Below are 56,849 nucleotides of genomic sequence, written 5' to 3'. Positions count from 1 at the left end.
ACGTCTTACCGACGGCATTCCCATTCCGGATTATCTGGAATAATACCCTACGTCGGTTAACTTGGGCGGAGGTTAGCCCTCCGCTCCTTTTTGCACATAAACTTTTCTTTATATGCTTTATTGCACCCTGGTCCAAATGATGTAATGCTGAATTTGGCTCTGGTTCTGCGCACCGGTGAAAACCGGGCGGAGCGAAGAGGGAAGCCGGTGAAAGTCCGGCGCTGCCCCCGCAACTGTAAGCGGTAAGCCACCGTTCCACCCAGTCACTGGCCTGATCGCCGGGAAGACGGAACGGCAGCCATGACCCGCAAGCCAGGAGACCTGCCATCAGCCAATTCGTCAACGGGCGGGGTGTCCCGGCGGCTTGGGGTTTTTGCGGTCGTTTCAACCAAACACGCCCCCAATCTGTCAGTACCCGGCCCGGCCAACCATGCACGGGGATACGCATATGACTGACTGTTATTTTCAAACTCGGCTGAAAACCGACCGCGACCCGGCACTCACATCCGTCACGGAAAGGTTTCTGCCATGACAAAAATACACACCCGCAATCTGCTTCAACGCCTGGAGGACGGCCCGGTTATCTGTGCCGAAGGTTTCCTTTTTGAATTGGAACGGCGCGGCTATCTGACAGCCGGGGAATTCGTGCCGGAGGTAGCACTGGAGAACCCCCTTATTCTGGAGGCCGTTCATCGCGATTTCCAGCATGCCGGGTCGGATATTGTCGAGGCTTTCACCTATAACGGCCACCGGGAGAAAATGCGTGTCATCGGCAAGGAAGGCCTGTTGGAGCCCTTGAACCGCGCCGCCCTTCAGATTGCCAGGCGAGTGGCCGACAGTGCCAAGGGCGAACCCAACCTGATGGCAGGCAATATCTCCAACACCAATATCTGGGATCCCAATGACCGCAAGGCACAACTACAGGTTCGGCGCATGTTCGAAGAGATGGTCGGCTGGGCGGTCGAGGAAGGGGCCGACATGCTGATCGGGGAAACCTTCTATTTCGCCGGCGAGGCCCTGGTGGCGCTGGAAGTGATGCGCCAGAGCGGTCTGCCGGCCGTGGTGACATTGGCTCCCATGGCGGCCAATGAAATGATGGACGGAGCCGGGATTGTCGAAACCTGCCAGGAATTGGAACAAATGGGGGCCGACGTGGTCGGGCTCAATTGCTTCCGCGGGCCGGAAATCATGCTCAATGACCTGGTCAAGATCCGCGCGGCGGTCACTTGCCCCGTTGCCGGTCTGCCGGTGCCTTACCGCACCACCGAGGCCGAACCCACTTTCTTTAACCTCACCGATAATAACGGCTGCACCTGCCCCAGCCCCCATGGCCGCACCTTCCCGACCGCGCTCGACCCGCTTTATGTCAATCGTTATGAGATTCGTGATTTCGCCAAGCGGGCCTATGCAGCGGGCATCAGTTATCTGGGGGTCTGCTGTGGCGCCTCTCCCATTCATATCCGCGAGGTCGCCGAAGCGGTCGGTCGCGAAACCCCGGCCAGCCGCTATTCGGAAAAAATGGAAAATCACTTCATGTATGGCAGCCATGAACGCCTGCCGGATCATATAAAAGCCATGGGCGGCGATGCCTGATTTTTCGCGCCGGGGCGGTTGGCCCCACCGCCCCGGCAATTCATGACCTGTTGGACCAAGTCATTGCCACCGTTTGGTGATAGGCAAATATAGCCGAACCCCTCTATGGTTCAGACTTGCTTTTGCAATTGATTGGAACCGGCCTCATGGAAAGCCCGTCAAAACCGATCTGGCTCATCCTCGCGCCGGTCGCCTTCACCCTGCTCTGGGCGGGCGGATATGCTGTCGCCAAGGTCGGTTTGCAATATGCCGAACCGATGACCCTGCTCTCCATGCGTTTCGGTGCCGTCCTCATTCTATTGCTGCCGCTCTATCTGATCCTGCGCCCTGCCCTGCCAAAACGCCCAAAGGACTGGTTGCATCTGGCCGTGGTCGGGGTCTTGATGCAGGCCGTCTATTTCGGTTTCTGCTGGTGGGCCTTCAAGACCGGGGTTTCGGCGGGTGTTCTGGCCATTTTCATGTCCCTGCAGCCAATCCTGGTCGCGGTGCTGGCCCCGTGGCTGGCCCGCGAGAGGGTCAGCTGGAAACGCTGGCTGGGTCTGCTGCTGGGGCTGGGCGGGGTTTTGATTGTCATTCTGGCCCGATCCACCATTACCCCGCCAACATTGGCTGGCATCGTCTTTTCCCTGCTGGGGCTTTTGGGCATCACATCGGGTGTCTTGTATGAAAAACGCTTCGGCATCAGCTATCACCCGGTTGTCTCCAACCTGGTTCAGTATGGCGCAGGCCTGTTTGCCGTGCTCCCGATCGCCTATTTCACTGAGACCATGGCGGTCAAATGGACCGGGGAATTGATGGCGGCACTGGCCTATCTGGTGATCGGCAATTCGATCCTGGCAATCAGCCTGCTGCTGGCCATGATCCGGTCCGGTGAAGTGGCCAGGGTATCGTCCCTGATGTTCCTGGTGCCACCGCTGGCCGCCCTCTTCGGCTGGTGGCTTTTGGGCGAGGCGATGCCGCCTGCCGCCTGGGCCGGGATGGCGTTGGCGGCCCTGGGGGTCTCCATCGCCATCACACGGACCAACCGCCGGGCAGGGTGACCTGCCTGGGCTGCCCCTTTAATTCATCCGCTTGCCTGAATCCTGTGATTCATCGGCCTGATCCTTGCGGATGACCAGATCCATTTCCACCAAGGTTTGCGCCAATTGCACAACCGCACTGGGATCCATCGCAAGTCTGGAAACGACCACGCGCCTTTTTTTGCCCGTATTGGGATCACAGCGGTCCACATAAAAATCCAACCAAAGCCGGCCCAGGCGCCGCCCCAATCGCGCCCCGTAAACACCTTCGACAACAGTTTCGGTCAGACCATCATTCAGGTCCACTACAATAGCCTCGCTCATTGAAATTCGTCTCCATCATACTGATACAATTACCACTTTGGCGCCGATGGTGTGACAGTATTCCTGGAGGACAACTTGCATATTCGCGTCATATTTGCATTTATTTTCATAGCTCTACATATGTTAGATACTTTGCCCTTCTCGCTGGTGCGCTACAAAAATGACTCTCCGCCCGAAAAAAACCTGCAATAGGCAGGCCGAGTCGCCAAAATTCAATAAATCTGGACCTCTCCGCCCGCAGCCCTTAAAGAAAACGGGATATTTCAACGCTCGGCGGGAGGCATTCCATGATCATCTATCATCTGGCACGAAAAGCGGCCTGGGAACAGGCAGAACGAGCCGGGGCCTATACCGGCACGCCGGAGGATCTGGCCGATGGCTTCATGCATTTCTCCACCGCCGCCCAGGTGGCGGAAAGTGCCGCCAAACATCGCGCAGGCGAAACCGACCTGATCCTGATCGGGGCCGAGGGCGATGAATTGGGCGCAGCGCTCAAATGGGAGGAAAGCCGGGGTGGCCAGCTGTTCCCGCATCTCTATGCCGACCTGCCGCTTTCGGCTGTCAAAATGGCGATACCGCTGGAACTGGGGCCGCATGGCCTGCATCTTTTCCCCGACCTGACCGACTGAGGACCAAGCCCCATGTCTCTTGCCAGCCTCGCCCTGCCGCTGCTCCGCTGCCTGGATCCGGAAACCGCCCATAACCTGACCCTGAAAGCGCTCAAACTGGGCCTGGGGCCGAAGGATACCGGTAATGATGATCCGGTGCTGGAAACCACTTTGTGGAACCGCCGCTTCCCCAACCCGATCGGCCTCTCCGCCGGCTTTGACAAAAATGCCGAGGTAACGGCCGCCATGCTGGCCACCGGCATGGGCTTTGTCGAGGTCGGATCGATCACGCCCAAGGCCCAGCCCGGCAATCCGAAACCGCGCATCTTCCGCCTGCCGGACGATGGTGGTGTGATCAACCGGCTGGGTTTTAACAATCTGGGCATGGACGAGGCGGCGAAAAATCTGGCAAAGCGTCACAACGGCATCATCGGGGTCAATCTGGGCAAGAATAAAACCTCCGAGGATGCCGCCGCCGACTATGCCATGGGCACCAGGAAGCTGGCCCCCTTTGCCGATTATCTGGTGATCAATGTCTCTTCCCCCAACACACCGGGCCTGCGCGCCCTGCAGGACCCGTCCGAGTTGATTGGCCTGATCCAGGCAGTTCGGCGCGAGCGCGATGCGGTGGCCCGGGAGCGCAATCTGCCGGTCCTGGTCAAGATCGCGCCCGACCTCAATGACGAGGATGTGGCCGAGATCTGCAATCTCGCGCTTGAGCAGGCTCTGGACGGCATGATCGTCTCCAATACCACCATCGCCCGGCCGGAAAGCCTGCATCACCAGGATGTCGCTAGGGAAACCGGAGGGCTGAGTGGCAAGCCGGTCTTTGGCCCCTCCACCGAGATGCTGCGCAAGGTCTATATCGGCACCGAGGGTAAAATCCCGCTGATCGGTGTCGGCGGGGTGGCCAGCGGCCGCGATGCCTATGAAAAAATCCGCGCCGGGGCCAGCCTGGTCCAGCTCTACACCGCCCTGGTTTTCCATGGTCCGGCGCTCATCCCTGCGATCAAGCGGGAATTGGCGGAATGCCTTAAACGCGATGGCTTTGCCTCTGTCCAAGAGGCGGTCGGTGCCGATCATGCAAAGGCTTCGGTTAAGGAATCCTAGCCAACGGCTTGATTTCGTTATAATAGTGGTATGAAGAAGCAAAAACTTGCGAGGCGGGAGGGTTTCGCAGGTTTTCGGTTTGCTTTCGGCTTTGGGCCCGGGGGTAGAATGAAAACAGCCTGGCATGGCATCTTGATCGCTGGATATGCGCTGCTCGCGGCGATGATCGCGCTGCTTTTGCCTGCGCTCTTGCCGGAGACGGCGGGCGGCATTGCGATCCTGTTGGCCATCGTCAGTTTCATGGCCTGTGCGCTGGCCCATGAGATTTTCACCCGCCGCCAGAATGACGCCCAGACCGTGCGCCGCATGCTGGCCTTAAAAAAGGCCTACGACCTGCAAAAAGAGGAATTGCAGCAGGCGCTGGCCGATATCAGGAGCCAGGGTGGTCGACGCCCCGCCCCGCGCAATCCGATTTCGGACAGTGAAGATTTTTTCCGCCCCGATCCGCCGGTCAGCGGCAGTGATTTCCCATCCAGTCGCCCGGCCCCTGCCGAGGACCGCCCGCCGCAGCCCATGCCAAGACAGGCCGCGCCCCGGCAGGTGCCCCCCCGTCCCGACAGGATGCACCGGGAAATGCCACTGCCCGATGCCCGTCCCGAACGGCCGCCATTGCACAACGCACCGGAAGATGAGGATGAACCCCTCTTCCCCGAACAACGCCAAGTGCAAAAGGCAGGAGGCCAGTCTGGCCTGCAGACCAAGGAGCTCCAGGATATGGAGGCCGAGGTGAAGGTGCTGCATTCCCTGGTCGAACAGCTTTATAATGATGATGGCCTTTATGGCCGCAAAACCGAGAGCGCACCCGCCCCGGAACCGGTCAAGCCAAAGCGCCGGGGCCTGCGCATTGTCGGCAAGGGCAGCGACAGCGCCCTTCTGGACACGGTGCGTGAAGGCCTGCGCCATGACCGGATCGACCTCTATTTACAGCCTATTGTCAGCCTGCCCCAGCGCAAGCGCCGGTTTTATGAGTGTTTCAGCCGGATCCGGGCCGCCGATGGCGCGGTGATCAAGCCCCAGGAATATATGCCAGTGGCCGAGAAAGAAGGACTGGTCGCAGCCATCGACAATATGCTGCTCTTCCGATCGGTCCAGTTGCTGCGCAAGGTGCGCGCCCATGATTATTCCATGGCCTTTTTCTGCAATGTCTCGCCCTACAGCTTGGGCGATGAAAAATTCCTGAAGGAATTCATCAGTTATATGGAAAGCCATCAGGATCTGGCCCCCAGCCTGGTCATGGAACTGAAACAGGGCGATGTGCCGGACGACCTGAATGGACTGAGCCCGCAGATGGACCGCCTGGGCCGGATGGGTTACCGCTTCGCCTTGAACAGCGTCACCGATTTCGACCTGGATTTCAAAGAATTGCAGCGTCATCATTTCCATTTCGTCAAGGTTGACGCCAAGGCCCTGATCAACCGGTTCAAGGAAAGCCCTGCCGGCGGCGAGATTCGCAGCTTCAAACAGCAGTTGGATGACAAGGGTATCGATATGATCGTTGAAAATATCGAGACCGAGCAAATGTTGATTGAACTGCTCGACTTCAATATTGATTATGGTCAGGGTTTCTTGTTCGGCGAACCACGGATCAGCAAGGACCCCACCACCGGCATGCGGGCAATCTGATCGGCCTTTGCCATTCGTCTTTTACCCAATAGGGACTTATTTCGCATCATGAGCACAAATCTGGTCAGCGGCCTTTCCGAGATCGTCGACGATTACGACCTTTTCCTGATCGACCAATGGGGCGTCATCCATAATGGCGAAACCGCCCATGACGGCGCATTGGAAGCATTGGCCAAACTGCATGAGGCCAATAAGCGGGTGATCATCCTGTCTAATTCCGGAAAACGGGTGGAGGATTCCTTTGCCCGCATGGAACGGATGGGGGTAAAGCCGGATTATTATGATCATGTGGTCACCTCCGGCGAGATGGTCCATCGCAATTTCCTCGAGCCCAAAGATCCTTTCTATGCGGCTCTCGGCAAAAATTATGTGATTTTCAGCTGGAATGACGATTCCAACGCTGTGACCGATGGTTCCGACAAACAGAAGGTGGATGATATCGATGATGCCGATTTCATCCTCTGCACCGGCACCGACCAGGGGGATTTGGATTTTTACCGCCCGATCCTGGAAAAGGCCGTGACCCGCAACCTGCCGCTGATCTGCGCCAACCCGGATCTGGTCAGTGTGGCACCCGACGGCACATTGAACATGTGTCCCGGCATGGTGGCCAAAACTTATGAAGAAATGGGCGGGCCTGTGCGCTGGCACGGCAAGCCACAGAAAGAAACCTACGACCATTGCAAGGCGCTGGCCCCCGATTGCACCCGCATCTTAGGCATCGGGGATTCTCTGCGCCATGATATCAAGGGCGCCAATGACGCGGGCGGGGATGGTTTGTTTGTCTGCGGCGGCATCCATGCCGATGAAGTGGGCAACCCGCCCAACGAAGTGGCGCTGGCCAACCTGTTTGATATTTACGCGATCACGCCGAAATACTCGGTGGCCCGGTTCGTCTGGTAAAAGATAACAGCGCTAATTTTTGCCCCGGAAACCGCCATCCGGCTTTCCGGGGTTTTTCATGCCCTGGTCACAGATAGGCCCGGCCCGCATTGGCCAGTTTTTCGAAATCACCAAGTTCGCTGTAGATATAGGCGCAGGTCCGGACCCACAATTTCCCGGCAAAGGGTTTGACCGCAACCTCGATACCATGTTCGTCGCGGAATTTGCGGATCAAAGTCAAGGCGGCATCATCCTTGGCCGGTTCGGAACCCGGCCAGGCAACCGTGGCCATAAAGCCGCTCATCCTGTCGGACTCACCACGCTCCGTACCCCAGGCCTCACTTAGCAGGTTCGCGCCATCACGCACCAAAGTCCGGCAATATTGATAGATTTCCTTTTCCCCCCAACCGGCGCGGAAGACAATCGCATCCTTGATCGAAAGATAGGGGGTGAAATCCTTAGTACCCGGCCAGTCAAAGGCCATATTATAGCCGTCGCCGATAAAATGGCTGATCGTGGTCGGGCGCAAACGGTGCTGCCGGTCTGGATCGGTCCAGATGAAGCCACAGCCGCGCGGCGCCCCCAGCCATTTATGGGCATTGCCCACATACCAGGTCGCCCCCAGCTCGTTCAGTTTCAAATTCAACATGCCCGGCGCATGGGCACCATCCACCAGAACCGGGATGGCCCTGTCCTGGCATTCATCGATAATGTCCGCAATCGGTAATTTCACCGCGGTTGGCGAGGTCACATGGTCAATCACTACAAGCCTGGTGCGCGGGCTGAGCTTGCCGACGATCGCCTCGGTCGCATCACCCGGATCCCTGACCGGGAAAGGCACTTTGGCATAGATGATCCGTGCGCCTGCTCGTTCGGCAACAAATTCGAGGGTGCGCAGAACCGCGCCATAACAATGATCCGTGGTGACAATCTCGTCGCCGGGCAACAGCGCCAGGGATCGCAAAATCGCATTCACGCCGGTCGTGGCGTTATCGACAAAGACAAGGTCTTCGCCATTGCCGCCCAGGTAACTGCCCAACAAGCTGGCGGAACCACGTAATTGCGGGATCAGCTCTTCCCGGAGATAGCGGGTCGGCTGGCGCTCGATCCCGTGCCGCGTTTTTTCCGCCGCTTCCATGACTGGCCTGGATATGGCTCCATAAGCGCCATGATTCAGATAGGTGCATTCTTCTTCCAGATACCAGAATTTCCTGGCATCCCGTCCCCATTCCATTCGCGCGGCTTGGCCGCTGTCATTGGACGTTATGTTCATTCTCTAACCCGCACAGTTTCAACCCCGGTTGCAACAGGCCGACTCTGTGTGCAGCGCGGCATCCGGTCAAGTAAATTTGCGTCAAATACTACGCAAAATCGGGCGAAATGACTTTTTATTCCGCTTCCCGCCGCCAGGCGAGCAGCAGCAGCGCCAGAAGAACCGAGAGCGAGACCCAGGCCGGCAACAGGGAAACCACCTGCAAGCCGGTTACCACATGATCCTCATTGCGCCGCAGACCGATCCAGTCATTCCCCGCGCTAGCGCTCAGTGTGCGCCGCAACCTGATATCCGGTACCCGGTTGTCGATCCAGCGCACCGACCCCTGGCTTGCCTTCACCAAAGGCGCGACCTGGGCATCGGTGGAGATCACTTCCGCCAGTTCCAGCCCCGCTGCCCCGCCAACCGCCGCCAACACCTCATGGGTTTCGTCCGTCACCCGGTAAATGCCGTTCTGATCAACGCCAACCCCGCCCTGATAGCGGCCATTGCCCGTATGTTTCAGGGTCAGTGTCTCTTTGCTGCCATCCGGCTTATAGATGTCGACCGAAGGTGCAATCGGCAGCAGGCTGCGAAGCTCAATTTGCATATGCCCATCCCGGACCGTGGCCCGCAGATCGTTTTCTTCCAGTTCCGGTTCCTTCATCAGCCAATGGGCCAGACGACGGATCAGTTCCGCATAAGGCCCGCCGCCTTCATAGCCCCTGGCCCAGAGCCAGATCTGGTCACTGGTCAATTGCGCGACACGGCCCTTGCCAACCCGGTCGACCACCAGCAAAGGATTGTCATCCAGCCCGGCCATCAACACATTGCCGCCTCTGGGCCGCACTTCAATCTGGCGGTACCACCGGCCCCAACGGATGTCATCTTCCAGGGAGATCACCGGCCCGCCGGGCAGGCGCGCCGTGATCGGATGACGCAGGCCATCGCCGGTCAGGGCCGGTTTAAAGCCTCGCTCAATCACCGCCCCGGTCGGCTCACCTGGCAATATCTCGCCCATGGCGGTGCGATAAAGGCTCATCGGCCCGGCAAATCCAGGGCCGACCACTTCCAGCAGCGCCCCGCCATTGCGGACAAATTCAACGATATTGCGTAAATAAAGCGACGGCAGCACGCCCCGGCGGCGATAACGGTCAAAAACTATCAGATCAAATTCTTCCAATTTGTTCTGGAACAGCTCCCGGGTCGGAAAGGCAATCAGCGACAGCTCATGGATCGGGGTGCCATCCTGTTTTTCCGGTGGGCGCAAGATGGTGAAATGCACCAGATCCACCGAAGGGTCCGCCTTTAAAAGATTGCGCCAGGTCCGCTCGCCCGGATGCGGCACCCCAGACACCAGCAGCACCCGCAACCGGTCACGCACTGCATTCACCGTGACCAGCGCGCGGTTGTTTTCCGCCAGCAATTCCCCATCGACCACATCCGTTGCCAGCGAGATCAGCATTTTGCCGCGCCGTTCCAGCGGCACTTCCAGCTGCACATCCCGGCCCAGCGGCACATTGATCCGGCGCTCCCGTTCGCCCGCTACTTTCAGGACCAGACCGGCCTGGCCTTCCGCCATGCGGCTGTCTTCCACCCGCACGGTCAGGGTCGCCTGTTCGCCGACCACGCCATAGCCCGGTGCCTTGACCACCACCAGCCTGCGGTCATGGTCCCGCGCGCTGCCGGTCAATAACACATGAACGGGCGCACTCACCTGGCGCTGGCCCTCAATCTCCTCAACTGGCGGCACATCGTGGATCTGGCCGTCCGAGATGATGATTGTACCCGCCAGGCGCTGGCGCGGGATGTCGGCAACGGCTTCGCGCAGGGCATCATGCAGCCTGGTCCCGCGCCGGCCTTCCGCCAGATTGTCATGACGCAGGGTCACCCTGCGGATCTCAAGCGTATCTTCATGGATGGCCAGGCTTTCAAGTAAGGCCTTTTCTGCGGCGTCGGTCTGTTCAGCCCGCGCCCCCAAACCCTGGGACGGCGTCCGGTCCACCATGATCAGCGCCACATCTTTGCGGGTCTCCCGCTGTTCCAGAACCAGACTGGGATCGGCCAATACCACCAGGATGGCTGCAAAAACAAAGATCCTGACCATGCTGCCTCTGGCCCGGCGGACCATAGCATAGATTCCGGTCAGCAGACATAAGAGGCCAAGCGCCGCCAGGATCTCAGGCGAGACCATCGGTGACCAGGCAATGCTTGCGGTATTCACGATCCCATCATCCCCTATTGCCCCAGCCGTTCCAAAATCGCCGGCACATGCACCTGGTCGGCTTTGTAATTTCCGGTCAGCATATACATCACCAGATTGACCCCGAACCGATAGGCAATTTCTCGCTGCCTCTCACCACCGGGCACGGTCGCAAAACGCGGTCGCCCATAGGAATCCAACGCCCAGGCCCCGGCCCAATCCGCATTGCCAATCACCATCCGGGACACGCCGTCATTGGCGCCGCGCCCCTGCGGCTCGACCCAAAGGCCGCCATCCTGCCAACGGCCTGGAAATTCCTGCAGCAGGTAAAAGGATTTGGTCAAAACATGCCCAGCCGGGATCTTGGTCAAAGGCGGAATATCCAGCCCCCGCGTCAGTCGCCAAAGTTCGCTGCGCTCCGAATCCAGCAGGCTATTGGGATTCTTGGAGCGGGTATCAATCAGGATCGTGCCACCCGCCGCCATAAATTGATTGAGATTTTCAACCGCCGTCCGGCTAAGATCCGGCTGGTCCGGGGTGATCGGCCAATAGAGCAACGGAAAGAATGAAAGATCATCCTGGACCAGATCTACCCCAATCGGCTGGGTCGCCTCCACGGCGGTGCGCTGGTTCAGCACCCGGCCCAGCCCTTCCAGGCCTTCCTGGCTGATCCGGTCCACCTGATCGTTGCCGGTAACCACATAAGCAAGCGCGGTGCCACCCGACGCCGCCAACGCAAATGCTTCCCGGGGATTGTTGGCGCCCGGAGCTGCGGCCGGGGAAATCACGGTTTGCTGGGCCTGCCCGCTGCCGGGTTGCACAATCCCGACCAGGATCAGTGCCAAAACCGGTACCGCGGTCCGGACCGCGGTCAATTGTCCGCGCAGATAGAGGGACAGCCAGGCATCCAGCAAGACCAGAAGCAGCGCCGATACCAGCAGCCAGGGTTGCAGATCAAAGCCCGCATCGGTTCGATAGCCATCCAGTTCCACACCTGGGGGAATATCCGAGAGCCGCTCCGGTACCGTCATATGATCCATGACATTCACAGCTCTACCAAACCCTTCCGAGCCATAAAGCCCCGGCGGGAACAGGGCAGAGAGGCCGCCTTCCGTTCCGGCACCGTCTTCGCCGTCTTCGACGGGCAATGCCCGTGCGGATTTGAGCGGCGGCCCCAATTCTCCAAACGCATCCAGTGTTTTTAGCGGTGGCAGCAGCTTGATCTCGTCACCCAAGGTGGTCTGGCTGCTGGAGGAAAGACGGCCCAGACGTTCCAGCATTTCCACAAATAACCCCGAAAGCGCCAAGCTGGACCAGTCCGCATTCGCCGTGGTGTGGAACAGAACCAGCCAGCCCTTGCCCAGTCGCCTGCCGGTCACTAAGGGGGTTCCGTCATCCAGTTCCGCCCAGGTGCGCGCAGCCAGATCCGGGCCCGGTTGCGCCAAAACCTGACGAGTGACGGTCACATCTTCAGACGGTTCCAAACCGGCAAAGGGCCCGTCATCGGAAAACGCGCCCAACTTGACTGCACTGCCCCACTGCATGGCCCCATCCTGTATCCGGCCGCCCTGTCGCAGAGTCACCGGCAGCAACCCGTCGTCGGGATGATGGGAAAGCCTGGGCCCGGCAAACCGCACCAAGACCCCGCCATCGCGGGTCCAGCGGTCCAGCATCTCCCGCTCTTCTTCTGCCAGGGCTACCGCATCCGGCAGCACAATCATGCCCTGCCCCGACCGAACCAGGATGTCCACAGGAGCCTGGCTCATCTCAGCCTCGGGTGCCAAGGCCCGCGTGAGGTAATAATTATCCGACAGCAACGTCAGCGAACTGCCTGCCGCTACATTTTGCGCCAAACCGACCGCCACCCGATCCCAAAGTGTATCCAGAAGGTAGACCGCGCCGGCATGCCGCTCGCCCTGGACCTCGATATAGGCCAACTGCGTTTCAATCGCCTGCGGCAATTCCAGAGCCAGCTCCCGGGATTTCTCCCCTTGTGCCATGGTCACATCTTGGCGCATCAGAACCCGTCCGTCAGCGCCACGCGCCAAAACGGCCAGCTGCTGAGGAAAACTGTCCGAAGCCCGGCTGATACGCACCGTCGGATGACCGGCCGCCCCGCGTTCCACCGCCACAAAGGCCGGCAAGGCCTGACTTTCCGGCGTGAGAATCTTGATAGTGCCATAGCGTTGGAGGCGGCCGAATAATCCCGCCCCTTCCATCGGCATCAGCCCACTACCGGCCCAAACCACATTCGCGGGCCCTTCAGACAATGCCTCTTCAACCGCGTCAACCGCCGCCTCCGGATCACCCGGCCACGGGAATGGCTGCAGGGATTTCAGCCAGCTCAAAGCATCATCATGGTTCATCTGGCGCGCGGCAGGCACTTCGCCATCCGCGCCAGGGGCCGTGCTCACCGTGATCACCCCCCTCTCCTCACGCCCGGCCAGGTCAACAATCGCGCTCAAAGCATCCATACGACCGGTCCAGCCCTTTGCAGCAGTCCAGCCGTTTTCAACCACCAACACCAGCGGCCCCTGGCCTTTCAGGGTCCGGTTATCATTCATCAGGGGATGCGCGCAGGCCACGATCAGCAGAGCCACAGCCACCAGCCGCAACAGCACAAGCCACCAGGGGGCGTCGGCGCTGGTCTGTTCCGTAGCATTCAGACCGAAGAGCAGGCGGATGGCCGGAAAATGCAGTTGCTTTGGCGCCGGCGGCGTCACCCGGAGCAGCCACCAGAGCAGAGGCAGCCCCAACAGCCCCAGCAAAAGCCAGGGTTCAATGAAACTGAGCGCGCCGAAACTGATCATCCATGTTCTCCCGCGCGTGCCTGCCAATCCGCACCGCCCCGATCATGGCTGAGTGACTGAAATGCCGCCAGCAAAGCGGTTTCCGCGGGCATATCCGTCCGATGTTCCAGCCACTGCCAGCCCAACCGCCGCGCCTGGTCTCGAAGGGCAGCATAATGGGCATGGCGTTTTTCCCGATATTCGCTGCGCAGTGACTGCGCCTTGCGGACCAGCAGCATACCCTCCTCCTCCAGGCCGGAGAACCGCACCCGACCACGATAGGGCAAGGCCTCTTCCGCAGGATCCGTGATTAGCCATAACAGGCCTTTTTGCCGCCGGTCGGCCATCGCCTCCATCATGCCCAGCAGCTTGTCCATCGGCGCCAGGAAATCACTGATCAGGACCACCTGGCCAAAAGGCGGCAGGGGCAGCGGTGCCGGCAAACTCTCCGACAGGCCACGTTCCAGGGTATCCGCGCCAATGCCCGCCACCTTGCCCGGTGTCAGGGTCAACGCTTCGGCCAGCCGGTGCAGGGTGGCCTTGCCGGACCCCGCGCGGGTCACGCCATCCATTAAACCGATCCGCTCGCCAGAGCGCAGCAGCAGGATCGCCAGCCCCAGGGTCAGGACTGTCGCCCGGTCCAGCTTGGTCGGCAGGCCGCGCACCGACCGGAACGCCATGGATGGGGAGGAATCGCGCCAGGCCCAAACGGTCTGGGACGCCTCCCATTCGGATTCCCGTACGTAAAGACTGTCTGATTTTGCGGAACGCCGCCAATCCACCTGGGCCGCACTATCCCCCTGGTGAAAGGCCCGATATTGCCAGAAGCTTTCGCCCTGGCCGGTACGCCGTCGCCCGTGAATGCCCTGATCCACCGTGGCGGCGACCCTTTCAGCCTCGATCATCAATCCCGGCATGTCCGCAACATGATGCTCTGCCAGGCTGAGCGCCTGATCCCGGGTCAGGTTATGATCGGCATGCTGTTTTCTCAACGCAACTGCTCCGTCAGGCCTCCAACGACATCCTGTAAGGTCACACCCTCGCTACGCGCGCTGAAGCTCAGCGCCATGCGATGCTGCAGCACCGGTTTTGCCAACGCGATCACATCATCAACGGATGGTGCCAATCGTCCGTCCAGCACCGCACGGGCCCGAACCGCCAGCATCAGTGCCTGGCTGGCCCTCGGCCCCGGTCCCCAGGCCACATGGCGCTGGACCAGTTCCAGCGGGCTGCTTTCCGGCCGTGCGCTGCGGACCAGGGTCAAGATGGCCTCTACCACACTGTCGCCCACCGGCACATGACGCACCAGTTTTTGGGCATCGCGCAGCTTTTCCGACGTCAGCACACGATCCGCCTGCGCCCGACTGACGCCGGTGGTGGCCAGGATGATTTCACGTTCCGACGCGCTGTCGGGATATTCGATATTGATCTGAGCCAGGAACCGGTCCAGCTGTGCTTCCGGCAGCGGATAGGTGCCTTCCTGCTCAATCGGGTTCTGGGTCGCCAGCACATGAAACGGCTGCGGCAAACGGTGATATTCCCCCGCGATCGACACCCGCCCTTCCTGCATGGCCTGCAACAGGGCGGATTGTGTGCGCGGGCTGGCGCGGTTGATCTCGTCACCCATCAGAAGCTGGGTGAAAACCGGCCCCTTAATGAAACGGAAATGGCGCTTTCCATCATCGCCTTCCTCCAGCACCTCAGATCCCAGGATATCCGCCGGCATCAAATCCGGGGTGAACTGAATGCGCATTTCATCCAAGCCCAGCACGCGCCCCAAGGTTTCCACCAAAAGCGTCTTGCCCAGCCCCGGCACGCCAACCATCAGGGCATGCCCGCCGGCCAAAAGGGTGATCAGGGACTGGTCGACGACCTGGTCCTGCCCAATGATAACCCGCTGGATCTCCTGCCGGGCACGATTCATGGAATCGACAATCTGTTCCAACTGGTTTTCGATATCCGGAACAGGTTCCAAGGTCTCGGTTTCCACAGTGCCGTCTGAATCGAGCTTGGACAAGGCATACCTCCAGGAGCTTTTGGGCCGCACAGACCCGTCCAGGGATCTGCCGGTAACCAGTTTCGGACAACAGGGTTGAACAGTAATGAAAACTGTCTAATTCCCAGTATATGGTCTAATGACTATATAAGTCTTAACAGATCTTTGTATCATAAAATAATCGCGAGAAAGACATCCCAGGGATGAGCCAAGATAAAAAACCGCAATCAAAGATGAAAGAAACCGCGCCAACCAGGCTTAAACAGCTGATGGAAACAGGTGGCGGCTTCTCCGGTTTTCCCTGGCCCGACCATTATTGCGACTTTGATATCCGCATCAAACGGGACGGCAGCTGGCATTATCAAGACAGCCCGATCGACCGGATCAAACTGTGCCAGCTTTTCGCCACCGTCCTGCAACGGGATAAAGACGGCGATTTCTGGCTGGTCACCCCCGGGGAAAAAGGCCGAATCGAGGTTGAGGATGCGCCCTTTGTCGCGGTTGAAATGACCGTCGAGGGCAGCGGCCGCGAGCAAAAATTGGGCTTTCGGACCAATCTGGATCATTGGGTGGCTCTGGATGAAAACCACACTCTTCGGATTGAAGAAGATCTTGATACAGGCACACCATCACCTTACATCCATGTCAGGGACGGCCTGGAAGCTTTGATCGGCCGGGCGGTCTTTTTTGACCTGGCCAATCTTGCGGAAGAAGGGCCCGCGGAAGAGGGGGAAGAAAACGGACAGACGATTTTGGGCGTCTGGAGCCATGGTTCTTTCTTTCCCTTAGGCAGCGTATGAAACCGGAAAGCATGGAATACCCGTTGGAACGGCAGCAAATCCTCGATCAATTCATCAATCGCCCGCTGGGGCGCAACCGGGGCGATGATGATCTGAATCCCGGCATGGCACCAGTGCGCGACCGGCTTGTCCCCGCCGCCGTATTAGTCCCGATCATCGAGCGCGAGGACGGCCTGACCGTGCTTTTGACCAAGCGGACCGATCATTTGAATGACCATGCCGGCCAGGTCAGTTTTCCCGGTGGCCGGGTAGAACCGGATGATGACAGCCTGATTGAGACCGCCTTACGGGAAACCGAGGAAGAAATCGGCCTCGACCGCCGCCATATCGAAACCATCGGCCAGTTGGACCGCTATATCACCAGAACGGGATTTGATGTGACACCGGTTGTCGGCCTGGTGCGGCCGCCCTTTTCCCTGAGCCCGGATTCCTTTGAGGTCGCAGAAATATTCGAGGTGCCGCTCTCGTTTTTCATGGCCCGGGAAAATCATGAAAAACGGTCACGCGAATGGCAGGGAAAGACACGCTATTTCTATGTCATGCCCTACCTGGAGTATTATATCTGGGGCGCGACAGCCGGCATGCTGGTTAATCTGGTGGATATATTGAGTGAGCAATGATTAAGTTAATTCTGACAATTCTTCTTCCGCTGATCGCACCGACGGTGCTGTATTTCTTCTGGATGAAGCTGCGCCGCCACAAAGCCAAGGCGATGGCAACGGGCGAACCTTTGCCGGAATGGGAAAAGCTGCCCTGGCCCTGGCTTATCGGCGGCGGCTGCATCCTTACCGTCGTCAGCCTGCTGATCATCGGGATCCCGAGCACCCATGACCGGGACAGCATCTATGTGCCGCCGCGCATGGAAGACGGGGTCCTGGTCCCCGGCCATTTCGAAGATGCGCCAACAAACGAACCAACACAGCAATGAGCCAACATATTTTTAGCTGACAGATATCATGACTGCGCACCAAACCCGACTGCCGAAACAGCCCTGGATGGCCACCCCGGAAACCCGTGCGGTGATGGATTGTCTATCCAATGGCGGCGGGGAGGCCCGTTTCGTTGGCGGCTGTGTGCGTGATGCGCTGTTGGGACGCGCGATCGGCGATATTGATATCGCCACAAACCTGCCGCCGGAAAAGGTTCAGCAGCTTTTGGAACTGGCGGGTATCCGATGTGTGCCAACCGGCCTGAAACATGGCACGGTCACCGCCATTGCCAGTCATATCCCCTATGAAATCACGACCCTGCGCCGAGATGTGGAAACCGATGGTCGCCATGCGGTAGTCGCCTTCACCGATGACTGGAAGGAAGATGCCAGCCGGCGTGATTTCACCATGAATGCGCTCTCTATGGATGGCGAAGGGCTGATCACTGATTTTTTCAACGGTGTCGAAGATGCAAAAACCGGTCATATCCGGTTCGTAGGCAATGCCAAGACCCGGCTGGAAGAGGATGTCCTGCGGCTTTTGCGCTATTTCCGCTTTTACGCTCACTATGGCAAGGGCGCGCCCGATGCCGAAGCCATTGCCGCCTGCCAGTCCATGGCCGTCCACCTGCCCCGGCTGGCCGCCGAGCGCGTGCGGGTGGAGTTGCTAAAGCTTCTTGCTGCGGATGATCCGGCCCCGAGCCTGCGCCTGATGTATAGCGCCGGTGTCTTTGAAATGCTTTCCGCTGCCGGCGCCATTCATTTTGACGAAACCGGACTGGACCATCTTAATCGACTGATCGCACTGGAAAAGGAACGCGGACCTGCCGACCCGATCCGGCGCCTGGCCTGCCTGTTCTATGATGCGATGGATTTTGCGGATGCCAAAAAGCATGCCCGCGCCTTACGCCTGTCCAATGCGGAACAGCATCGCTTTTCTGAGATCCTCTCAAAACCGTTTAACGGCCAGCAACCGGGCGACAGTGACTTTTTTCTCACCTATTTCCGGACCGGGCCCGAAGGTGCAATTGATGCCGCCATGATCGGCCTCGCGGTAGAAGCGCCCGGCCATTGGCATGATGTCATCGACTATGCCGAACAAACCGGTCTGCCCAGATTCGAGCTACGTGGCCGGGACGCACAGGATCTGGGCCTGCCCCCAGGCCCCGCGATCGGTGCGAGGCTTGCCCAAGTCCGGGATTGGTGGATCCATGAAGGATTCCGGCCCGATCTTTCTGCCTGCCAGGAAAAACTGCGCCAGCTTGCCACGGACAATCGGGAATTACCTGCATGAGCCTTCGGCGGATCTGTTTTGTCGGCGACAGCGTTACCAACGGCACCGGCGACGCTGATTGCCGGGGCTGGCCAGGGCGTCTGAGCGCAGCGGAAATAACGGCAAACGGCCATGACCTCACCTGCTATAATCTCGGCGTACGCGCCGAGACCAGCAGCCAGATCCGGGATCGCTGGCAGGATGAATGCCGTGCACGCCTGCCCGGCCATGTCCCCGCCGGCATCACCTTCATGTTCGGCCTGAATGATATCGCGGATGAACAGGACAGCCGGAGGGTTTCGCTGGCACAATCCCTGGAAAATGCCGAGGCCGTTTTGACCGCCTCAGCCGCAACCTGGCCCGTTCTATGGTTAGGACCGACACCAGTGCGCCGGGACAATCCGAAAATCAGCCCCGGCAAGGGCATCACCTATCGGTTTCATGCAGATCGGGTCACGGAATTGAATGCCCGTTTCTCCACCCTGGCAAAGCGGCTCGATATCCCCTATCTAGATTGTCATGGCCATCTTGCCGACACGCCCGAATGGGATCACAGTCTGAATGAAGGTGATGGTGTTCATCCCACCGGCGCGGGTTATGAATTCCTGTCCCGGCTGATTGAAAATTGGCGGCCCTGGCGCCGCTGGTTCGACTAACCCTCTTAAGTGAAGAGCAGATTTATATGAGCGCAGATACTAACCCGCCCGTCATCCGTCTTCAGGACTATACCGCGCCCGCCTATCGGCTGCGCCATGTGGAGATGGTGTTTGACCTGGATCCGGAAAGCACCCTGGTCACCACCACAATGGCCGTCACCCGGCTGGCCGGAATGGAGGTGCCACTGGAACTGGACGGTGACAGGGACATGGCGCTGGTATCGGTCTGGCTCGACAACCGCGAACTGCCGGACGGGCGCTATGAGCTGACTGAAGAAAGCCTGACCTTGCGCGATCTGCCAGAAGAATTTGAGCTTCAGATTCAGACCAGCATCAATCCCAAGGCTAACACCAAGCTGGAAGGGCTTTACCAGTCGAACGGCATGTTCTGCACCCAATGTGAAGCGGAAGGCTTCCGACGGATCACGTTCTTCCCGGACCGCCCGGACGTGATGACCACCTACCGGGTGACAATCCGCGCGCCCAAGGCCGACTATCCGGTGCTGCTGTCCAATGGCAATAACGTGGAAAATGGTGATCTGCCCGATGGCCGTCATTATGCGGTCTGGGACGACCCTTTCCCGAAACCCTCTTACCTATTTGCCCTAGTGGCGGGTGACTTGGCCATGATGGAGGACAGATTCACCACCATGGGTGATCGTGACGTCACCTTGAGGATCTTTGTCGAACATGGCAACGAGAGCCGCTGCGCTTATGCCATGGATTCGCTCATCCGCTCGATGAAATGGGACGAAGAGCGATTTGGCCTGGAATATGACCTGGATATTTTCAACATCGTCGCCGTTTCCGATTTCAACATGGGCGCGATGGAAAATAAGAGCCTCAATATCTTCAATGCCAAATACATCCTGGCCGATCCGGAAACCGCGACGGACGCTGATTTCGCATTGGTCGAAGGCATTGTGGCACATGAATATTTCCATAACTGGACCGGCAACCGTGTCACCTGCCGAGACTGGTTCCAACTCAGCCTGAAGGAAGGCCTGACCGTCTTCCGCGACCAGGAATTTTCCGGAGACCAGCGTTCCCATGCCGTGCAGCGGATCGAGGATGTCCGTATGCTGCGCGCGCGCCAGTTCCCGGAGGATGCAGGCCCTCTATCACACCCTGTGCGCCCGGACAGCTATATCGAGATTAATAACTTCTATACCGCCACTGTTTATGAAAAAGGTGCCGAAGTCATCCGTATGATGCATTCTATTCTGGGCGAGGACGGTTTCCAGAGGGGCATGAAGCTCTATTTCGAGCGCCATGACGGCCAGGCCGTCACCTGTGATGATTTCACCGCTGCCATGAGCGATGCCAATGATATGGATCTCTCCCATTTCAAACTTTGGTATTCCCAGTCAGGCACCCCGTTGGTCACCGTTTCCGAACATTATGACGAAACCGCCAAAACCTTCCGCATCCGGGTGCGCCAGGAAACCCGACCGACCCCGGGCCAGGAAAAAAAGCAACCGCTCTATATCCCCCTACGTACCGCCCTGATCGGTCAGGATGGCCAGGATTTGAGCTGCCGGTTTGATGGGGTGGAGGCGCGAGAACATGTGCTGACCCTGACCAAGGCGGAACAGGATTTTGTTTTTGAGGGGGTCGGGGAGAAACCGATTCTTTCCATCAACCGCGGTTTTTCCGCCCCCGTGATTTTGAAATCCGACGCGGGACACCCGGAAAAGGCCTTCCAAATGGCACATGATGCCGATCCGTTCAATCGCTGGAATGCCGGTCAGGATTACGGCGTCAGCCTGATTTTGGAAATGGTCGAAACTCTGCAAAACGGCGGCAAGCCGGATGTTGACCCCGCTTTCCTGGATGCCATGGGCCGTATCGCGCGTGATCAGGCAATCGATCCTGCCTTCAAAGCCCTGGCCCTGACCCTGCCGTCTGAAGATTATGTCGCTGAACAGATGCAAGTCGTTGACGTGGAGGCCATTCATGGGGCCAGGGAACATCTGCGCCGGGCCATCGGCACCGCTCACCGGGACCAGTTCCAGCATCTCTACGAAACCCACCGTCTGGAAGACGGTAGATTTGATCCCGGCGCGGAAGCGGCCGGCCATCGTGCGCTGCGTTCCGTCGCACTTGGCTATCTTGGCAGCGCCGATGGCGACACGGCCGCCCCGGTGTTGAAATCCCATTTCGATCAGGCCGACAACATGACCGATGCCATGGCCGCTTTGCGGTATCTGACGGATATGGATGTGCCGGAACGTGCCAGCTGTCTCACAGCATTCGAAGAGCGCTGGAAGGGTAACCAGCAGGTGATGGATAAATGGTTCGGTATCCAGGCCATGTCGGCGCGGCAAAACACCCTGGATGACGTGCGTGGCCTGATGGAGCATCCCGCCTTCACCATGAAAAACCCGAACCGGGTCCGCTCCCTGATCGGGGCGTTTTGTATCGGTAATCCACTCCATTTCCATGTACAGGACGGCAGCGGTTATGATTTCCTGGCTGAACAGGTCATCGCGCTCGACAAGATCAATCCACAGGTTGCCGCCCGCCTTATGGGGCCGCTCGGTCAGTGGCGACGGTTCGACAGTGGGCATCAGGAAAAGATGAAGGCCGCCATCAGCCATGTTCTGGAATCCGGAGAATTGAGCAAGGATGTCTACGAGATCGCCAGTAAGTCGCTTGCCGGTTAAAATCCGGGCGGTGACCAGACAAAAAAGAAGCCCCGCCAAACCGGCGGGGCTTTTTTAGTTACTGAGTCGGCTTTGCCTGTTCAGGCGCCGCGTCAGGCTTTTTCTTTAGCTGCCTCTTTCGCCACTTTACCGGACGCGCCCCAAACACGCCTTTTCTCGCGCGCCAGTCCAATGATGATGCTCACACACATCAGGACCAGGACGATAGCAAAGGGGAACCCGGTGGCAATGGCCGCCGCCTGCAACGAGGCGAGCCCGCCCCCCAGCAGCAACGCAATCGCGATCAGGCCTTCAATCACACACCAGAAAACACGCTGGCGGGTCGGTGCATCCACCTTGCCCCCGGCGGTGATGGTGTCGATCACCAGCGAGCCGGAATCGGACGAGGTTACGAAGAAGACAATCACCAGAACGATACCGACCAGAGACGCAATCTGAGTCATCGGCAGCTGATCCAGCATCTTGAACAGAGACAATTCCGGGGTCCAGGCTGCAATGGTCTCGGTCACACCCTGATAGCCATCATTGACGATTTGGTCGATGGCAGTGCCGCCGAAGACCGTCATCCAGAGGATGCTGACCAGGGTCGGAATGATCAGAACGCAGGTGATGAATTCCCGGACGGTCCGGCCACGGGACACACGGGCGATGAACATGCCGACAAACGGTGACCAGGAAATCCACCAGGCCCAATAAAAGGTGGTCCAGCCCTGCATGAAGCTTTCGTCTTCGCGATCGATCCAGTTAGACAGAGCTGGCAGATGCTCCAGATAGGCCACGGTATTGTTGAAGAAGCCTGCGACAATATCGAGCGTCGGCCCCACAGCAATGATGAAGATCAGCAGCACAGCCGCCAGCACCATATTGATCTCGGACAGGCGTTTCACACCCGCTTCAAGGCCTGCCACGACAGAAATCAGCGCAACAGCCGTGATACCGATGATGAGAGCAACCTTGGTATAATCAGTGGATTCAATACCAAACAGGTAGCTCAGACCGGCACCGGCTTGTTCCGCGCCCAGGCCCAGCGAGGTTGCCAGACCAAACAGGGTCGCAAACACAGCCAGGATATCAACGATATGACCGAACCAGCCCCAGGCGGCTTTACCCACCAGCGGATAAAACGCTGCGCGGATGGTCAGCGGCAAGCCCCGGTTATAACAGAAGAAGGCCAGCGCCAGCGCCACAACAGCGTAGATCGCCCAGGGATGCAGCCCCCAATGGAAGATGGTTGCCGCCATGCCGACTTCACGCGCCAGCTCCGTATTCGCCGGATCAACACCCAGCGGCGGATTTTGCATGTGATAGACCGGCTCCAGCACGCCATAAAACATCAGGCCGATCCCCATACCGGCCGCGAACAGCATCGCAAACCAACCGGCATAGGAATAATCAGGTTTCGCATCCTGGCCGCCCAGGCGAATTTTGCCATAGGGTGAGACGATCAGAAACAAACAGACAAGAACGAAGATATTGCCCGCGATCATGAATACCCAATCAAAATTGTTGGTCAGGTACGGGCGCAGATCGCCGAACATCTTGGCGGCGTCTTCTTTAAAGATCAGGGCAAAAAGAACAAATAAGACGGTCACAAGACCGGAAAGAAAGAATACGGGGTTATGGACGTCGAAACCGAATTTCTCGACATTATCCTGCCCCACGACATATTCAGGACGTTTTTCATCACTCATATGCTGAGTAACCTCCACTGTTTCCTGAAGGGAGAGCGACTCGCCTTCAAGAGGATCCAATTTTGACTCAGTCTGAAACAGCAGGCTTGCCCGCCGGATAAGACGGACAGCGGGTCGATAAGACCCAGGAAAATTTCCTATCAAGACCTCTGCAGCTTCCCAGCCGGTATTTTTTTATACGTTAATTTGTGTCGGCACCGGCTGCCGACATAACGGCGGACAAGATGAAGAATGGACCCGGTCCAGACTTTGGCCGTGACGACATGTGACAAAAAAATTACGCCATAATCATGCTAACGGCATTCTCACTAAAAATTTAAGGGTGTTTCAGCGCTCGTTGGCTAAATATGATGTCAGAACAATAAAGGGTGCTGGAAAAATCATGGTCGAAAACATCAATGCGGATATCTGTGTCATCGGTGCAGGCAGCGGCGGCCTTTCTGTCGCGGCCGGCGCCTCCCAAATGGGGGCCAATGTCGTTCTGGTCGAGCGGGATCTTATGGGGGGCGATTGTTTGAATTTCGGCTGTGTCCCGTCAAAAGCGTTGCTTGCCGCAGCCCATAGGGCACAGGATATTCGCGAAGCCGACATGTTCGGGATCCGATCCGCCGATCCCGCCATTGATATGCAGGCGGTCCATGATCATGTCCGTTCCGTGATCGATGGCATTGCCCCCCATGATTCGGTCGAGCGCTTTGAAGGTTTGGGTGTCCGGGTGGTCCAGGCTCCCGGCCGGTTCCTCAGCGGCCACGAGATCGCCGCGGGTGATTTTCGCATCCAGGCGAAGTATTTTGTCATCGCCACCGGTTCCTCCGCGATGGTCCCGCCGATTCCGGGCCTGAAAGACACCCCCTATTTCACCAATGAAACCATTTTCAACGTCACCGAAAGGATCGACCATCTGCTGGTGGTGGGGGGCGGACCGATCGGTGCCGAATTGGCCCAGGCCCACAGGCGTCTCGGGGCCAAAGTGACTCTGATCGAGATGGATCGCTTCATGGGCAAGGATGATCCGGAAGCCGCCGACATCGTGCGCCGGAAACTCATTTCTGAAGGGGTTTCGATCCACGAGAAAACCAGCGTTGTCGGCAGCAGTCAAAATGGTGATATCATCCAGCTTTCCATCAGCCGGGACGGTCAGACGCAATCCCTGGAAGGCAGCCATCTTTTGATTGCCGCCGGGCGCAAGGCCAATGTGGAGAGCCTGGATCTGGACCGGGCCAATGTGAAATTCTCACCGCGCGGGATCAATGTCGACGAGCGCCTGCGTACCAGCAACAAACATATTTATGCCATCGGCGATGTGACCGGCGGTTATCAGTTCACCCATATGGCGGGTTATGATGCCGGCATTGTCATTCGCAACATTCTTTTCAAACTGCCCGCCAAGGTTTCCCATAATGCTGTCCCCTGGGTCAGCTATACCGACCCGGAACTGGCCCAGGTCGGGTTGACGGAGCAACAGGCTATTCAAAAGCTGGGATCCGGCAAAGTCACGATTTTACGTTGGAGCTATGGTGAAAATGACCGGGCACGGGCGGAAAAGGCAACTGACGGCTTCGCAAAGGTGCTGACCGATCCAAAAGGCCGGATCCTGGGGGCGACCATTGTCGGCAAACAGGCCGGAGAACTGATCTCTCTTTGGACCCTCGCGATCCAGCAGAAGATGAAAATCGGTGCCATGGCGGGGCTGATCATTCCCTATCCCACATTAAGCGAAGTCTCGAAACGGGCCGCAGGCAGTTATTACACACCGAAACTCTTTTCGGAGCGCATGCGGAAGATTGTCCGTTTCCTGTTGAAATTCTGATCATCCGGCCGGTTATCAGGCGGGACGCAACTCCGGAAGTTTTTTCTCTTCCCAATAGCGCCGCCGGTCAGCCGGCAGATCCAGGGGCTTCGAACTAAGGTCTTTGGCAATCTTGTCCGCCGGGCCGCGCATTTCCATCACCAGGGCGACCCGGCGCGAAACTTTATATAATTGCACTTCTTCATCGAAGGCAGATTCGTCATCCTGGTCCGCAAGCTCCGCCAAACGGCTTGCCTGACTTTTCAATTCCCAAACCATGGCATTCTTGAGATAGGGGTAAGCCCCGATCACCTTCTCCTTGGAGAAACGCGCATTATTCTGGAAGAAGGTATCAATATATTCCAAATTGAACGGGTAACGACGATAGATCATCTGCGTCAGAATGATCCCGATTTCCAGGGGATCGGTTTCCTCATCCCTGAAAATCTTGCACAGGGTATCGGTCAGGGCCGCCCCTGGTTTCGTGTCGCCGCTGGGCTTGAAAATCTCATATTCAACCGACTTGTAGAGCATATCGATCCGTGCAGGATCAATCTTTTCGACAAAATCACCCAACAGTGCAAAATCGGTTTCATCCAGGCGGACGACCGGCGGCTCTTCCAGGCGGCTTGCAGCATCATGGAATGCCTGCTCGACGGCTAGATATTTCTTGCCGTCCTTTGCCCGGGATTTAAGATTTTTATCCTCGCCTTTGAACAGCTTGGAAAAGGCACCTTGCTTTTCAGACGATTCCTTATGTTCCGAGATCACCTTTTTCGCCTTGCCCAGCTGTTGTGGAAATTCACGGACAATCATTGCGCTTTTGGACAGGAATTCATGAAACTCCTCCGCGCCGTCGCTTTCCAGGAACTTCTTCAGGCTCTGCTCACGCGATGTTTCGTCCGACAATTTGCCAAGTTTCAGTTTGGCGGTTTTTGCATGCAATTCAAAACTGGTGGCCATCGCCTCGATATTGCGATCCATGTGCGGCAACACCAATTTCGGAAAAAACCGGTCCAGGAAGACCTTGGCAAAAGCGTCACTCAACAGGAAATTCTTTTTGTCATTCTCGGTTACCATCAATTGCAGCTTGCTGTTCAGCAGATCCATCACATAAGGGGTGAACCAACTGGTAAAGACACCGCCAAACCCATCCGGTGATTGAGCCTTGCCATCGCCTGTCGCTGAAGCCGAACTCAGATATGCCTCGGGCACAGACAATTTGTGTTTTTCAATTTCATCGATGCCCAGATTGGTCATGCGCGCCTGGGCAAAGGCGTAATTCAGGGTATCTCGATCCGCCGCCCAGATTTCATCCGCTCCTTCCCGGTCATAAATCGGCAGCAGTGAATTGAAATTCTCCTCACGGGCCTGATGAAAGGCTTCTTCCTCCAACCCCCGGATTTTCTGGGTCAGCCAGATATTGAACAGGATTCGCAACTGATTGGGATGAATAGAGGCCGATAATTCATCATCCTCCAGGGCGAGGCGCCGCATATGCATGATCACCGCGACCGGAAAGACCATCATCAGATTGTTGACGCCAATAATCGCGCTTTCAAACCCGCTATCCTGCAATGTCGCTTCCAGGCTGAGATCCAGCTGGGCCAGGATCGGCCGTATTTTATCCGTGTAAATTTTGCGCACAGCCCCGGACGGCATACTGTCTGCGATGGGATTTTCATCCTGTGCGAGAGGACTGAGCACTCGGCAAAGATCCGTGACCCGGGCCTGAACAAAACTGTTTTCCAAGATTTCCCGATCCCGTTCCCGCTGGTTTTCGGCATAGTTCTCCGAAAGCGGCGGTAATAGTTGTTCGAAGCGGTCATGCCGGGCCATTTCATTTACCGCCGGGTTCATCTGGAGGATTTTCCGAGTCAAAAGCACATTGAAAATCACGCGCAAACTGTTGGCGCTCAGGTAATTCAGAATATGGTCATCCTGCAAGGTTTCCCGACGCAGCCCCAAGGTCTGCGCGATGGAACAGGGACCTGCAGCCATTATCAGCTTCAAAGCAACGGAATCAAAGTCCGGCCCCAAAATCTGGAAGTCGCAGTTTTCAACGCGGCTATTCGCCCCCATCGGAAATTTCCCCAACGCCTCTGGTTAGATTTCTCACAAGTTAACAGGCAAGCATCACCAAACGGTTAACGATCCGCATCGTCCCAATAGGCCAATGATGACTTTTTCTTGAGCCCGGTTGGCGGCATGAATTGCCATCAAGGGGTCAGGCCATCTCATTTTTGCCCGGTTGAAACTGCCTCCTTAGAAAAACTGCAATGGTAATTTGTTGATTCACCTTCGATTCTTCCTTTGGCACGAATCCTGCGAGTCGGATTGCGGAGCACAGGAGAGAGACCATGAAGCTGGTAAACCTATTTACCAATATTATCGGCGGCGCCGAGGGCTACAAAGCCCAGCTGCCGCCACCGCCGGGTGTGCCTGCAAACCCGTTGGAACCATTCCCGGCCCCCGCTCATGAAGATGCCGACATCATCACCATGAGCCAAGAAGCCGCTTTTATCCTGGCGGCCAAGGAATTTGATCCGACCAAGATGAGCCCGTCCCAGAATCAGCGGCTGGCGGATCTGCTGTTTGATGCAGATGCCATAAGTTATCATGATTACGATATTCTGATGAGTGCCCCTAAAAGCCGGTCGAACCAGTCCAGAAATCTGCCGCGCAACTATCTAGCGGACTGGCAAATGCAGTTAGCAGGCAGCATGGGCAGCAACAATTTCACCGCTGTCAATAATGCCACGCGCGCGCTGACCCTGCTGGGCCGGGTATCCACCCTGCGCGAGGACATGGCCTGACAAACTGATCCGCAAAAATAGGATCTGCCCGCCATTGCGATGGCACCGTCGCACCGCCAATCCTTTCAAGATATAAAACTGTCCTGATTCCCCTGGCCGGGGTGAAAAACTCCGGCCGGGGCAATTCCCTTGTTGGCGCTTGGGCAAATCACCATGTAATCTCTAAGACATCGGTGGAAATCAAAAAGCTAACCGCCGGGCGGATCAGGGCAGGAGTTCCGATATGGACGGATCATCAAATACTGTACCGAACCCAGACCATAGTGACGCGCTTGAGTCAGCCGTTGTCCGCTTTGCCGGCGATTCCGGTGACGGCATGCAACTGACCGGCGGGCAGTTCACCCTGGCGACCGCAGTTGCCGGGAATGACCTGGCCACTTTTCCAGACTTCCCGGCGGAAATCAGGGCCCCCGTCGGCACCACCTATGGCGTTTCCGCCTTCCAGATTCATTTCGGTGCCCGAAAGATCCGTACCATCGGTGATATGGTGGATGTGCTGGTGGTAATGAATCCCGCCGCCCTAATCACCAATCTCAACGATCTGCGCCGTGGCGGCCTGATCATCGCCGATGCCGGATCCTTTACCGACCGTAACCTGCGCAAGGCTGGATATGAGGCCAATCCGCTGGAAGATGGCAGCCTGGATGCTTATCGGATCATTCCGCTCGATATCCAGAAACTGACCCAGGATGCGGTCGCGGATTGCAATATTTCCAACAAGGAAGCCCTGCGCACGAAAAACCTCTGGTCCCTGGGCCTGGTGCTCTGGATGTTTGAGCGCGATACCGGAACAACACTTCGCTGGCTGGAGGAAAAATTCGCCGGCAAAGCCGACATCCTGGCTGCCAACAAAGCCGCATTGAAGGCCGGGCACGCTTTTGGTGAAACGGCAGAGATCTCTGCCGAATTACCACTTTATCATGTGCCGCCAGCCGACATCCCGCCGGGCCTCTACCGCAATATCACCGGGGCGGAAGCTCTCGCTTGGGGCCTGACCGCCGGATGCCGGATGGCCGATCTGGGCATGACTTTCTGTTCCTATCCGATCACCCCTGCCTCTCAGCTTCTCCATGTGCTTTCAAAGATGCGTGACCATGACGTGCTGACCTTCCAGGCCGAGGATGAGATCGCCGCCGCCTGTGCCGCGATCGGCGCGTCCTATGCTGGCAAGATGGGGGTTACCTCCAGTTCCGGCCCCGGCATCGCTTTGAAAACCGAGGCACTGGGCTTGGCCATTGCCACCGAACTGCCGCTTGTTGTTGTCAATGCCCAAAGGGGCGGCCCCTCGACCGGCCTGCCGACCAAAACCGAGCAATCGGATCTGTTTCAGGCGGTTTTCGGCCGCAACAGTGATGCCCCCATGCCGGTGCTGGCCGCCAGGACCGCTTCCGATTGTTTTGATGTGGCCATCGAGGCGGTACGCCTGGCCACCAAATACATGACCCCAGTCATGCTGTTAACCGACGGCTATCTGCAAAATGCTTCCGAACCCTGGCGCATTCCGGACCTGGAAAAGGATTACGAGCATTTTGCCAAGGAACGGATCGTGACCGAAGTCACCGATTTCCATCCCTACGACCGGGACGGGGAAACGCTCGCCCGGCCGTGGGCCGTGCCCGGCACCCCCGGATTGATGCACCGGATCGGCGGGATCGAACGGGCGGATGTCACCGGCAATATTTCCTATGATCCGGATAATCACCAAAAAATGACCGATTTCCGGCGCAACAAGATCCTTGGCATCGCCGATGACATCGCGCCTCAGGAAATCTGCCGCGGGCCAGAGCAAGGCGTGCTTGCGATCCTGGGCTGGGGGTCCACCTTCGGACCGATCCATCGGGCCGTCGGCAACATGAATGAAACCGGCCTGGCCGTCTCGCACATTCATCTGCGCCATATTTGGCCCCTTCCGGCCAATCTTGCCGATATCCTGGATCGTTTCGATCATGTTCTGATCCCGGAAATGAATGACGGCCAGCTGTTTAAATTCCTGCGCGCGGAATTGTTACTGGAAGCAACCAGCCTCAGGAAGGTCACCGGCAAACCTTTCAAGGTGCATGAGATCGAAACCGCCGCGGCCGCCCTGCTGGAAGGATCCGACGATGAATGAAACCAGCCCGATGAAACCGCTCGGCCCCAAGGATTTCGCCACCGACCAGGATGTGCGCTGGTGCCCCGGCTGTGGTGACTATGCGATCCTGAAAGGTGTGCAGAAAACACTGGCCGATATCGGGGCCAGGCCGGAAAACACTGTCTTTATTTCCGGTATCGGCTGTGCCGCGCGATTTCCCTATTACATGAAGACCTATGGCTTCCACACCATCCACGGACGCGCGGCGGCGGTGGCAACCGGTGTCAAGCTGGCCAATCCGGATCTGGATCTCTGGATTGTCGGGGGCGACGGGGATTCCCTATCCATTGGCGCCAACCATCTGTTTCACCTGCTTCGGCGCAATGTGGATGTGCAATATTTGCTGTTCAACAATGAGATTTACGGCCTGACAAAGGGGCAGTATTCACCGACATCCCGCGCGGGCCTGCGCACGCCATCCTCGCCTGCCGGTGCGATGGAACAACCGGCCCATGCCATTCCCTTTGCGTTGGGGGCCGGCGCGCGGTTTGTGGCGCGCGGCGGCGATGTGCGGATCAAGGAGTTGAGCGAGACGCTGAAACGCGCCCACGCGCATAAAGGGGCCAGTTTCGTCGAAATCCTGCAAAACTGCATCGTCTATAATGATGGTGCCTTTGGCCATATTATGGACAAGGACAAGGCCGATGACGCCCAGATCCATCTGGAAAACGGTCAGCCCATGCGCTTTGGCAGGGAAGCAAAGAAAGGCCTGCGCCTGAAACCCGGGAAATTACAATTGGAAGCCGTTACGATCGGTGAAAACGGTGTGACCGAAGCCGACATCCTGATCCATGATGAAACCGACCGGGTCATGGCAGGGATGTTGGCCGCCATGGAAGGCCCTGACTTACCCGTGGCCATGGGCGTGATCTATTGTGCCCCCACTGCAGCCTTCGACCAGCAGATTGCCGACGTCATGGGCAGGAGAAATCCCAGCATTAAAAAATTACAAAATTTGATAGAGGCTGGCCATACCTGGACCGTCGGCTAGGTGGGATACGCTGCCCTAGTCAGCCTCGCCTGACAGCGCCTTATCCAGTTCCGCCTCAAGCTTTTTAATATCTTCCGGCACTGGCAGGCCTTCGGCGCGCATGGTGGAGATCATCTGACGCAGTCGCATCTGGATTTCATGGATGTCTTCCGGTTCGCCCTGCATTTCATTGATCAACAGTGCGATCTCCGCGTTATAATCCACTTCATCCATAGCTCAGCCTCACTTTACAGTTCAATATCAATCCTCTGGCGGGATGAAGTCATCATAACACCACTCACCGGCTTGACCATATGCTCTATATCAAATCGGCGGACCTGCCGTAAATTTTCTTCACAACCCGCACCATTGGTCCGTTACACATCTTTCAATTGCCTGGCGTGGCGACAATCGCTATACAAAGATCACTGACAGTTTTGGATGGAGATCATGGATAAACCGCTGGAACAGTGCCGCGTGGCCGTTTTACTGCCTTGCTATAATGAAGAAGGTGCGATCGGCAAGGTTGTGCAGCAATTCAGGACCGTCCTCCCCAACGCACAGATCTATGTCTTTGACAATAATTCCAAGGACAATTCGGTTGAGGAAGCCCGTGCAGCCGGGGCCGTCGTCCGGCGTGAAGGCATGCAGGGCAAAGGCTATGTGGTCCGTTCCATGTTCGTCCAGATCGATGCCGATTATTACCTGATGGCCGATGGCGATGCCACCTATGACGCCGAGAGCGCGCCCAAACTTCTCTCCGCGCTGCATGATGACGGCGTGGATATGGTGGTGGGCTGCCGTGAATCGGTTGAAGGCCAGGAGACCTACCGGTCCGGTCATCGCTTCGGCAATTGGGCCCTGACCAGCACGGCGCGCTATTTCTTCGGCCGCGGCTTTACCGACATGCTGTCCGGCTATCGCGGTTTTTCCCGCCGGTTTGTGAAATCTTTCCCGGTCATGTCCGCCGGTTTTGAAATCGAAACTGAAATGACCATCCATGCGCTCAGCCTCAACCTGCCGACCAAAGAGATTGTAACCCCTTATTTCGAGCGTGCGGAAGGAACCGAATCCAAACTCAGCACCTACAGGGACGGCTGGCGCATCCTGATGACCATGGTCCGGCTGTTCAAGGATTACCGCCCCATGGCTTTCTTTTCGATCATCGCCCTGATCCTGGCCATGATCTCGGGACTGACCGCGCTACCGGTGATCCTGGAATATCTGGAAACCGGCCTGGTGCCGCGGATCCCGACCGCGATCCTGGCGTCCGGTATCGGCATTTGTGCTTTGCTTAGCCTGACCAGCGGGTTTATCCTGGACTCGGTCGCCAAACAGCGCCTGGAAATGAAACGTCTGGCCCATCTGACAATATCCAGTCAGGGCTGAAGACACACCGAACGGGGCAATATTTGAGTCCCAACCCCCGGTTTTCCGGGCTTTACAGCGAAAGCTAAAACGCCTATATGGGGCGCCATTATGGAAAACACAGCCAATCTGACCGATTTCATGCCGGGCGGTGCCCATGCGCCCGCCCCCGATCCGCGTCCCAACCTGATTGGGATGAGCAAGGACGACATCATCGCCGAGATGGAAAAACTCGGCGAGCCAAAATTCCGTGCCCAGCAGATCTTCCAATGGATCTATAACCGCGGCGTGCTTGATTTCGACGATATGACCAATGTGGCAAAGCCCCTGCGTTCCAAACTGAAAGAGCTTTACCGCATGGACCGGCCGCAGGTGACCACCCTGCAAAAATCCGAAGACGGCACCATCAAATGGCTGCTGCGCTATGAAGATGGCAATGAAGCGGAAACCGTCTTCATCCCTGATGGCGATCGCGGCACCTTATGCGTTTCCTCCCAGGTCGGCTGTACCTTAACCTGTAAATTCTGCCATACCGGCACCCAGAAGCTGGTCCGGAACCTGACCCCCGGCGATATTGTCGGCCAGGTGATGCTGGCCCGGGACGAGCTTGGCGAATGGCCGAGCCCGGGCGAGGACCGCCGTTTGACCAACATCGTCATGATGGGTATGGGCGAACCGCTCTATAATACCGATAATGTGATCAAGGCCTTGAAAGTCATCATGGCCGAGGACGGCATCCAGCTGTCCAAGCGCCGGGTGACCCTGTCCACGTCGGGCGTAGTTCCGGAAATGGAACGGGTCGGTGCAGAGACCGGTGCCCTGCTGGCGGTTTCCCTGCATGCGGTACATGACGAGCTGCGCAACGACATTGTGCCGATCAACCGCAAATATAATATTGAAACCCTGATGGAAGCGGTGCGCAACTATCCGGGCCTGGGCAATTCCAACCGGGTGACCTGGGAATATGTGATGCTGAAAGGCGTCAATGACTCGGAAGCGGATGCACGCCGCCTCGTCCAGCTGATCAAGGGCATTCCGTCGAAATTCAACCTGATCCCGTTCAACGCCTGGCCGGGCAGCCCGTATGAATGTTCCGACGATGCGCAGATTAAGAAATTTGCCGACATCCTCTGGAATGCAGGCTATTCCGCGCCGATCCGCAAGCCTAGAGGCCGCGATATCCTGGCCGCCTGCGGCCAGCTGAAATCGGAAAGCGAACGCATCGGGAAGCGCGAACGCATGGCTATGGAAGCCATGCGCCGGGAAAAGGAAGAAGCCGCCGGGATCGCATTACCGGTTTAATCCCCATTAGTTTTCTCAGAGACTTACCAGCTCCAGCCATTGAGCCGAAGGCTGACGCGCTTCAGCGTCCGCAAGCGTAAGCTTGCTCCCTCCCATCTTCATGCTATAAATTCAGTAGCGATTGAAGATTACGACGACAGGGACCATGAACGAGAAAAAGACTAAACCGATCCCGAGGCCGGGCCAGCCGGTCCGGGGGTCAAAAACCGGTGAGCCGATCATGGCGCTGTTTGACCTGATGGGGCGGCGTTGGGCCATGGGGATTTTGTGGGCGCTCAACAAACAGGGCCCTTCAACATTTCGCGAATTGCAGGCCTATTGCGACGGCCTTTCCCCCACCGTCTTGAACACGAGGTTGAAGGAATTGCGCGCAGCCGGCCTGGTTGATCATGGTGAATGTGGCTACCAGGCCCTGCCGCTGGGCAAAGAGCTTTTTGAATTGTTGGTGCCTATGGGCCGATGGGCGGTTCAATGGGGCAAAGCACTGGAAAGCACCAAAACTGACTGACACTCAAAAGCACGTCATTTGAGAGCTAATCCAAGCCAATATCCCTATCCGCGCTGAACCGCATTTTCCTGTTTTAATGACTGGAATTCCTTCGACCGTTTTATTCAGCCCCCCCAAGAAAGCATGCTCAAGCAGCCCAATCCCGTTTCGCTAACACCACCCGGTATCCGTCCGGATCTTCAAAGGTACGCCCGCAGTCATCCCAATAACTGTTATAGGACGGGACCTGAACAAATCCGGCATTGATCATCTGATCACATTGCTGCTGCCATGCCTCTTCATCAGGAAGATAAAAGACCAGCAGGTTATCCTGGGTTGGTGCCCTGCCCACCGTCGTGCCGTGATGATGGGTAAACTCCAGATGGTAATTGTGTTTTTCATGGCCCAGGACAGTGCCATCAAATCCGTTATGCCCCTCAAAGGACGCCAGTAATTTGAAGCCCAGCCCGCCCAGATACATCCCGGTAATCTGTTGCAGGTTATCGGTGGGGCGCGCCACCCTTAAAACAGCGGATTTCGGTATTGAGGTCACTTAAGGTATCTCCACTTCCTGAAATCATTTAACCCTTTGTCATATATGTGAAAATTTCGATCTTTCAACGTTTCGTCCAACAAACTTTGTATCGCATCAATCCTTCTCCATAATTTTTCAGCACAAAAGAAAAAAGGCTGCCCCTCAGGGCAGCCTCTCCAGTTTGCAACCTCAAGCCCGTGCTGTTTTTAGGCTTTTGGCGCAGGGAAACGGGAGGTTCGCTCCAGATCGTTGAGATCCAGATGGTTCCTCATATATTGCTGGGTGGCGTCGCGGCCCGGCTGATAATCCCAGGGCTGGAACCGACCGGTTTTCAACGCATTGTAAAGCAGACGGCGCTTTTTCTGATCCTGCAGAACCTGCCAATGCAGCTCTTCCGGCTGCCAGCGCTCGTAAACTTCCTTCTCGAACGCGGCTTTGCGTTCCGAATGGGCCGGGTCTTCCGCCAGGTTGGTCAGCTCGTTGGGGTCGGCCTCCAGGTCATAGAGCTGGACCGGGTCGGCGTCGCAATGGATGTATTTGTATTTGCCGCGCCGGATCATCAGGACCGGGGCGATGGCCCCCTCGCCCATATATTCACCGATCACCTCATCCGGGTCATCGATCGCAGCCCCTTCCAGCAGCGGCAGCAGGGAGCGCCCATCAAGGGGCTCCACAACTTCCGGCTTCTCTTCTGACCCACTCAATTCCGCAAGATCCATCAAGGTCGGCAGGAAATCCATCTGGGAAACTGCATTGGTTACCCGTTTGGACCCGAACAGTTTCGGGGCCGAGACAATCATCGGGATCCGGCAGGAGGCTTCAAAGAAGCTCATCTTGTACCAAAGGCCCCGCTCACCCAGCATGTCACCATGGTCGGAAATGACGACAACAATCGTATTGTCGCGCATACCGGTTTCGTCGAGAACCTTCAACAGGCTGGCTGCCTGTTCATCCACATAAGTGATATTGCCGTAATAAGCGCGCCTGGCATTGCGGATATCCTGTTCGGTGATATCCACTGCGCCAATGTCGGAAACCTGGTGCAGGCGCTGGCTGTGCGGGTCCATGTCGGCATAATCCATCGCCGGAACCCTGGGCAGGTCGATCTCCGCATTATCATACATGTCCCAATATTTCTGCCGCGTGGCATAAGGGTCATGGGGATGAGTGAAGCTGGCCAGCAGGAAGAAAGGCCGCTGGTCCACACCGGACGATTGCGCCCGGGCATAATCATAGAGCTTGCGCCGGGCCTGGAACGCCACTTCGTCATCAAAATCCAGCTGGTTGGTGGCTTCGGCCACGCCTGCTTGCTTGACCGACATCATATTGTGATACCACCAGTCGATACGCTCTTCCGATTCCCAGTCAGGCACCCAGCCGAAATCAGCAGGGTAGATATCGGTGGTCACACGTTCTTCAAAGCCATGCATCTGGTCGGCACCGATAAAATGCATCTTGCCCGACAGGCAGGTCTGATAGCCCATGGCGCGCAGGTAATGGGCGAAGGTCGGAACGTTGGAGGGATAATAGGCCGCATTGTCATAGGCCTTGATGCGCGACGCATGCTGGCCCGCCATCATGGTGAAACGGGCCGGCGCACAAAGCGGGCTGTTCACATAGGCGTTTTCAAACAAAACCCCTTCCGCCGCCAATTTGTCAAAGGTTGGGGTCTTCACAACCGGGTTGCCATAACAGCCGAGCGAAAAGCCATTCAGCTGATCGGCCATGATCACCAGGATATTCATGCCCTTGGTTGCGGTCATTGTCCTGTCTCCTTGTTTTGAGTTGAACAAAGGATACGGAAATGTTGCAACTGTTAAAGCGAATTAATTTGCGCTATATAATCGGCTTATCCGATTGATATGAAATCAAGGTGACGAGAAGATGAATATCAACTATCTGGAAACCTTCCTCGATGTGATGGAAACTCGGAATTTCAACCGCTCGGCAGAACGGATTAATGTCACCCAGTCCACGGTGAGCGCAAGAATCCGCGCCCTGGAAGAGGCGGTGCGATCACCGTTATTCCATCGCGGCCGGTTCGGGGCGGAACCTACCGCCGCCGGGTTCAAATTTCTGCCCCATGCCACAAGACTGCGCCAGATCTGGAACCAGGCCCGGCAGGAACTGGCCCTACCGGAAGGGCTGGCCGCGTCGGTGCGTCTTGCGACCCAGCCCAGCCTGCGCGACGCCTTTGTCCGCGACTGGCTGGCTGCCATGCGCGACAACCACCCCAATATCGCGGTCTATATCGAGGCGGACTATTCCCCAAGCGTACTGCAGCAGCTTTCCGACGGCACCCTGGATATCGGCGTCATTTACATTCCGCGCGCCTTGCCCGGCCTGCTGGTGGAAAATCTCTTCACGGAACGATATTTAATGATCGGCGCAGGCCCTGCGGCCCTGTCCGATGTTACGGCCGATGATTATGTGTTCATCGACTGGAGCCCGCATTTCAAGAATCGGCACCTGGAACTGTTGCCCCATTTGCAGGCCACTGCGGTTTCAGTGGGGCTGGGCTCAATGGCCGTCGACCATATTCTGGAACGTGGCGGCTGCGGGTATTTTCCACAACGCACCGCCCAGATGCTGGTCGAGCGCCATGGCTGCCGCATCATTGAGGAGGCACCGGTGATTGAACAGCCGGTCTATGTGGTGGTTGGTGACCAGATCCGCGAAACAGGTCCCGTCAGGACCGCCCTTGACGAGCTGTATCGCATAGCCGAACGCCTCGGTTAACCGCAGGTTTCCTATTCGGCAGCCACCAGATCCGGCATCGCCAGATAATCGCCGGTTTCCGCCGGCACATTGCCGATGGTCACACCGCAGCGACCCATCAGACGGGCCAGCGCCATCATGTCCACCGCCGGCTCCGCCCGGTGCATGGGATCGAAAAGCCCCTGCATGGCGGTGGCAAAGATATCAAATTCGTCACGCTGGACAGCCGCCAACGCCCTTAAAATCAGCAATTCATCCGGCGAGAGCGCGGCTTGACCCGGGTTGGATATGGAAAGTTCACGATTGGCATGGTTCAGGATCGCCGCCATCATCGATTCAAAATGTTCCAGCGCCCAGCCACCTTTCTCGGAACCCATCAGGGACCGGAATTCACGCGAAACCAGATGCCAGTTGCGCCGGCCATCCTGCCAGAGACGCATGGCGGTGACCAAAAGACCCGAAGTAGGGTCCAGTATCAAAGAGCCAGTAGAGGATTCCTGCCACACAGCATTACCCTTTCCATGAGATCGGCTCAGAGAGATCCGGCCGCGGGGTGGATATAGGGTTAGGTCGTTTCGACTTTGTGGAGATTTCATGACGATTTCAAGACTCGTAAGGATGCGGTTTCTAGGCTTGATTATTGTTGCGAGTGATTATTAATGTCAATATAGTTGAGAATAATTCTTAACAACTTTGGCAAAAAGTGATCCAGATCAATGAAATCTACCGCACACCCTTCCGAGATGCCCCGCCTGCGCGCGGTTCCGCACCTTAAAGACATGACTTTCTCTGAACAGCTGTGCCTGTGGAGCGTGCGGTTCTGGGCGGATTTTTTCCGGCGCGGCAAGCACCCCCAGCAATTGCTGCGTGATGCCTATAAACTGGCGGGCGCACCGCGGGCCATGGCCGACATGGATGGTTTCATGAGCGTTCTGGTGTCAGGCCTGCAAGCACCGATCGACATAAGATGCGTGCATTGTCCGGGCATCTCAGAGGAGGAATTCCTGATAATGGAGGCCCTGGCTCTCTGCCAGCGAGATCAAATCGGTCTCGCTGAGACCGCGCTGGAAAGTCTGATCCAGCCGGCGGCGCTGCGCATCGCCATGCCGATGATCCAATCCTGGTCTGATGCCATGAAACAGGCTGGGCACGCCGTTCCTTTCCGCGACTGGATCCCGGCAATCTCCGATCCGGCATCACAGACAACCGAAACATCGTTGGCCAAATCGGAAGCGTCACACCGGCAAAGCCTCCATTAACGCACTGGGCATGCCTGCAAGACCGATTATAAGGCCTTCCTTTCCCGAAACTGTTTTTCCGGCGGTGTTTGCGTTATAGTTTTCGCATATGCGCAATGGACCCGCCTTCAATTCCCGGCCCGGCCGCCCCCTGTTCGTCTTGTCTACAAGACGGTTATCGCTTTTCGTCCTTGTGATGGTTAGTGTTTTAGCCCCGGCCGCAAGGGCGGATGAGGTGCTTTCCGTCATATTCGGCATCTCCCGGCCGCCCTATGTCATGGAAGAAAACCAAACCGGCATATCGGTCGAGCTGACCCGCGAAATCTTTAACCGCATGGGCCGCAAATTCGTCCCGTCTTTTGGGGCCAATAAGCGCCTTGAAATTGCACTCAAACACCAAAATGTCGATGTCGCCGTCGAGGTTCAGCCCACCGATCCGTCAATCTATTATTCCAGCCCTTTCATTGCCTACCGCAATTATGTCGTCACCCACGAGCGGGATGACATTAGTTTTCAGGACTGGCCCGACCTGCGCGGGCATTCGGTCTGCGCCTGGCAGAACGCGAGAGAAAATCTTGGGTCTCCCTTTGACGAGACCATTCCCTTCTTCTCCGATTATCGTGAATTTGCGCTTCAGAAAAAACAGGTCCGACAATGGTTGAAGGGCGGCTGCCAGGCCATCTTAATTGACGATACTCTGCTGAAATGGTGGGTCCAGGTTTTACAGCGCGAAGCGGGTGTTCCCCATGAAGTCACCGCACGCTATGCCGCCTTTCCTGGCGACAATGCGCTTTGGTGGTTCGTCGGCTTCCGGGACAGCGGTTTGCGTGATCAGTTTAACAGCCAGTTGAGCACAATGCATCAGGACGGCACCTATCGACGTATCCGGGAAAATTTCCAACAGTTATTCTGAAGAGCTTCGGCCGATACAAACCCACACAGATCTGTCACATCAATGTGACAACGGATTGAATTGTCTGGCAGGCCTCCGCTGCCCATCTTCCGGCAGTAAAAGAATCCGCGTTGGAGATAGCCGATCATGCTTATAAAAGCTCTACCCATTCCGTTTTTCGCACTTACCTTCCTCTTACCTTCCGCTCAGGCAAATGCCGCCGATGTTATCACCCTCACCCAGACTGCCTGCCAGTTCATTGAATCGGAAAATGGCGTGGATCATCAATATAAGAGCAGCAAGAAGGCCGATTGCGAAGCGATCAATGCCAAGACAGGTACAGGTCGCCTGCAAAGCGCCAAACCCATAACCCTGAAAGCCGGGCGCTATACTTTCCGGGTCACCAACCGGGATGTGCCCTATGAATTGGGTTTCTGGATCCGGGATAAGGATTATGACTGGAAGAACCCGCTTCACAAACTGACCAAGACCAGTGTTTCCGGCGGCGGCCTGACCTCCGGCACATCGCGCGATTATGCGGTTGATCTGGCGCCTGGTGAATATCTTTATTCCTGTCCGCTGAATACCACACCGGACTACAAATTGATCGTGACGGAATAGATTTTCGGTTTAGCCAGAAGGAGAAACGCAGAAAATGCCAAAAACTTGCGCTTTCTCCGCAGAAAATAATGCATGAGCGCTTGCCCCACCGCTGGCAATGCCTATACTCCGCGCGTTTTGAATTTTTCTGACGCAAGGAACGCGGAACATGACGGACAGCGTGAAAAAAGTCGTCCTGGCCTATTCGGGCGGCCTGGATACCTCCATCATCCTCAAATGGCTTCAGGAAACCTATGGCTGTGAAGTGGTGACCTTCACCGCGGACCTGGGCCAGGGTGAAGAGCTGGAGCCCGCCCGCAAAAAAGCGGAAATGATGGGCATCAAGGAGATCTTCATCGAGGATGTCCGCGAGGAATTTGTTCGCGACTATGTCTTCCCCATGTTTCGCGCCAACGCGCTTTATGAAGGCACCTATCTGTTGGGCACCTCCATTGCGCGCCCGCTGATCGCCAAGAAACAGATTGAGATCGCCAAACAGGTCGGGGCCGATGCCGTTGCCCATGGCGCCACCGGCAAGGGCAATGACCAGGTCCGGTTCGAGCTTGGCTATTACGCGCTCAAACCCGACATCAAGATCATCTCTCCCTGGCGTGAATGGGACCTGACTTCGCGCACCAAATTGATCGATTATGCGGAAAAGCATCAGATCCCGGTCCCGAAAGACAAGCGCGGCGAAGCCCCCTTCTCCCAGGATGCGAACCTGCTGCATATCTCTTCCGAGGGCAAAGTTCTGGAAGATCCGTGGATGGAGCCGGAATATGACAATGTGCTTTCCCGCATGGTCAGCCCGTTTGATGCGCCTGACAAGCCGGAAGAGGTCCTGATCGAGTTTGAAAAGGGCGACCCGGTTGCCATCAATGGCGAGCGCCTCACGCCTGCGGCCCTGCTGACCAAACTGAATGAGATGGGCGGTCGCAATGGCGTTGGCTGCATCGATATCGTAGAAAACCGCTTCATCGGCATGAAATCCCGCGGCATTTATGAAACGCCTGGCGGCACCGTTCTGTTCCATGCGCGCCGTGCCATGGAATCGATCACCCTTGATCGTGGCACCATGCATATGAAAGACGAGCTAATGCCGCGCTATGCCGAGCTGCTCTATAACGGTTTCTGGTTCGCACCGGAACGCGAAATGCTGCAGGCTGCCATCGATAAAGCCAATGAAATGGTTTCCGGCACCGTGCGCCTGAAACTGTATAAAGGCAATGTCATCATCACCGGCCGCAAATCCGAAAACAGCCTCTATTCCGAGGCCATGGTGACCTTTGAGGAAGATGATGTTTACGATCAGCGCGATGCGGAAGGCTTTATCAAGCTAAACGCGCTCCGCCTGCGCCTGCGCAAGGGGCCGATCGACGGCGTCTGATCCGGGTCATTTGCCTGAACAATCTAAAAAAGGGGGCTTCATAGCCCCCTTTTTTGCCGCCCTATTCCTGTTCTTCCGGGCGTTTTCCATCCTTGCGGGCAATACGCGCGCGCTCGGGCGGCAGACACAGATCGGCCCGCCAGGCCACCACCCGGTTCCGACCGGTTTCCTTGGCGTGATAGAGCGCGCTGTCCGCCCGGCGCAAAAAAGCATCGACCCCTTCCCCGGGCTGCAGTTGGGAATGCCCCATACTGACCGTCATCGGAATCACTGCTTCTTCAAAAAACGTTCCCTGTGCTGCAATTTCCTCACGCAGCTCATCACAAAGTGCCTGCGCCTGGCTGTCTCCAAGCCCTGGCAGTAACAGGGCAAACTCCTCCCCGCCCAACCGGAAGACCGCGCCGGCCCTGTCCGGGGCATCGGCATAGACCTGTTCCAGTTTCGCCTTGCAGATCCTGACCAGGTTCATCAGGACCTGGTCCCCGCCTGCATGGCCATGGGTATCATTGATCTTTTTGAAATGATCCACATCCAAAATCGTCAACGCCAGACATTCATTCAGCCGCCGGGAGGCCGCAATCAAATCGCCGGAAACCTTGGCGAAATAAGACCGGTTGAAACAAACGGTCAGCGGGTCTGTGATGGAAATGGTGAAAAGCTCGTTCTCCTTTTCCTTCAGTTCGGTGATATCCAACAGCAGAATCTGGGCAACCGGGGTCCCCTCCCAGGGCAGGCGGCTGGCAGTGATCCTGACAATGCGCTCAGTTCCGTCCGTGGATCGGATCCGGACATCCTCAAGCTGCAGATTTTCATCTTTCTGAAACAGCTCCTGAAATTTCAGAAACAGATCAGAGGCGGCCGCATCCTCGACAAAGTCAAACAGATGCCGTCCAATCAACCCTTCCTGGTCGATGCCCAGCATCCGGGCGCTTTCCTTATTGGCAAAGACAATGGTCTGGTCCCGATGGATGAACAGACCGACCGGCATCAATTCGATAATCTCGCCCATGCGCTGCTGGGTATCCGCCAGCTGTCGGAATGTGGATTGGGCCTCTTCCAGCCCTTCTTCATCTTCATAAAAAAAATCAGTCATATATCCGCAGCTACGCCTGCTCCGTCCTGACAAACGGCTAATACGGTACCTATAAGCTTTCTAATAATTTATTAAATTGCTGGATCCCGGTATGAAAAAGGTTAACCGTCGGGGGGTGCGATACTGCTTAGCGCCCTTCTGACCGGGTTACCCGACGTCCCACCGGCGGCGTGGCTAAGCCCGGGCGGTAAAGAACAACCTTGTTCCGGCCCTCCTCCTTGGCCTGATACAATGCGCAATCGGCATGCGCCAGCAGGTCATCCAAACTGTCCCCTGCCCCCAGCACCGCAACACCGATGCTGATGGTCACCCGGAACCGGTTATCCTGATGATTGATCTCCCGATCTGCCACGCAGGCACGGATGCTTTCCAAGAAAGAAACCGCAATGGCGGAATCCATGGTCGGCAACATGAAAGCAAACTCCTCTCCGCCCAGACGGGAAACCCCAATTCCCTTTTCTTTCAGGTCGGAAAAAGCGTCATGAAGGATAGCATTGCAGGCGTCGACCACCGCAACAAGGGCTTGATCTCCCGCTGCCTCGCCATACTCATCATTCAACGCACCGAACCGGTCCACATCAATCAAGGCCAGGGAAAGCCTGCAATCGCGGGCACGGCAATCCTCCAGGAACTGTTCAGCGGTCTCAATGAAATGCATCCGGTTGTAACTGCCGGTCAGCGGGTCGGTTACCGATAACAAATACTTGTGCCTTTCCTACAGGTTCATCCAGTTTCTGCAACAAGACGGCCATATCATTGTAATACTTTTTGAATCTGGTTTAGAAAAATCACCAAATAGACCCCACAAAACAAGATCCATTCAGCCCAGATCACCCGTAAGGCGGACGGTAACAGGCTAATTGCTAATTTTCTCTTAAATAGACGAAGGGTTAAAACAGCGCGATCCCGGCGATCCATTCATGGCCCATCAACAAGGCGCTATAAAGCGCCAACCCGGCCAGCGGGCGGATCAGGCCGATCCCACGCCAATCAATCTTGGTACGCCCCTGCAAAGCGGCATGGAAGGGGATCACAGAAGAGGCCAGTGCCACCGGGCCCCACGCCGCCCCGAGCGTCCCCGCCCGGCGCCGGTCAATATGCAGCATGCCCCCGATCGAGAGCACCAGAATGCCGCCAAAAAGAATGATCGAAGCCTGATCGCCATTCACGCTCAAATGACCGATCGCCCACAGGGACGCCGCCCATAAGAAAGGATGGCGGGTGATGGTCATGATGCCCGTAACCGGCTGTGGTTCAGCCGCCAGGCGTTCGCCGCCAACCAGGGTGACGTTGGGTGTGGTCAGGCTGGAAACAAATAAAATCAAGGCCGGAATCATCAAAAGCCCCGGCACCGCCCGCAAGGCCGGGCTGGGGCTCCAAACCTCCACAAAAGGCGCATCACGGAAGGCCAACAACATCATGGCAAATGTGCCAAGCGCCAACAGGGAATAAAGGCCCCGATAGGGCTGAACCCCCAGCTTATGCTCCAGCGGTGTCCGCATCGCCCGGGAAGAGAGCAGGAAATGCCCGCCGACAAAGGCCAAGGTCCAGAAAAAGAGAATGTTGATCGGTTCTGTCATGGCCAGAGTATGGACTTGAGCCCCCCGGCTGTCCATAGTGGAAAGATGACAATTTCACGTATTCTCAACCGGTTGTTCGGCTTTCGCTTCCGCCGTACAACCGAACAGGTTCAGCGCCATTTACTCGACAGCCTGCACAGCCGGGGCGAGATCACACCCCATTGGTTTATTGATACTCTTTACCCGGATGAGGCGCCGGAAATAATCCTCTCGGAAGTTTTGCAGGCCGCCCAGATCCTGGTCAACAGGGGCGAGATCGAGGCCCGGAAAAACGGAATTGCCGTGGATCCCATCCGGACCGACGGGGCCATCTTTTTGCGCATTAAACCGCGCTGACAACCGGTTTGGCATGGATTCTCTTTCCAACCAAACATGGTCGTGATAAAGGACCGCCATGACTGATACGCAAGATGAAAAGCCCCTCGACCCCGTTGCCCGGGATATCCTGGAGCTGCTGCATTACCTGGAAGACGGCAAGTCGGTGAGTCCGCAAGACGTGGCCAAGGCGACCGCTGACCGGGTGCGCAAACCCAAAGACGGCCCGGAATTGTGGCGCCGCTATATGAATGCCGCCAAACAGCAGGCATTGCACCTTGCCCGCACCGGCCAGGTCGAGATCATCCGCAAGGGCGAACCCGCGGACCTGAATGACCTCAAGGGCCTTTGGCGCATCCGCCTGCCCAAGCAGGATTAAAACCATGCTGCAACCTGTCATCCCGGTCACCGAGCCGGGATCCAGGGCGCATGGCACAATGGATTAGAGATCACCTTCCCGGATGCCGGATCAAGTCCGGCATGACGGCAAAGGGAACAACATTCAAAAAAGGCCGGATCGAATAGATCCGGCCTTTTTTTTAATTCCGTCTTACGACGATCGCCTTACAGTTTCGGCACCGCAATGCCGTTCTGCTGGCAGGCGGCCGTGACCGTATTGGCCAGCAGTACCGCGATGGTCATCGGACCGACACCGCCCGGAACCGGGGTGATGGCCGATGCGCGCTCGCAAGCGCTGGCAAAATCAACGTCGCCCACCAGCCGGGTGCCGCCTTCCGGCTTGTCGATGCGGTTGATGCCCACATCAATCACAACAGCCCCGTCTTTGAGCCAGTCGCCCTTGACCATTTCCGGACGACCCACGGCCGCAACAACGATATCGGCCTGACGCACTTCGCCGGGCAGATCCTGGGTACGGGAATGCGCAACGGTCACGGTGCAGCTTTCTTTCAGCAGCAGATTGAACATCGGTTTGCCGACGATGTTGGAGCGACCGATCACAACCGCTTTCTTGCCGCTCAGGTTACCGTCGAAATGATCGCGCAGCAGCATGATGCAGCCAAGCGGCGTGCAGGGCACCAGGCCATTGTCGGAACCGGTGCCGAGCAGCCCCACATTGGTGGTGTGGAAACCATCCACGTCTTTTGCCGGATCGATCGCCGCCAGGACAGCCTGCTCGTCAATCTGTTTGGGCAGCGGCAGCTGGACCAGGATGCCGTTGACGGCCGGGTCATTATTCAGCTCTTCCACCTTGGCCAGCAGCTCTTCCTGGCTGGTGGTTTCCGGCATTTTATACTCAAAGCTCTGCATGCCGGCTTCCACGGTCTGCTTGCCCTTGGAGCGCACATAGACCTGGGAGGCGGGATCTTCACCCACCAGAACCACGGCCAGTCCCGGCGTGATCCCGTTTTCTTCTTTCAGCTTGGCAACCTCGGTTGCGATCCGGTCCCGCAGACCCGCGGCAAAGGCCTTGCCGTCGATGATTTTCGGTTCAGACATGGTTTTCCCTAAGCAAGTCTCTAATCAGTTTTTCTCGTTCTGCCGGTTCCCCGGCAATATGCAGCATCTTATGCCGATCCGTCTGGCCGGATACGACCCTGAGCGACGTTTTCCCTATTCCCAACGCCTTTGACAAGAGTTTGATCACCGCAGCATTCGCTTTTCCGCCCTCCGGCGGGGCGGTGACCTGGATCTTCAGGCGTGCCTGGCCAGCGCCATCCAGCTCCACAGAACGGAGACGGTTGGCGGACGCTTTCGGCGTCACACGCAGGAACAGGTGGATGCCATCGCAGACCGGCTTGACCGGCATGGCGGGTCTATCCTGGTGATCAGAAATGGATATAGCGCAGGATCATCAGCTGCAGGAAGCCAATGCCAAGCAGCACCACAATCGGGGACAGATCCAGCCCACCCATGGCCGGCAGCACCCGGCGGATCGGCGCCATCACGGGTTCGGTGACTTTATGCAGGAAATTCCCAACCATATAGACAAACTGGTTGCGGGTGTTGATCACGTTAAACGCCACCAGCCAGCTCAGGATCACATTGGCAATCACGAAAACAAAATATATCTGGAGAATGTTATAAAGAAGCCACTGAACCGGTGCGACCATCGGTGAATAACCCATTTCTGTAATTGCTGTTTCGAGCGGGATCAAACTTTACGCATATCCATATAGGAAGCGCAAGCCCGCAGGAAAAGAGCCGGATCAGGATTCCGGCCAGCCAATCACAGCCGCGCCGGGCCCCAGCGGCTGGCCGAAGGAAAATTCCACGGCATTGCCGTCAGGATCGCGGATCCCGCAATAATAACCGGTCGGATAGGGTTCTGCGCGTGGCTCCCAAATCAGGCAGCCCGCCGCCCTGGCTTTTGCCGCGATCACGTCCACCGCCTGTTTCGACGGGCAGGCAAAGCCCAAATGGGAGTAATCCTCTTTCTCCTGGTCTCGACCGGGACCACCTTTTAGCAGCACGAAAATGAAATCATGCCGCTCCGGGTCTTCCGCCAGCCAGACCACCTGTTTCACATCCTCATGGGACCGTTCATGCACGATCACCAATCCGCAGTAATCCCGATAGAAAGCCACGCAGGCCTCAAGATCGCGGACATGGAGGGCAATATGGGTCAATGTCGGCTTCATGAAATTGAGTCTATGCCGAGCCGGGCCCAGCCGCTAGGGCAAATCGAAAATCCGTTTATATTCCGGGCTGTCGAGCAGGTCAGAGAGGATCGCCTGCGTCCCCCCTTCGGCCAATGGCTCCTGCATCGGATGATCACGGAAAAGCCTAGCATAGGCTTCTTCCACAAAATCATCCAGCGGCGCGCTTTCTGCCGCCACTTTCCCCTTGATCCGCTGCAAATGACGGCCCGCGAATTTCAACCGGTCCGGCTCCAGCCAGCCTGCCTGCCGGAAACCGGCTGCCTTGCGGTCGCAACGACAGGGGTTGGCTTGGTTGATCAGGCCGCATTTATCCTGCATGAAACTGATCAGATCCCGCCGGGCACGGGTCAATTTCTGACGGAAATTCACAGCTGACAATCCCAGGATCTCCGCTGCGATTTTTGACGGCGCCTCGAAAATGTCGCCTAGGGTATAAACAATCCGCTGTTCCCGGCTGAGGCAGAGCAGCATGCCCAACATACAGCCCAGCTTGGCCTCTTCGACAATCAGTGCGCGGTCCGGCTCCTGATCCGCAGTCAGGGTCAGTGCCGCCATCGGAATTGCATCGAGATCCCGGCCATAATCGTCAAAACTGGTGATGAACCCTTCCAACTGACCGCGTTTGGCATCCAGGAAACAATTGGTCACGATGCGGTAGGCCCATGTCCGGAAGGAGGAACGCCCCTCAAACTGGGCGATGCGTGTGATGATGCGCAACAGGGCTTCCTGGGTCAGTTCCTGGGCGTCTTGAGGATTCAGGATCATGCGCACCGCCAGATTATAGATCCAGGCCTGATACCGCCGGATCAGGGCTTCCAAGGCCTCTCGGTCGCCCCGGGCTGCGGACGCCGCCAAAGCGGCGTCCTCTTCATCCCGTGTTTCACTGGCCAGGAAGGGATTGGCGGCCATCACTCGAATCCGTCCATGTCATAAATCTCAAAAAACTCAAACATCGACATCTTCTCCGCATTGGCAAAAAAGGCTTTATGCTCATCCATTGCCATCATGCTTTCCGCTGTCGCCATGCCCTCTTTTTCCGAAGACCAGGCAATGAAGTCAATATAAGGCTCGCCTTCATGGGCCGGGCTTAGCGGGAGGCCGCCAAAAAAAGCATCCGTCTTTTGCAACGCATTATAGACGGACTGCCGCGGCCCTTCCTGGACAGCGGGGTCCTTGACCGAATAAACCGCCATTTCAATGACCGCTCCATCCGCCAGGAATTTCCGCAACGCCGATCCATCCTGGCCCGGCACAAAATGACCAAACAGCTTGATTTCCTTGATGCTGTTCATGAAGGGTTTGAACCGGTCTTCAGTTTCAACCTGTTTAGCGGCGGCTACCGCCTCTTCCAGGCTATCCCACAGATTGACATCGGCAAAGAGTGTGGGATCCTTCAAGGATCGCATATGCACGCCATTCCTCAGGCCCGGCATCTCGCCCACCTCCTCCATGACCGCCGCCATCATGGCCGGATAATTCTCCGGATCCGCCACATGATAAATCGCCACTTCGGCCACAGGTCCTTTGATAACCGGCGTGATACCGGCATCCGCGGCCAGGGCTGCCTCGGTCGCCAGACAGGCGGCACCCGCCATCAATGCTGCGCGTAGAAATTTCATTGGTCTAACCTTCTTTCATCTGTGTTTTGCCGCAAAAAGCGGCTTGCACAGGGTTAGACGGAAAATTTCAGCGATTGTGACAGTGGCGGCTGATTTTTTTTAAATTATTCCGCCGGCCCCGAGGCCAGCGGCTTCTTCAGCCCCTTTGCCGCGCCCTGGCGCAGCACCAGCCAGACACCGCAGGCCACCAGCGCCATCCCGGCAACTCCCATCAGGTCCAGACGTTCATCGAACAGGAAATATGTTTCCAGGGCCACCGTCGGTGGTACCAGATAGAAGAGTGACGCCACCTTGGACGCCTCGCCCTTGCGGATCAGGTGAAGCAGCAACAACACCGCCACCACAGAAAGCCCAAGCACCAGCCAGGCCATGGTCGCGATAAATTCCGGCGTCCAGCGGATGGTCATCTCCTCGAAAGCAAGTGCCAGCGGCAGATAGAAGCAAGCCGCCCCCAGATATTGCCAAATGCTGCTGCCGATCAAATTCAAATTGCCGCAAAAGCGTTTCTGATAAAGCGTGCCGATGGTGATCCCAAAGAGGGAGCAAACGGAAACCATCACTCCCAATTGCATCACCTCCGCGCTGCCGGGGATCTGGAAACGGCCGCTTAAAACCAAAGCCACCCCAATGAAACCCAACGCCAGCCCGATCCACTGCACCTGCCGCAGGCGTTCGCCAAACAGGAAACCGGCCAGAAAGGCGGTCACAATGGGCTGCAGCCCCACGATCAGAGCCGACAGACCCGCCGGAAAGCCTTCACCAATGGCATAGAAGACGCCGCCAAGATAAATGCCGTGAATCAGGATGCCCGCCACCATGGCATGAAGGATCTCGATCCCTTTCGGCCAGCGCACCCCCATCCAATAGGCAATCAACAGGAACACCGCCACATTGAAACCCATGCGCACCGAAAGCAGGGTCATCGGCTCTGCATAGGGCAAACCGTATTTGGCCCCGATGAAACCGGTACTCCAGAGCAGCACAAAGAGAATGGGGGCAAAACGGTCTAACATGGATGGATCCGGTATTTTCCTAATGTGAAACAAAACCTGCCCCCTATCTAATAGGAAACAGATATGGTTAAAAGACACAGATTCTTGAAATTGAATAGGTACAGTTGGAAATAGCAATGGCCAAATACCAGGATGTTATCCGCCATATCGAAGACCAGCGCGAACAGGGGCTGCTGGCGGCAGGCGACAGGCTGCCATCCCTGCGTGCCATGGCCGGTCAGATGAATATCGGGCTTAACACCGTGATCCGCGCCTATCAGGAATTGGAGGCCGACGGCACGATCACAGCCTATGACCGGTCGGGTTTTGTCCTGTGCAGTGATAACTTGTCCCGGAACGAGGAGGCTAACCTGCCCGATCCGGAATTTGTCGGTGTTTTCCATCTGGCCCGCAAGGTCATGGAACAGGCCAGCAATTCCACATTATTGCCCATGGGGTCGGCCCATCCTTGTGTCAATTTCCCGGCGGTGCGGCGGCTCTATGGCGACATCGCCAGAAGCGCGCGTGACCAGCTGGACCAGCCCAATGGTTATCAATTGCCCCCCGGCCTGGCCGATCTGCGCAAGCATCTGGGCCGGATCAGCCTCCAGGAAGCTGCCTATCTGCCGCCCGATGACGTTCTGGTCACCCAGGGCGCCCAGCAGGCGATTAGCATCGCGCTCCAGGAAATCACGAGGCCTGGCGATATCGTGCTGGTCAATGCGCCCTGTTACTTCGGCACCCTCTTATCCCTGGAAGCATTGGAGCTGAAAGTCATCGAGATCCCCGCCGACCCGGTCCACGGCATGGATATTAACGCGCTCCGCGATGCGTTGAAAAAATGGCCGGTCAAGGCTTTGCTGCTTAACCCCACGGTCAACAACCCCGCCGGATACAGCCTGCCGGAAGAAAACCGCCGCGCGATCATGGCCAAGACCGGGGATCTGCCGATCATCGAGGATGATTGTTTTGCCATGCTGCATATGGATGAGATACCCCCCAGCCTGAAATCCATGGACCTGGCCGGACGGGTGATTTATTGCAGCTCACTATCCAAATGCCTGGATTCCCGGCTGCGCCTCGGCTGGATCGCGGCAGGCCGGTATCAGGAGGCCATCGCCAAAAAGCTGATGCTGACCGGTCTGGGCGGGGTCAATCTGATGCAGTTGGGCATCGCCCGCTTCCTTTCATCCGGCCAGTTCCGCCGCCATTTGGACCGGGTCCGGCGCAGCTATCACCAGCGCGCCCAGGCGGTGCGCCGACGATTGGCCGAGACCCCACACTGGCGCGGACGCATCCATCGCAGCGACGGCGGTTTCCTGCTGTGGATCACCCTGCCGCCCGGCACCGATGGCGACGCCATCTACCGCCATGCGCAGGCCGCCCGGATCGGCATCGCGCCGGGCAGCATCTTTTCCACAACGGGCCAGTTCAAAAACTGCATCCGCCTCAATATTGCCCATTATGAGGACAATCCGCACTGGCAGGACGGGTTGGACCGGCTGGGTGAAATTATCGCGGCACATACTGTTTGAACGGCTGTGCCCCCACATATAATCCTTCCGCCCCTCCCACCCGCCTGGCGATTGACCCAATCTCATCATCTTGTTTGGAAAGGCTTCACAGAAAAAGCTTAGGATATTAGGATAGTGTCAAAGAGGGAGAATTATCCTGACCTTTCGCCCGTTTCGACGCCTGACCATCCTTGCCGCCCTGGCGTTCAGCCTCTTGTGGGGCGGGCGGGCTGCGCTGGCCGAACCGGTGGATCTAGAGCTGATCCTGGCCATTGACTGTTCCTATTCGGTGAACCGGCTGGAATTCCGCCAGCAGGTGAGCGGCATGGCCCAGGCACTCAGAAGCCCCGAAGTGATTACCGCGATCCAGTCAGGCCCCATTGGCTCTATCGCGATCACGGTCGTGCAATGGTCCAATGTCCGCCTGGAGGCGGTCGCCATTCCCTGGACCAAGGTCTCCAGCCGCGCCGATGCGCTGGCGCTGGCAGATCAGATTGACAGCATGCCCCGGATATCCGAGCTGGGCGCAACCGCCATTTCCTCGGTGATTTCCTTTTCCCAGGTTTTGTTTGAAACCAGCCCTTATCAGGGTGATCGTCAGGTGCTCGATATTTCAGGCGACGGACGTAACAATACCGGCGAAAATATCCTGATCGCCCGGGATCAGGCGGTGATGCGCGGCACCATCATCAACGGCCTGGCCATCACCAATGATCACCGGACGCTGGATTTCTACTACCGCGACTGGGTCATCGGCGGCCCCGGTGCCTTCGTCGTCAAGGCCCAGGATTATGGAGATTACGCCCGTGCCATCCAGCGCAAGCTGCTCAAAGAGATCCAGTATATCCCGGTGGTCCAATTGGGCGACCCGATCGAGCAACTGGCTTTTATGACCAAGCAGAAAAAACCGATCATCATTCCCTGACTCAGCTCCCAGGCGGCAGTTCCTGACCAAACAGTCAGTAATTCCGGCGCATTTCCGTCATTTTCCTGTCATACAGGGCTGGCCATTTCAGGTCACTTGCTGTACATCTGCGCCGCCTAAGGACCCGGTTTCTTTCATTCGTGGCAGGTTGCCGGGTCGACAGGCGCAAAATAGACACTGCAGTGAAGGTTTTTGCGCGATGCCCAAACGCTCCGATATCGATACCGTCCTCATCATCGGCGCCGGCCCGATCATCATCGGCCAGGCCTGTGAGTTTGACTATTCCGGCACGCAAGCGTGTAAAGCGTTGAAGGAAGAAGGGTATCGCGTTGTTTTGATCAACTCCAACCCGGCGACGATCATGACGGACCCGGGCACCGCGGACGCCACCTATATCGAACCCATCACCCCGGATATCGTGCGCCGCATCATCGAACGCGAGCTGGCCGAGCGCCCGGATGAAAAACTGGTGGTGCTGCCGACCATGGGCGGCCAGACCGCGCTGAATACCGCGCTGGCGCTGGACCAGGATGGCACGCTTGAGAAACTGGGCGTTGAAATGATCGGCGCCAATGGCGACGTGATCGACAAGGCGGAGGACCGGGACCGGTTCAAGGTCGCCATGGACAAGATCGGGCTGGAAAGCGCGCGCTCACGCCAGGTCGGCACCGTGGAAGAGGCCATGGATGCGCTCGACTTCATCGGCTTGCCGGCAATCATCCGTCCCAGCTTCACCCTGGGCGGCACCGGCGGCGGCGTTGCCTATAACAAGGAAGAATATCGCGACATCGTGACCAGCGGCCTGAAGGCCTCGCCGGTGACCACGGTCTTGGTCGAGGAATCAATCCTGGGCTGGAAGGAATATGAGATGGAGGTTGTCCGCGACAAGGACGATAACTGCATCATCATCTGTTCCATCGAAAATATCGACCCCATGGGCGTGCATACGGGTGATTCCATCACCGTCGCTCCGGCCCTGACCCTGACCGACAAAGAATATCAGATCATGCGCAACGCCTCGATCGCGGTCCTGCGCGAGATCGGTGTTGAAACCGGCGGTTCCAACGTCCAGTTCGCGGTCAATCCCGAAGATGGCCGCCTGATCGTGATTGAGATGAACCCCCGCGTGTCGCGCTCGTCCGCGCTGGCGTCCAAGGCCACCGGCTTCCCGATTGCCAAGATCGCAGCCAAACTGGCCATCGGCTATACCCTGGACGAGTTGAAAAACGACATCACCGAAGTGACCCCGGCCTCTTTCGAGCCGACCATCGATTATGTGGTCACCAAGATGCCGCGTTTCACCTTTGAGAAATTCGCCGGTGCCGAGCCGATCCTCTCCACCGCGATGAAATCCGTGGGCGAAGCCATGTCCATCGGCCGGTCCTTTGCCGAATCGCTGCAAAAAGCGCTGCGTTCCATGGAAACCGGCCTGACCGGCCTGGATGACATTGTGATCCCCGGCGCCGTTGACGAAAATGGCGAGGTCCATAAGGGTGCCATCCGTGCCGCCATTTCCCGTCCGGAACCGGACCGGCTGTTGAAAGTGGCCCAGGCCTTCCGCCACGGCATGACCCAGAAGGAAATCTTCGACGCCACCAAGATCGACCCCTGGTTCCTGGAGCAGATCCAGGACATTCTGGCCGCCGAGGCCGAGGTGATCGCCAACGGCCTGCCCGACAATCGCCAGGATCTGCTGCGGCTGAAGAAAATGGGCTTCGCGGATGCAAGGCTGGCCACGCTGGCCAACCGGCTTTCCGATGATGTTGCCCTGCTGCGCCGGGAGCTGGATGTCCTGCCGGTTTACAAGCGCATCGATACCTGCGCCGCCGAATTCCCGAGCCAGACCAGCTATATGTATGGCTGTTACGAAGGCGACGGCATCAATGAGGCGGAATGTGAAGCCGACATTTCCGACCGGGAAAAAGTTATCATCCTGGGCGGCGGCCCGAACCGGATCGGCCAGGGTATCGAATTTGACTATTGCTGTGTTCACGCCGCCTATGCGCTCAGCGATGCCGGTATCGAGAGCATCATGGTCAACTGTAACCCGGAAACGGTTTCCACCGACTATGACACATCCGACCGCCTGTATTTCGAGCCGCTGACCGACGAAGACGTAATCGCGCTCTGCCATAAGGAACAGCAGAAGGGCACGCTCAAAGGCGTGATCGTACAGTTTGGCGGCCAAACCCCGCTGAAACTCAGCCACGCGCTGGAAAAAGCCGGGATCCCGATCCTGGGCACCAGCCCGGATGCCATCGACCTGGCCGAGGACCGCGAGCGGTTCCAGAAACTGTTGCAGGATCTGGACCTGCGCCAGCCGCCCAACGGCATCGCCACCACCGAGGCCGAAGCCGCCGCCATTGCCGAGAATATCGGTTATCCGGTGGTGATCCGCCCGTCCTACGTGCTGGGTGGCCGCGCCATGGAAATCGTTTACAACCGGGAACAGCTGGAACGCTATATGGACAGTGCTGTGACTGTCTCCGGCGACAGCCCGGTCCTGATCGATTATTACCTCAAGGATGCGGTCGAGGTGGATGTGGACGCGCTGTGCGACGGTGCCCAGGTCTATGTGGCCGGCGTCATGGAACATATCGAGGAAGCGGGCATCCATTCCGGTGACAGCGCCTGCGCCCTGCCGCCCTATACCCTGGGCGATGACATCGTTGAGGAGATGAAACGCCAGGCCGAAGCCCTGGCCCATGCCCTCAAGGTGGTTGGATTGATGAATATCCAGTTTGCCGTCCAGGGCGAGAATATCTTCATCCTGGAAGTGAACCCGCGCGCCAGCCGGACCGTGCCTTTTGTTGCCAAGGCAACCGGCATTCCGCTGGCCAAGATCGCGGCCCGTGTGATGGCCGGTGAGCGTCTCACCGATTTCGACCTGACCAACAATGCGCTGGGCGAACATATCGCGGTCAAAGAAGCGGTCTTCCCGTTTGCCCGTTTCCCCGGCGTTGATGTGGTTCTGGGGCCGGAAATGCGCTCCACCGGTGAGGTAATGGGCCTGGACAAGGATTTTGCCATCGCCTTCGCCAAGGCCCAGCTGGGCTGTGGCGCGGATCTGCCGGACCAGGGTGGCATCTTCATTTCGGTCAAGGACAGCGACAAGGAAAAGATCCTGGAACCGGCGCGTATGATGGCCGAAGACGGGTTCGAACTGATTGCCACCCATGGCACGGCGTCTTATCTCACCGAGAACGGCATTCCGGTCAGAAGCATCAATAAGGTGCAGGAAGGCCAGCCCCATATCGTGGATGCGATGATCAACGGCGAAGTGCAATTGGTCTTCAACACCACCGAAGGAGCACAGGCGCTCAAAGACAGCTTTTCCATCCGCAACACCGCCCTGATGCAGTCCATTCCCTACTATACCACCACCCGTGGCATGTGGGCCGCTGCCCAGGCAATCCGGGCGCTGCGCAAAGGAAAGCTTGAAGTTGCGCCGCTTCAGACCTATTTTGGGTAAACATAGTATCTGCCTTTAGGCCGGGCCCCGCGAGGAAGAGACGCCTCGCGGACGCTCTTTTTTTGTTTTTAACGGATCTTCGTAACTGAGGAGTGGCAGGAACGAAGAGCTCAGAATTGAAAAGAATGGTGGCACGTTCATGGAAAAAGTACCCATGACCCTGCGCGGCTACGAAGCCCTGCAGGAAGAATTGAAAACATTGAAATCCGTCACCCGTCCGGCAATCATCCAGGCGATTGCCGAGGCGCGCGAACATGGCGATTTGTCGGAGAACGCGGAATATCATGCTGCCCGCGAACAGCAGAGCCTGACCGAAGGCCGCATCATGGAGCTGGAAGACAAGACCAGCCGCGCCGAGGTGATTGACCCCGCGAAATTTGCCGGTGACGAAAATATCAAATTCGGCGCGACCGTGACCGTTGCCGATTGCGATACGGACGAAGAAAAGATCTATCAGATCGTTGGCGAATTGGAATCCGATATTTCCAAAGGCCTGATCTCGCTTTCTTCCCCGCTGGCCCGCGCCTTGATCGGGAAAACCGAGGGCGACGCCTTCGAGCTGTCCGCACCGGGCGGCACCAAGGATTACGAAGTGGTTTCCGTGGAATATAAATAATCTTCCACGACAGACGTGATCGACGTGAAAACGGGGCCAAACGGCCCCGTTTTTTTATCGTTCCGACGAGTTTCGATGATCTTCAACGAGATAACCCCAAAAACCGGCCTCAGAGTATCGCCTAAAGAACTTCACAAAACCCAAAAAACAGAACCAACCAAGAAGGCTAAAAAGAACAACTAACCAAACTTCTCTAGAGAACAACCAAGCCTCACCAGATATCCATGTAGAGAGCTTGCCTTGTCCAAATAGCGGGAGATCGATCAAGAGCTGTACGATAGCCGTCCAGGCAAAAATAACGAACGAAAGTGATAGGCTACGCAATGCACCATAAATAGTAAGATAGTTGTACATACTCAATTGAGCTAGTCCCCGGAAATCGGACAGTGACGTAAGCTACAGAAGAGTGTTTTCTGATCTCAACAATGGAGATCAGTTATGTCCAAACGGAAACAG

53 protein-coding genes and 1 riboswitch (1 of these 54 running past the window's edge) are annotated in these 56,849 nt (G+C 57.2%); of the genes, 31 read left to right on the top strand and 22 right to left on the bottom strand.

Annotated elements, in window-relative coordinates; translation table 11 throughout:
* The 3 genes from DFP90_RS16725 to DFP90_RS16715 form a co-directional block, all read left to right on the top strand.
* A protein-coding gene (locus tag DFP90_RS16725; protein WP_115937666.1) for a pyridoxamine 5'-phosphate oxidase family protein crosses the window boundary here: on the top strand, positions 1-43 show its end. Its footprint begins 596 nt before the window's first position; only the last 43 of its 639 coding nucleotides appear in the window; its start codon lies beyond the left edge, outside the window; the stop codon is at positions 41-43.
* 100 nt (positions 44-143) lie between these two features.
* Positions 144-344, top strand: a riboswitch (cobalamin riboswitch).
* Positions 345-528: 184 nt separating this feature from the next.
* Positions 529-1,593, top strand: coding sequence for a homocysteine S-methyltransferase family protein (locus tag DFP90_RS16720; protein ID WP_115937665.1), 1,065 nt, complete (start codon positions 529-531; stop codon positions 1,591-1,593).
* A 146-nt stretch (positions 1,594-1,739) separates the two neighbouring features.
* The gene (locus DFP90_RS16715; protein WP_115937664.1) at positions 1,740-2,633 is read left to right on the top strand and encodes a DMT family transporter; all 894 of its coding nucleotides are present in this window, start codon (positions 1,740-1,742) and stop codon (positions 2,631-2,633) included.
* Between the two features lie 18 nt (positions 2,634-2,651).
* Here DFP90_RS16715 and DFP90_RS16710 read toward each other — a convergent pair whose 3' ends face one another.
* Positions 2,652-2,936 (bottom strand): hypothetical protein, encoded by a 285-nt coding sequence (locus DFP90_RS16710; protein WP_115937663.1) that lies wholly within the window; start codon positions 2,934-2,936, stop codon positions 2,652-2,654.
* 287 nt (positions 2,937-3,223) lie between these two features.
* Here DFP90_RS16710 and DFP90_RS16705 point away from each other — a divergent pair, with 287 nt between their 5' ends.
* The 4 genes from DFP90_RS16705 (at position 3,224) to DFP90_RS16690 (ending at position 7,180) form a co-directional block, all read left to right on the top strand.
* Entirely contained in the window at positions 3,224-3,565 is a 342-nt protein-coding gene (locus tag DFP90_RS16705; protein WP_115937662.1) for a DUF952 domain-containing protein, read from the top strand.
* 12 nt (positions 3,566-3,577) lie between these two features.
* Positions 3,578-4,654: a quinone-dependent dihydroorotate dehydrogenase gene (locus tag DFP90_RS16700; protein ID WP_115937661.1), complete on the top strand. Its 1,077-nt coding sequence runs from the start codon at positions 3,578-3,580 to the stop codon at positions 4,652-4,654.
* A gap of 108 nt (positions 4,655-4,762) precedes the next feature.
* Positions 4,763-6,277: an EAL domain-containing protein gene (locus tag DFP90_RS16695; RefSeq protein ID WP_181905416.1), complete on the top strand. Its 1,515-nt coding sequence runs from the start codon at positions 4,763-4,765 to the stop codon at positions 6,275-6,277.
* Positions 6,278-6,325: 48 nt separating this feature from the next.
* Positions 6,326-7,180, top strand: coding sequence for a TIGR01459 family HAD-type hydrolase (locus tag DFP90_RS16690; RefSeq protein ID WP_115937659.1), 855 nt, complete (start codon positions 6,326-6,328; stop codon positions 7,178-7,180).
* Positions 7,181-7,247: 67 nt separating this feature from the next.
* On the opposite strand, the gene DFP90_RS16685 is transcribed toward DFP90_RS16690, so the two are convergent.
* The 5 genes from DFP90_RS16685 to DFP90_RS16665 all read right to left on the bottom strand — a co-directional run bounded on the left by DFP90_RS16685 (position 7,248) and on the right by DFP90_RS16665 (position 15,327).
* Entirely contained in the window at positions 7,248-8,432 is a 1,185-nt protein-coding gene (locus DFP90_RS16685) for an aminotransferase class V-fold PLP-dependent enzyme (RefSeq protein WP_115937658.1), read from the bottom strand.
* A gap of 115 nt (positions 8,433-8,547) precedes the next feature.
* On the bottom strand, positions 8,548-10,635 hold the full coding sequence (locus tag DFP90_RS16680; protein WP_245957100.1) for a hypothetical protein: 2,088 nt from the start codon (positions 10,633-10,635) through the stop codon (positions 8,548-8,550).
* 14 nt (positions 10,636-10,649) lie between these two features.
* Entirely contained in the window at positions 10,650-13,424 is a 2,775-nt protein-coding gene (locus tag DFP90_RS16675) for a DUF4159 domain-containing protein (protein ID WP_115937657.1), read from the bottom strand.
* On the bottom strand, positions 13,421-14,395 hold the full coding sequence (locus DFP90_RS16670) for a DUF58 domain-containing protein (protein WP_115937656.1): 975 nt from the start codon (positions 14,393-14,395) through the stop codon (positions 13,421-13,423). The genes DFP90_RS16675 and DFP90_RS16670 overlap by 4 nt, the downstream gene beginning before the upstream one ends.
* The gene (locus DFP90_RS16665) at positions 14,392-15,327 is read right to left on the bottom strand and encodes an AAA family ATPase (protein ID WP_115937785.1); all 936 of its coding nucleotides are present in this window, start codon (positions 15,325-15,327) and stop codon (positions 14,392-14,394) included. The genes DFP90_RS16670 and DFP90_RS16665 overlap by 4 nt, the downstream gene beginning before the upstream one ends.
* A gap of 275 nt (positions 15,328-15,602) precedes the next feature.
* On the opposite strand from DFP90_RS16665, the gene DFP90_RS16660 reads away from it, so the two are divergent.
* The 6 genes from DFP90_RS16660 to pepN are packed head-to-tail and all read left to right on the top strand — an operon-like array spanning position 15,603 to position 21,722.
* The gene (locus DFP90_RS16660) at positions 15,603-16,199 is read left to right on the top strand and encodes a DUF1285 domain-containing protein (RefSeq protein ID WP_245957099.1); all 597 of its coding nucleotides are present in this window, start codon (positions 15,603-15,605) and stop codon (positions 16,197-16,199) included.
* 11 nt (positions 16,200-16,210) lie between these two features.
* Positions 16,211-16,819: a CoA pyrophosphatase gene (locus DFP90_RS16655; protein WP_218044711.1), complete on the top strand. Its 609-nt coding sequence runs from the start codon at positions 16,211-16,213 to the stop codon at positions 16,817-16,819.
* On the top strand, positions 16,816-17,127 hold the full coding sequence (locus DFP90_RS16650) for a DUF6111 family protein (protein ID WP_115937654.1): 312 nt from the start codon (positions 16,816-16,818) through the stop codon (positions 17,125-17,127). The genes DFP90_RS16655 and DFP90_RS16650 overlap by 4 nt, the downstream gene beginning before the upstream one ends.
* Positions 17,128-17,155: 28 nt before the next feature.
* Positions 17,156-18,421, top strand: a complete 1,266-nt coding sequence (locus DFP90_RS16645) for a CCA tRNA nucleotidyltransferase (RefSeq protein WP_115937653.1) — start codon at positions 17,156-17,158, stop codon at positions 18,419-18,421.
* On the top strand, positions 18,418-19,056 hold the full coding sequence (locus tag DFP90_RS16640) for a GDSL-type esterase/lipase family protein (RefSeq protein WP_115937652.1): 639 nt from the start codon (positions 18,418-18,420) through the stop codon (positions 19,054-19,056). Before DFP90_RS16645 ends, DFP90_RS16640 begins: the two co-directional genes overlap by 4 nt.
* A gap of 26 nt (positions 19,057-19,082) precedes the next feature.
* Complete coding sequence (gene pepN / locus DFP90_RS16635; protein WP_115937783.1) at positions 19,083-21,722, top strand: aminopeptidase N; 2,640 nt, start codon at positions 19,083-19,085, stop codon at positions 21,720-21,722.
* A 92-nt stretch (positions 21,723-21,814) separates the two neighbouring features.
* Here the strand turns inward: pepN and DFP90_RS16630 are convergent, their stop codons facing one another.
* Positions 21,815-23,413 (bottom strand): BCCT family transporter, encoded by a 1,599-nt coding sequence (locus tag DFP90_RS16630; RefSeq protein WP_115937651.1) that lies wholly within the window; start codon positions 23,411-23,413, stop codon positions 21,815-21,817.
* Between the two features lie 382 nt (positions 23,414-23,795).
* On the opposite strand from DFP90_RS16630, the gene DFP90_RS16625 reads away from it, so the two are divergent.
* Entirely contained in the window at positions 23,796-25,223 is a 1,428-nt protein-coding gene (locus DFP90_RS16625) for a dihydrolipoyl dehydrogenase family protein (protein ID WP_115937650.1), read from the top strand.
* Positions 25,224-25,238: 15 nt separating this feature from the next.
* Here DFP90_RS16625 and DFP90_RS16620 read toward each other — a convergent pair whose 3' ends face one another.
* Positions 25,239-27,284, bottom strand: coding sequence for a hypothetical protein (locus tag DFP90_RS16620; protein WP_115937649.1), 2,046 nt, complete (start codon positions 27,282-27,284; stop codon positions 25,239-25,241).
* Between the two features lie 278 nt (positions 27,285-27,562).
* On the opposite strand from DFP90_RS16620, the gene DFP90_RS16615 reads away from it, so the two are divergent.
* The 3 genes from DFP90_RS16615 (at position 27,563) to DFP90_RS16605 (ending at position 31,140) form a co-directional block, all read left to right on the top strand.
* Positions 27,563-28,018, top strand: coding sequence for a hypothetical protein (locus DFP90_RS16615; protein ID WP_115937648.1), 456 nt, complete (start codon positions 27,563-27,565; stop codon positions 28,016-28,018).
* A gap of 223 nt (positions 28,019-28,241) precedes the next feature.
* A complete protein-coding gene (locus DFP90_RS16610; protein ID WP_115937647.1) occupies positions 28,242-30,128 on the top strand; it encodes a 2-oxoacid:acceptor oxidoreductase subunit alpha in 1,887 nt (628 codons plus the stop codon).
* Positions 30,121-31,140, top strand: coding sequence for a 2-oxoacid:ferredoxin oxidoreductase subunit beta (locus DFP90_RS16605; RefSeq protein WP_115937646.1), 1,020 nt, complete (start codon positions 30,121-30,123; stop codon positions 31,138-31,140). Before DFP90_RS16610 ends, DFP90_RS16605 begins: the two co-directional genes overlap by 8 nt.
* Before the next feature lie 15 nt (positions 31,141-31,155).
* Here DFP90_RS16605 and DFP90_RS16600 read toward each other — a convergent pair whose 3' ends face one another.
* A complete protein-coding gene (locus DFP90_RS16600) occupies positions 31,156-31,353 on the bottom strand; it encodes a hypothetical protein (protein WP_115937645.1) in 198 nt (65 codons plus the stop codon).
* A gap of 216 nt (positions 31,354-31,569) precedes the next feature.
* On the opposite strand from DFP90_RS16600, the gene DFP90_RS16595 reads away from it, so the two are divergent.
* The 3 genes from DFP90_RS16595 (at position 31,570) to DFP90_RS16585 (ending at position 34,297) form a co-directional block, all read left to right on the top strand.
* Positions 31,570-32,508, top strand: coding sequence for a glycosyltransferase family 2 protein (locus DFP90_RS16595; protein ID WP_115937782.1), 939 nt, complete (start codon positions 31,570-31,572; stop codon positions 32,506-32,508).
* 90 nt (positions 32,509-32,598) lie between these two features.
* The gene (gene rlmN, locus DFP90_RS16590; protein WP_218044709.1) at positions 32,599-33,789 is read left to right on the top strand and encodes a dual-specificity RNA methyltransferase RlmN; all 1,191 of its coding nucleotides are present in this window, start codon (positions 32,599-32,601) and stop codon (positions 33,787-33,789) included.
* 145 nt (positions 33,790-33,934) lie between these two features.
* A complete protein-coding gene (locus DFP90_RS16585; protein WP_115937644.1) occupies positions 33,935-34,297 on the top strand; it encodes a winged helix-turn-helix transcriptional regulator in 363 nt (120 codons plus the stop codon).
* Between the two features lie 127 nt (positions 34,298-34,424).
* Here DFP90_RS16585 and DFP90_RS23220 read toward each other — a convergent pair whose 3' ends face one another.
* Positions 34,425-34,829 carry a VOC family protein gene (locus DFP90_RS23220; RefSeq protein ID WP_181905415.1) on the bottom strand — a complete coding sequence of 135 codons (405 nt, stop codon included), beginning with the start codon at positions 34,827-34,829 and terminating at the stop codon, positions 34,425-34,427.
* Positions 34,830-35,017: 188 nt separating this feature from the next.
* Entirely contained in the window at positions 35,018-36,574 is a 1,557-nt protein-coding gene (gene betC, locus DFP90_RS16575; RefSeq protein WP_115937643.1) for a choline-sulfatase, read from the bottom strand.
* 121 nt (positions 36,575-36,695) lie between these two features.
* Here betC and DFP90_RS16570 point away from each other — a divergent pair, with 121 nt between their 5' ends.
* The gene (locus DFP90_RS16570; RefSeq protein WP_115937642.1) at positions 36,696-37,550 is read left to right on the top strand and encodes a LysR family transcriptional regulator; all 855 of its coding nucleotides are present in this window, start codon (positions 36,696-36,698) and stop codon (positions 37,548-37,550) included.
* An 11-nt stretch (positions 37,551-37,561) separates the two neighbouring features.
* Here DFP90_RS16570 and DFP90_RS16565 read toward each other — a convergent pair whose 3' ends face one another.
* The gene (locus DFP90_RS16565; protein ID WP_115937641.1) at positions 37,562-37,969 is read right to left on the bottom strand and encodes a hypothetical protein; all 408 of its coding nucleotides are present in this window, start codon (positions 37,967-37,969) and stop codon (positions 37,562-37,564) included.
* Between the two features lie 276 nt (positions 37,970-38,245).
* Between DFP90_RS16565 and DFP90_RS16560 the strand changes: the two genes are divergently transcribed.
* The 4 genes from DFP90_RS16560 to DFP90_RS16545 all read left to right on the top strand — a co-directional run bounded on the left by DFP90_RS16560 (position 38,246) and on the right by DFP90_RS16545 (position 41,646).
* A complete protein-coding gene (locus DFP90_RS16560) occupies positions 38,246-38,788 on the top strand; it encodes a hypothetical protein (RefSeq protein WP_147301042.1) in 543 nt (180 codons plus the stop codon).
* Positions 38,789-38,876: 88 nt separating this feature from the next.
* Positions 38,877-39,680 carry a substrate-binding periplasmic protein gene (locus DFP90_RS16555; RefSeq protein WP_115937639.1) on the top strand — a complete coding sequence of 268 codons (804 nt, stop codon included), beginning with the start codon at positions 38,877-38,879 and terminating at the stop codon, positions 39,678-39,680.
* A gap of 126 nt (positions 39,681-39,806) precedes the next feature.
* On the top strand, positions 39,807-40,280 hold the full coding sequence (locus DFP90_RS16550; protein WP_115937638.1) for a hypothetical protein: 474 nt from the start codon (positions 39,807-39,809) through the stop codon (positions 40,278-40,280).
* Between the two features lie 148 nt (positions 40,281-40,428).
* Positions 40,429-41,646 carry an argininosuccinate synthase gene (locus DFP90_RS16545; protein WP_115937637.1) on the top strand — a complete coding sequence of 406 codons (1,218 nt, stop codon included), beginning with the start codon at positions 40,429-40,431 and terminating at the stop codon, positions 41,644-41,646.
* A gap of 61 nt (positions 41,647-41,707) precedes the next feature.
* On the opposite strand, the gene DFP90_RS16540 is transcribed toward DFP90_RS16545, so the two are convergent.
* The 3 genes from DFP90_RS16540 to DFP90_RS16530 all read right to left on the bottom strand — a co-directional run bounded on the left by DFP90_RS16540 (position 41,708) and on the right by DFP90_RS16530 (position 44,319).
* Complete coding sequence (locus tag DFP90_RS16540; protein ID WP_115937636.1) at positions 41,708-42,739, bottom strand: GGDEF domain-containing protein; 1,032 nt, start codon at positions 42,737-42,739, stop codon at positions 41,708-41,710.
* Between the two features lie 127 nt (positions 42,740-42,866).
* Complete coding sequence (locus DFP90_RS16535) at positions 42,867-43,439, bottom strand: GGDEF domain-containing protein (protein ID WP_115937635.1); 573 nt, start codon at positions 43,437-43,439, stop codon at positions 42,867-42,869.
* Between the two features lie 190 nt (positions 43,440-43,629).
* Positions 43,630-44,319 (bottom strand): NnrU family protein, encoded by a 690-nt coding sequence (locus DFP90_RS16530; protein ID WP_181905413.1) that lies wholly within the window; start codon positions 44,317-44,319, stop codon positions 43,630-43,632.
* A gap of 45 nt (positions 44,320-44,364) precedes the next feature.
* Between DFP90_RS16530 and DFP90_RS16525 the strand changes: the two genes are divergently transcribed.
* Both DFP90_RS16525 and DFP90_RS16520 read left to right on the top strand, forming a co-directional pair.
* Entirely contained in the window at positions 44,365-44,655 is a 291-nt protein-coding gene (locus DFP90_RS16525; RefSeq protein WP_115937633.1) for a hypothetical protein, read from the top strand.
* Positions 44,656-44,713: 58 nt separating this feature from the next.
* A complete protein-coding gene (locus DFP90_RS16520) occupies positions 44,714-45,013 on the top strand; it encodes a DUF3253 domain-containing protein (RefSeq protein WP_115937632.1) in 300 nt (99 codons plus the stop codon).
* 185 nt (positions 45,014-45,198) lie between these two features.
* Here DFP90_RS16520 and folD read toward each other — a convergent pair whose 3' ends face one another.
* The 7 genes from folD to DFP90_RS16485 form a co-directional block, all read right to left on the bottom strand.
* Positions 45,199-46,092: a bifunctional methylenetetrahydrofolate dehydrogenase/methenyltetrahydrofolate cyclohydrolase FolD gene (gene folD, locus DFP90_RS16515; protein ID WP_115937631.1), complete on the bottom strand. Its 894-nt coding sequence runs from the start codon at positions 46,090-46,092 to the stop codon at positions 45,199-45,201.
* Complete coding sequence (locus DFP90_RS16510) at positions 46,085-46,402, bottom strand: DUF167 domain-containing protein (protein ID WP_115937630.1); 318 nt, start codon at positions 46,400-46,402, stop codon at positions 46,085-46,087. The genes folD and DFP90_RS16510 overlap by 8 nt, the downstream gene beginning before the upstream one ends.
* A gap of 19 nt (positions 46,403-46,421) precedes the next feature.
* Positions 46,422-46,721, bottom strand: a complete 300-nt coding sequence (locus DFP90_RS16505) for a YggT family protein (RefSeq protein ID WP_245957098.1) — start codon at positions 46,719-46,721, stop codon at positions 46,422-46,424.
* An 81-nt stretch (positions 46,722-46,802) separates the two neighbouring features.
* A complete protein-coding gene (locus DFP90_RS16500) occupies positions 46,803-47,234 on the bottom strand; it encodes a VOC family protein (protein ID WP_115937629.1) in 432 nt (143 codons plus the stop codon).
* A gap of 33 nt (positions 47,235-47,267) precedes the next feature.
* Complete coding sequence (locus tag DFP90_RS16495) at positions 47,268-48,164, bottom strand: RNA polymerase sigma factor (RefSeq protein ID WP_115937628.1); 897 nt, start codon at positions 48,162-48,164, stop codon at positions 47,268-47,270.
* The gene (locus DFP90_RS16490; protein WP_115937627.1) at positions 48,164-48,874 is read right to left on the bottom strand and encodes a hypothetical protein; all 711 of its coding nucleotides are present in this window, start codon (positions 48,872-48,874) and stop codon (positions 48,164-48,166) included. The genes DFP90_RS16495 and DFP90_RS16490 overlap by 1 nt, the downstream gene beginning before the upstream one ends.
* Positions 48,875-48,978: 104 nt before the next feature.
* On the bottom strand, positions 48,979-49,887 hold the full coding sequence (locus DFP90_RS16485) for a DMT family transporter (protein ID WP_115937626.1): 909 nt from the start codon (positions 49,885-49,887) through the stop codon (positions 48,979-48,981).
* 116 nt (positions 49,888-50,003) lie between these two features.
* On the opposite strand from DFP90_RS16485, the gene DFP90_RS16480 reads away from it, so the two are divergent.
* The 4 genes from DFP90_RS16480 (at position 50,004) to greA (ending at position 56,393) form a co-directional block, all read left to right on the top strand.
* Entirely contained in the window at positions 50,004-51,401 is a 1,398-nt protein-coding gene (locus tag DFP90_RS16480; protein ID WP_115937625.1) for an aminotransferase-like domain-containing protein, read from the top strand.
* Positions 51,402-51,594: 193 nt separating this feature from the next.
* Complete coding sequence (locus DFP90_RS16475) at positions 51,595-52,305, top strand: DUF1194 domain-containing protein (RefSeq protein ID WP_181905412.1); 711 nt, start codon at positions 51,595-51,597, stop codon at positions 52,303-52,305.
* A gap of 199 nt (positions 52,306-52,504) precedes the next feature.
* Positions 52,505-55,777: a carbamoyl-phosphate synthase large subunit gene (gene carB / locus DFP90_RS16470; RefSeq protein ID WP_115937623.1), complete on the top strand. Its 3,273-nt coding sequence runs from the start codon at positions 52,505-52,507 to the stop codon at positions 55,775-55,777.
* Between the two features lie 139 nt (positions 55,778-55,916).
* Positions 55,917-56,393, top strand: coding sequence for a transcription elongation factor GreA (gene greA, locus DFP90_RS16465; protein WP_115937622.1), 477 nt, complete (start codon positions 55,917-55,919; stop codon positions 56,391-56,393).
* Positions 56,394-56,849: the final 456 nt, after the last annotated feature.

It is taken from the genome of Aestuariispira insulae (assembly GCF_003385955.1).
GTDB classification, from domain to species: domain Bacteria; phylum Pseudomonadota; class Alphaproteobacteria; order UBA8366; family Aestuariispiraceae; genus Aestuariispira; species Aestuariispira insulae.
Note: the sequence above shows the minus strand (reverse complement) of the source record. Positions and strands in the feature narration are given on the sequence as shown.

What these genes read in the sequence shown, in the direction of transcription:
- DFP90_RS16550 (WP_115937638.1), top strand. Translation starts at nt 39,807, where the DNA reads ATGCTTATAAAAGCTCTACCCATTCCGTTTTTCGCACTTACCTTCCTC.
- folD (WP_115937631.1), bottom strand. Translation starts at nt 46,092, where the DNA reads ATGTCTGAACCGAAAATCATCGACGGCAAGGCCTTTGCCGCGGGTCTG.
- DFP90_RS16660 (WP_245957099.1), top strand. Translation starts at nt 15,603, where the DNA reads ATGAGCCAAGATAAAAAACCGCAATCAAAGATGAAAGAAACCGCGCCA.
- DFP90_RS16600 (WP_115937645.1), bottom strand. Translation starts at nt 31,353, where the DNA reads ATGGATGAAGTGGATTATAACGCGGAGATCGCACTGTTGATCAATGAA.
- carB (WP_115937623.1), top strand. Translation starts at nt 52,505, where the DNA reads ATGCCCAAACGCTCCGATATCGATACCGTCCTCATCATCGGCGCCGGC.
- DFP90_RS16565 (WP_115937641.1), bottom strand. Translation starts at nt 37,969, where the DNA reads ATGCGTCTCTGGCAGGATGGCCGGCGCAACTGGCATCTGGTTTCGCGT.
- DFP90_RS16610 (WP_115937647.1), top strand. Translation starts at nt 28,242, where the DNA reads ATGGACGGATCATCAAATACTGTACCGAACCCAGACCATAGTGACGCG.
- DFP90_RS16605 (WP_115937646.1), top strand. Translation starts at nt 30,121, where the DNA reads ATGAATGAAACCAGCCCGATGAAACCGCTCGGCCCCAAGGATTTCGCC.
- DFP90_RS16545 (WP_115937637.1), top strand. Translation starts at nt 40,429, where the DNA reads ATGACGGACAGCGTGAAAAAAGTCGTCCTGGCCTATTCGGGCGGCCTG.
- DFP90_RS16665 (WP_115937785.1), bottom strand. Translation starts at nt 15,327, where the DNA reads ATGAATCGTGCCCGGCAGGAGATCCAGCGGGTTATCATTGGGCAGGAC.
- DFP90_RS16495 (WP_115937628.1), bottom strand. Translation starts at nt 48,164, where the DNA reads ATGGCCGCCAATCCCTTCCTGGCCAGTGAAACACGGGATGAAGAGGAC.
- DFP90_RS16520 (WP_115937632.1), top strand. Translation starts at nt 44,714, where the DNA reads ATGACTGATACGCAAGATGAAAAGCCCCTCGACCCCGTTGCCCGGGAT.
- DFP90_RS16705 (WP_115937662.1), top strand. Translation starts at nt 3,224, where the DNA reads ATGATCATCTATCATCTGGCACGAAAAGCGGCCTGGGAACAGGCAGAA.
- DFP90_RS16510 (WP_115937630.1), bottom strand. Translation starts at nt 46,402, where the DNA reads ATGCCGGTCAAGCCGGTCTGCGATGGCATCCACCTGTTCCTGCGTGTG.
- pepN (WP_115937783.1), top strand. Translation starts at nt 19,083, where the DNA reads ATGAGCGCAGATACTAACCCGCCCGTCATCCGTCTTCAGGACTATACC.
- DFP90_RS16560 (WP_147301042.1), top strand. Translation starts at nt 38,246, where the DNA reads ATGAAATCTACCGCACACCCTTCCGAGATGCCCCGCCTGCGCGCGGTT.
- DFP90_RS16615 (WP_115937648.1), top strand. Translation starts at nt 27,563, where the DNA reads ATGAAGCTGGTAAACCTATTTACCAATATTATCGGCGGCGCCGAGGGC.
- DFP90_RS16500 (WP_115937629.1), bottom strand. Translation starts at nt 47,234, where the DNA reads ATGAAGCCGACATTGACCCATATTGCCCTCCATGTCCGCGATCTTGAG.
- DFP90_RS16620 (WP_115937649.1), bottom strand. Translation starts at nt 27,284, where the DNA reads ATGGGGGCGAATAGCCGCGTTGAAAACTGCGACTTCCAGATTTTGGGG.
- DFP90_RS16485 (WP_115937626.1), bottom strand. Translation starts at nt 49,887, where the DNA reads ATGTTAGACCGTTTTGCCCCCATTCTCTTTGTGCTGCTCTGGAGTACC.
- rlmN (WP_218044709.1), top strand. Translation starts at nt 32,599, where the DNA reads ATGGAAAACACAGCCAATCTGACCGATTTCATGCCGGGCGGTGCCCAT.
- DFP90_RS16640 (WP_115937652.1), top strand. Translation starts at nt 18,418, where the DNA reads ATGAGCCTTCGGCGGATCTGTTTTGTCGGCGACAGCGTTACCAACGGC.
- DFP90_RS16595 (WP_115937782.1), top strand. Translation starts at nt 31,570, where the DNA reads ATGGATAAACCGCTGGAACAGTGCCGCGTGGCCGTTTTACTGCCTTGC.
- DFP90_RS16490 (WP_115937627.1), bottom strand. Translation starts at nt 48,874, where the DNA reads ATGAAATTTCTACGCGCAGCATTGATGGCGGGTGCCGCCTGTCTGGCG.
- DFP90_RS16715 (WP_115937664.1), top strand. Translation starts at nt 1,740, where the DNA reads ATGGAAAGCCCGTCAAAACCGATCTGGCTCATCCTCGCGCCGGTCGCC.
- DFP90_RS16700 (WP_115937661.1), top strand. Translation starts at nt 3,578, where the DNA reads ATGTCTCTTGCCAGCCTCGCCCTGCCGCTGCTCCGCTGCCTGGATCCG.
- DFP90_RS16530 (WP_181905413.1), bottom strand. Translation starts at nt 44,319, where the DNA reads ATGACAGAACCGATCAACATTCTCTTTTTCTGGACCTTGGCCTTTGTC.
- DFP90_RS16720 (WP_115937665.1), top strand. Translation starts at nt 529, where the DNA reads ATGACAAAAATACACACCCGCAATCTGCTTCAACGCCTGGAGGACGGC.
- DFP90_RS16685 (WP_115937658.1), bottom strand. Translation starts at nt 8,432, where the DNA reads ATGAACATAACGTCCAATGACAGCGGCCAAGCCGCGCGAATGGAATGG.
- DFP90_RS16695 (WP_181905416.1), top strand. Translation starts at nt 4,763, where the DNA reads ATGAAAACAGCCTGGCATGGCATCTTGATCGCTGGATATGCGCTGCTC.
- betC (WP_115937643.1), bottom strand. Translation starts at nt 36,574, where the DNA reads ATGACCGCAACCAAGGGCATGAATATCCTGGTGATCATGGCCGATCAG.
- DFP90_RS16710 (WP_115937663.1), bottom strand. Translation starts at nt 2,936, where the DNA reads ATGAGCGAGGCTATTGTAGTGGACCTGAATGATGGTCTGACCGAAACT.
- DFP90_RS16540 (WP_115937636.1), bottom strand. Translation starts at nt 42,739, where the DNA reads ATGACTGATTTTTTTTATGAAGATGAAGAAGGGCTGGAAGAGGCCCAA.
- DFP90_RS16480 (WP_115937625.1), top strand. Translation starts at nt 50,004, where the DNA reads ATGGCCAAATACCAGGATGTTATCCGCCATATCGAAGACCAGCGCGAA.
- DFP90_RS16645 (WP_115937653.1), top strand. Translation starts at nt 17,156, where the DNA reads ATGACTGCGCACCAAACCCGACTGCCGAAACAGCCCTGGATGGCCACC.
- DFP90_RS16525 (WP_115937633.1), top strand. Translation starts at nt 44,365, where the DNA reads ATGACAATTTCACGTATTCTCAACCGGTTGTTCGGCTTTCGCTTCCGC.
- DFP90_RS16505 (WP_245957098.1), bottom strand. Translation starts at nt 46,721, where the DNA reads ATGGGTTATTCACCGATGGTCGCACCGGTTCAGTGGCTTCTTTATAAC.
- DFP90_RS16570 (WP_115937642.1), top strand. Translation starts at nt 36,696, where the DNA reads ATGAATATCAACTATCTGGAAACCTTCCTCGATGTGATGGAAACTCGG.
- DFP90_RS16555 (WP_115937639.1), top strand. Translation starts at nt 38,877, where the DNA reads ATGCGCAATGGACCCGCCTTCAATTCCCGGCCCGGCCGCCCCCTGTTC.
- DFP90_RS16630 (WP_115937651.1), bottom strand. Translation starts at nt 23,413, where the DNA reads ATGAGTGATGAAAAACGTCCTGAATATGTCGTGGGGCAGGATAATGTC.
- DFP90_RS16650 (WP_115937654.1), top strand. Translation starts at nt 16,816, where the DNA reads ATGATTAAGTTAATTCTGACAATTCTTCTTCCGCTGATCGCACCGACG.
- DFP90_RS16625 (WP_115937650.1), top strand. Translation starts at nt 23,796, where the DNA reads ATGGTCGAAAACATCAATGCGGATATCTGTGTCATCGGTGCAGGCAGC.
- DFP90_RS16675 (WP_115937657.1), bottom strand. Translation starts at nt 13,424, where the DNA reads ATGATCAGTTTCGGCGCGCTCAGTTTCATTGAACCCTGGCTTTTGCTG.
- DFP90_RS16690 (WP_115937659.1), top strand. Translation starts at nt 6,326, where the DNA reads ATGAGCACAAATCTGGTCAGCGGCCTTTCCGAGATCGTCGACGATTAC.
- greA (WP_115937622.1), top strand. Translation starts at nt 55,917, where the DNA reads ATGGAAAAAGTACCCATGACCCTGCGCGGCTACGAAGCCCTGCAGGAA.
- DFP90_RS16655 (WP_218044711.1), top strand. Translation starts at nt 16,211, where the DNA reads ATGGAATACCCGTTGGAACGGCAGCAAATCCTCGATCAATTCATCAAT.
- DFP90_RS16585 (WP_115937644.1), top strand. Translation starts at nt 33,935, where the DNA reads ATGAACGAGAAAAAGACTAAACCGATCCCGAGGCCGGGCCAGCCGGTC.